The 57,671-nt window shown below is 58.8% G+C and carries 48 protein-coding genes (2 of these 48 running past the window's edge); 29 read left to right on the top strand and 19 right to left on the bottom strand.

Annotation, left to right across the window (positions count from 1 at the left end; all coding sequences use genetic code 11):
* The 7 genes from glnE to dnaJ all read left to right on the top strand — a co-directional run.
* Nucleotides 1-2,699, top strand: partial view of a bifunctional [glutamate--ammonia ligase]-adenylyl-L-tyrosine phosphorylase/[glutamate--ammonia-ligase] adenylyltransferase gene (glnE, locus tag H6A60_RS06590; RefSeq protein WP_205102622.1) — the 3' portion only. 145 nt of this gene lie to the left of the window's left edge; the window shows 2,699 of its 2,844 coding nt (coding positions 146-2,844); the start codon falls outside the window, past its left edge; the stop codon is at nt 2,697-2,699.
* Nucleotides 2,700-2,765: 66 nt separating this feature from the next.
* Complete coding sequence (locus H6A60_RS06585; protein ID WP_205102621.1) at nt 2,766-3,743, top strand: YheT family hydrolase; 978 nt, start codon at nt 2,766-2,768, stop codon at nt 3,741-3,743.
* A 75-nt stretch (nt 3,744-3,818) separates the two neighbouring features.
* Nucleotides 3,819-4,394 carry a VUT family protein gene (locus tag H6A60_RS06580; protein WP_205102620.1) on the top strand — a complete coding sequence of 192 codons (576 nt, stop codon included), beginning with the start codon at nt 3,819-3,821 and terminating at the stop codon, nt 4,392-4,394.
* A 129-nt stretch (nt 4,395-4,523) separates the two neighbouring features.
* Nucleotides 4,524-5,543, top strand: coding sequence for a ferrochelatase (gene hemH / locus H6A60_RS06575; protein WP_205102619.1), 1,020 nt, complete (start codon nt 4,524-4,526; stop codon nt 5,541-5,543).
* A 126-nt stretch (nt 5,544-5,669) separates the two neighbouring features.
* On the top strand, nt 5,670-6,308 hold the full coding sequence (gene grpE / locus H6A60_RS06570; protein ID WP_205102618.1) for a nucleotide exchange factor GrpE: 639 nt from the start codon (nt 5,670-5,672) through the stop codon (nt 6,306-6,308).
* Between the two features lie 388 nt (nt 6,309-6,696).
* On the top strand, nt 6,697-8,604 hold the full coding sequence (gene dnaK, locus H6A60_RS06565; protein WP_205102617.1) for a molecular chaperone DnaK: 1,908 nt from the start codon (nt 6,697-6,699) through the stop codon (nt 8,602-8,604).
* A gap of 159 nt (nt 8,605-8,763) precedes the next feature.
* Complete coding sequence (gene dnaJ, locus H6A60_RS06560) at nt 8,764-9,924, top strand: molecular chaperone DnaJ (protein WP_205102616.1); 1,161 nt, start codon at nt 8,764-8,766, stop codon at nt 9,922-9,924.
* A 110-nt stretch (nt 9,925-10,034) separates the two neighbouring features.
* On the opposite strand, the gene H6A60_RS06555 is transcribed toward dnaJ, so the two are convergent.
* Both H6A60_RS06555 and H6A60_RS06550 read right to left on the bottom strand, forming a co-directional pair.
* A complete protein-coding gene (locus H6A60_RS06555) occupies nt 10,035-13,235 on the bottom strand; it encodes an efflux RND transporter permease subunit (protein ID WP_205102615.1) in 3,201 nt (1,066 codons plus the stop codon).
* A gap of 17 nt (nt 13,236-13,252) precedes the next feature.
* Nucleotides 13,253-14,353 (bottom strand): efflux RND transporter periplasmic adaptor subunit, encoded by a 1,101-nt coding sequence (locus H6A60_RS06550; protein WP_239477629.1) that lies wholly within the window; start codon nt 14,351-14,353, stop codon nt 13,253-13,255.
* Between the two features lie 533 nt (nt 14,354-14,886).
* On the opposite strand from H6A60_RS06550, the gene H6A60_RS06545 reads away from it, so the two are divergent.
* A complete protein-coding gene (locus tag H6A60_RS06545) occupies nt 14,887-16,236 on the top strand; it encodes an anaerobic C4-dicarboxylate transporter (protein WP_205102614.1) in 1,350 nt (449 codons plus the stop codon).
* 391 nt (nt 16,237-16,627) lie between these two features.
* On the opposite strand, the gene H6A60_RS06540 is transcribed toward H6A60_RS06545, so the two are convergent.
* Complete coding sequence (locus H6A60_RS06540; RefSeq protein WP_205102613.1) at nt 16,628-17,362, bottom strand: LuxR C-terminal-related transcriptional regulator; 735 nt, start codon at nt 17,360-17,362, stop codon at nt 16,628-16,630.
* Between the two features lie 106 nt (nt 17,363-17,468).
* Nucleotides 17,469-18,740, bottom strand: a complete 1,272-nt coding sequence (locus tag H6A60_RS06535) for a Zn-dependent hydrolase (RefSeq protein ID WP_205102612.1) — start codon at nt 18,738-18,740, stop codon at nt 17,469-17,471.
* 325 nt (nt 18,741-19,065) lie between these two features.
* Here H6A60_RS06535 and H6A60_RS06530 point away from each other — a divergent pair, with 325 nt between their 5' ends.
* From H6A60_RS06530 to H6A60_RS06480, 11 genes are all read left to right on the top strand, one after another.
* Nucleotides 19,066-20,349 (top strand): amidohydrolase, encoded by a 1,284-nt coding sequence (locus H6A60_RS06530; RefSeq protein WP_205102611.1) that lies wholly within the window; start codon nt 19,066-19,068, stop codon nt 20,347-20,349.
* Between the two features lie 299 nt (nt 20,350-20,648).
* Nucleotides 20,649-21,377 (top strand): YebC/PmpR family DNA-binding transcriptional regulator, encoded by a 729-nt coding sequence (locus H6A60_RS06525; RefSeq protein ID WP_205102610.1) that lies wholly within the window; start codon nt 20,649-20,651, stop codon nt 21,375-21,377.
* 207 nt (nt 21,378-21,584) lie between these two features.
* Complete coding sequence (gene purD, locus H6A60_RS06520) at nt 21,585-22,868, top strand: phosphoribosylamine--glycine ligase (RefSeq protein WP_205102609.1); 1,284 nt, start codon at nt 21,585-21,587, stop codon at nt 22,866-22,868.
* A gap of 106 nt (nt 22,869-22,974) precedes the next feature.
* Entirely contained in the window at nt 22,975-23,628 is a 654-nt protein-coding gene (locus tag H6A60_RS06515) for a hypothetical protein (RefSeq protein ID WP_205102608.1), read from the top strand.
* Between the two features lie 10 nt (nt 23,629-23,638).
* Nucleotides 23,639-24,334, top strand: coding sequence for a nicotinate (nicotinamide) nucleotide adenylyltransferase (gene nadD, locus H6A60_RS06510; protein ID WP_205102607.1), 696 nt, complete (start codon nt 23,639-23,641; stop codon nt 24,332-24,334).
* A 71-nt stretch (nt 24,335-24,405) separates the two neighbouring features.
* Nucleotides 24,406-24,810, top strand: coding sequence for a ribosome silencing factor (gene rsfS / locus H6A60_RS06505; protein WP_205102606.1), 405 nt, complete (start codon nt 24,406-24,408; stop codon nt 24,808-24,810).
* Between the two features lie 2 nt (nt 24,811-24,812).
* Nucleotides 24,813-25,280 (top strand): 23S rRNA (pseudouridine(1915)-N(3))-methyltransferase RlmH, encoded by a 468-nt coding sequence (gene rlmH / locus H6A60_RS06500; RefSeq protein WP_205102605.1) that lies wholly within the window; start codon nt 24,813-24,815, stop codon nt 25,278-25,280.
* Nucleotides 25,281-25,303: 23 nt separating this feature from the next.
* Nucleotides 25,304-25,972: a Maf family protein gene (locus H6A60_RS06495; protein ID WP_205102604.1), complete on the top strand. Its 669-nt coding sequence runs from the start codon at nt 25,304-25,306 to the stop codon at nt 25,970-25,972.
* A 393-nt stretch (nt 25,973-26,365) separates the two neighbouring features.
* On the top strand, nt 26,366-29,500 hold the full coding sequence (locus tag H6A60_RS06490; RefSeq protein WP_205102603.1) for a DEAD/DEAH box helicase: 3,135 nt from the start codon (nt 26,366-26,368) through the stop codon (nt 29,498-29,500).
* A gap of 78 nt (nt 29,501-29,578) precedes the next feature.
* Nucleotides 29,579-29,935, top strand: a complete 357-nt coding sequence (locus H6A60_RS06485) for a hypothetical protein (RefSeq protein WP_205102602.1) — start codon at nt 29,579-29,581, stop codon at nt 29,933-29,935.
* Nucleotides 29,936-29,943: 8 nt separating this feature from the next.
* Nucleotides 29,944-31,719, top strand: coding sequence for a M24B family metallopeptidase (locus H6A60_RS06480; RefSeq protein ID WP_205102601.1), 1,776 nt, complete (start codon nt 29,944-29,946; stop codon nt 31,717-31,719).
* A gap of 140 nt (nt 31,720-31,859) precedes the next feature.
* Here the strand turns inward: H6A60_RS06480 and H6A60_RS06475 are convergent, their stop codons facing one another.
* Nucleotides 31,860-32,687: a succinate dehydrogenase/fumarate reductase transmembrane subunit gene (locus H6A60_RS06475; protein ID WP_205102600.1), complete on the bottom strand. Its 828-nt coding sequence runs from the start codon at nt 32,685-32,687 to the stop codon at nt 31,860-31,862.
* 501 nt (nt 32,688-33,188) lie between these two features.
* Nucleotides 33,189-33,836, bottom strand: a complete 648-nt coding sequence (gene upp, locus H6A60_RS06470) for a uracil phosphoribosyltransferase (RefSeq protein WP_205102599.1) — start codon at nt 33,834-33,836, stop codon at nt 33,189-33,191.
* Between the two features lie 177 nt (nt 33,837-34,013).
* On the opposite strand from upp, the gene H6A60_RS06465 reads away from it, so the two are divergent.
* Nucleotides 34,014-34,583 (top strand): LapA family protein, encoded by a 570-nt coding sequence (locus H6A60_RS06465; RefSeq protein ID WP_205102598.1) that lies wholly within the window; start codon nt 34,014-34,016, stop codon nt 34,581-34,583.
* 122 nt (nt 34,584-34,705) lie between these two features.
* Here the strand turns inward: H6A60_RS06465 and H6A60_RS06460 are convergent, their stop codons facing one another.
* The 4 genes from H6A60_RS06460 to H6A60_RS06445 all read right to left on the bottom strand — a co-directional run bounded on the left by H6A60_RS06460 (nt 34,706) and on the right by H6A60_RS06445 (nt 40,211).
* On the bottom strand, nt 34,706-35,707 hold the full coding sequence (locus H6A60_RS06460) for a class 1 fructose-bisphosphatase (protein WP_205102597.1): 1,002 nt from the start codon (nt 35,705-35,707) through the stop codon (nt 34,706-34,708).
* Between the two features lie 23 nt (nt 35,708-35,730).
* On the bottom strand, nt 35,731-38,403 hold the full coding sequence (gene pepN / locus H6A60_RS06455) for an aminopeptidase N (protein WP_205102596.1): 2,673 nt from the start codon (nt 38,401-38,403) through the stop codon (nt 35,731-35,733).
* A gap of 185 nt (nt 38,404-38,588) precedes the next feature.
* Nucleotides 38,589-39,182 carry a cytochrome c3 family protein gene (locus H6A60_RS06450; protein ID WP_205102595.1) on the bottom strand — a complete coding sequence of 198 codons (594 nt, stop codon included), beginning with the start codon at nt 39,180-39,182 and terminating at the stop codon, nt 38,589-38,591.
* Nucleotides 39,183-39,434: 252 nt separating this feature from the next.
* Nucleotides 39,435-40,211: a TOBE domain-containing protein gene (locus H6A60_RS06445; RefSeq protein WP_205102594.1), complete on the bottom strand. Its 777-nt coding sequence runs from the start codon at nt 40,209-40,211 to the stop codon at nt 39,435-39,437.
* 151 nt (nt 40,212-40,362) lie between these two features.
* Here H6A60_RS06445 and modA point away from each other — a divergent pair, with 151 nt between their 5' ends.
* The 3 genes from modA to modC are packed head-to-tail and all read left to right on the top strand — an operon-like array spanning nt 40,363 to nt 42,941.
* Complete coding sequence (gene modA / locus H6A60_RS06440; protein ID WP_205102593.1) at nt 40,363-41,124, top strand: molybdate ABC transporter substrate-binding protein; 762 nt, start codon at nt 40,363-40,365, stop codon at nt 41,122-41,124.
* Nucleotides 41,125-41,151: 27 nt separating this feature from the next.
* On the top strand, nt 41,152-41,823 hold the full coding sequence (gene modB / locus H6A60_RS06435; RefSeq protein WP_439145078.1) for a molybdate ABC transporter permease subunit: 672 nt from the start codon (nt 41,152-41,154) through the stop codon (nt 41,821-41,823).
* Nucleotides 41,820-42,941 (top strand): molybdenum ABC transporter ATP-binding protein, encoded by a 1,122-nt coding sequence (gene modC, locus H6A60_RS06430; RefSeq protein WP_338054844.1) that lies wholly within the window; start codon nt 41,820-41,822, stop codon nt 42,939-42,941. Before modB ends, modC begins: the two co-directional genes overlap by 4 nt.
* A 107-nt stretch (nt 42,942-43,048) precedes the next feature.
* Here the strand turns inward: modC and purB are convergent, their stop codons facing one another.
* A complete protein-coding gene (purB, locus tag H6A60_RS06425) occupies nt 43,049-44,416 on the bottom strand; it encodes an adenylosuccinate lyase (protein WP_205102591.1) in 1,368 nt (455 codons plus the stop codon).
* 319 nt (nt 44,417-44,735) lie between these two features.
* Between purB and H6A60_RS06420 the strand changes: the two genes are divergently transcribed.
* The 3 genes from H6A60_RS06420 to H6A60_RS06410 all read left to right on the top strand — a co-directional run bounded on the left by H6A60_RS06420 (nt 44,736) and on the right by H6A60_RS06410 (nt 49,314).
* Entirely contained in the window at nt 44,736-46,547 is a 1,812-nt protein-coding gene (locus tag H6A60_RS06420) for an aryl-sulfate sulfotransferase (RefSeq protein ID WP_205102590.1), read from the top strand.
* A gap of 308 nt (nt 46,548-46,855) precedes the next feature.
* The gene (locus H6A60_RS06415; protein WP_205102589.1) at nt 46,856-47,383 is read left to right on the top strand and encodes a Spy/CpxP family protein refolding chaperone; all 528 of its coding nucleotides are present in this window, start codon (nt 46,856-46,858) and stop codon (nt 47,381-47,383) included.
* A gap of 203 nt (nt 47,384-47,586) precedes the next feature.
* Nucleotides 47,587-49,314, top strand: a complete 1,728-nt coding sequence (locus tag H6A60_RS06410) for an IS1634 family transposase (RefSeq protein ID WP_205102588.1) — start codon at nt 47,587-47,589, stop codon at nt 49,312-49,314.
* A gap of 100 nt (nt 49,315-49,414) precedes the next feature.
* On the opposite strand, the gene H6A60_RS06405 is transcribed toward H6A60_RS06410, so the two are convergent.
* A complete protein-coding gene (locus H6A60_RS06405) occupies nt 49,415-50,098 on the bottom strand; it encodes a response regulator transcription factor (protein WP_205102587.1) in 684 nt (227 codons plus the stop codon).
* Nucleotides 50,099-50,328: 230 nt separating this feature from the next.
* Here H6A60_RS06405 and H6A60_RS06400 point away from each other — a divergent pair, with 230 nt between their 5' ends.
* Nucleotides 50,329-51,408 carry a DUF72 domain-containing protein gene (locus H6A60_RS06400; RefSeq protein ID WP_205102586.1) on the top strand — a complete coding sequence of 360 codons (1,080 nt, stop codon included), beginning with the start codon at nt 50,329-50,331 and terminating at the stop codon, nt 51,406-51,408.
* Here H6A60_RS06400 and H6A60_RS06395 read toward each other — a convergent pair.
* On the bottom strand, nt 51,395-51,952 hold the full coding sequence (locus tag H6A60_RS06395) for a nitroreductase family protein (RefSeq protein ID WP_205102585.1): 558 nt from the start codon (nt 51,950-51,952) through the stop codon (nt 51,395-51,397). The genes H6A60_RS06400 and H6A60_RS06395 overlap by 14 nt on opposite strands.
* A gap of 97 nt (nt 51,953-52,049) precedes the next feature.
* On the opposite strand from H6A60_RS06395, the gene H6A60_RS06390 reads away from it, so the two are divergent.
* Together H6A60_RS06390 and H6A60_RS06385 are read left to right on the top strand one after the other, a co-directional pair.
* Entirely contained in the window at nt 52,050-52,742 is a 693-nt protein-coding gene (locus H6A60_RS06390; RefSeq protein WP_205102584.1) for a cyclase family protein, read from the top strand.
* Nucleotides 52,743-52,749: 7 nt separating this feature from the next.
* On the top strand, nt 52,750-53,199 hold the full coding sequence (locus tag H6A60_RS06385; protein ID WP_239477627.1) for an acyl-CoA thioesterase: 450 nt from the start codon (nt 52,750-52,752) through the stop codon (nt 53,197-53,199).
* A gap of 126 nt (nt 53,200-53,325) precedes the next feature.
* Here H6A60_RS06385 and murI read toward each other — a convergent pair whose 3' ends face one another.
* The 6 genes from murI to H6A60_RS06355 form a co-directional block, all read right to left on the bottom strand.
* Complete coding sequence (gene murI, locus H6A60_RS06380; RefSeq protein ID WP_205102583.1) at nt 53,326-54,159, bottom strand: glutamate racemase; 834 nt, start codon at nt 54,157-54,159, stop codon at nt 53,326-53,328.
* An 8-nt stretch (nt 54,160-54,167) separates the two neighbouring features.
* Nucleotides 54,168-54,518, bottom strand: coding sequence for an ArsC/Spx/MgsR family protein (locus H6A60_RS06375; protein WP_205102582.1), 351 nt, complete (start codon nt 54,516-54,518; stop codon nt 54,168-54,170).
* 51 nt (nt 54,519-54,569) lie between these two features.
* Nucleotides 54,570-55,574 (bottom strand): L-threonylcarbamoyladenylate synthase, encoded by a 1,005-nt coding sequence (locus H6A60_RS06370; protein WP_205102581.1) that lies wholly within the window; start codon nt 55,572-55,574, stop codon nt 54,570-54,572.
* On the bottom strand, nt 55,571-56,758 hold the full coding sequence (locus H6A60_RS06365) for a 5-(carboxyamino)imidazole ribonucleotide synthase (protein WP_205102580.1): 1,188 nt from the start codon (nt 56,756-56,758) through the stop codon (nt 55,571-55,573). The genes H6A60_RS06370 and H6A60_RS06365 overlap by 4 nt, the downstream gene beginning before the upstream one ends.
* Nucleotides 56,759-56,833: 75 nt before the next feature.
* Nucleotides 56,834-57,337 (bottom strand): 5-(carboxyamino)imidazole ribonucleotide mutase, encoded by a 504-nt coding sequence (gene purE, locus H6A60_RS06360; protein ID WP_205102579.1) that lies wholly within the window; start codon nt 57,335-57,337, stop codon nt 56,834-56,836.
* A 138-nt stretch (nt 57,338-57,475) separates the two neighbouring features.
* Nucleotides 57,476-57,671, bottom strand: partial view of a phosphoribosylaminoimidazolesuccinocarboxamide synthase gene (locus H6A60_RS06355; protein WP_205102578.1) — the 3' portion only. The gene runs 698 nt beyond the window's last position; the window shows 196 of its 894 coding nt (coding positions 699-894); the start codon falls outside the window, past its right edge — the gene reads right to left on this strand; the stop codon is at nt 57,476-57,478.

Raw genomic sequence — 57,671 nt, 5'->3', positions numbered from 1 at the left:
TCCGCGCGAAGCTCGAGGGCATTGACGATGCGGAAGCGCTCGGACTCGCGCTGCGCAAACTGCGCCGCGAGATTGTTGTCGGACTTGTCGGGCGCAATGCGTCGGGACTGTGCGGCTACGACGAGGTTGTGGCTGTCATGACGGCTTTTGCTGAAGCAGCCGTTTCGAAGATGGTGAGCGTTCAGGCGAAGCTTTTAGCCGAGCGCCACGGGGTGCCCTACGGGCTTTCGGGTGTGCCGCAGGATCTTCTCGCAGTCGGTATGGGTAAGCTCGGCGGTGCCGAACTCAATGTTTCGTCTGACATCGATCTCGTCTTCTTGTATGGCGAAGATGGCGAAACGCATGCTACGCCCGAGTACCCGAAAGCGACGCGACTGCTTTCAAACGCGGAGTTCTTCTCGCGCTTAGCAAAGCGCGTCATTCCTGCACTCAACGAGATCGAGGGACCGGGTTTTGTTTTTCGCGTCGATATGCGCTTGCGTCCGAACGGTGACGCGGGACCGATCGTCTGCTCGAACGACATGCTCGAAGAGTATCTCTATTCGCAGGGGCGCGACTGGGAACGCTTCGCGTGGTTGAAGGGCCGAATCGTCAACGAGCCTGTGTTTGCCGACCCACTGCAATTTGCTGCGCAGGCCAAAGAAGCCCGCTCACTCGTGCGGCCATTCGTTTTCAGAAAGTACCTTGACTTCGGCGCTATTTCATCACTAACGAAACTGCACGAAATGATTCGCGCCGAGACCGATCGGCGTGAACAGCTTCGTTCGCGCGAAGGCGTCAACGTCAAGCTCGGGCGCGGCGGCATTCGAGAGATCGAGTTCATCGTTCAGACGCAGCAGGTCATTCGCGGCGGACGCGATCCGTCACTACGCGGCCGCGGCACACTCGATATGCTCGATGCGCTTGCGGCGAGCGGCGCCATCGCGAGAGCCACGGCCGAGTCGCTTAAGACGCACTACGTATTCTTGCGCGATGTTGAACATGCGCTTCAGTATGTGGACGATCAGCAGACGCAGTGGTTGCCGAGAAGCGGCGAGACGCTCGAGGCGGCGGCCGCTCTTTTGGGCAGATCGCCCGAAGCGCTCTGGGCGCAGGTCGAAGCCGTTCGCGAGTATGTTTCGCGGGCTTTCGACAGCATTTTTAAAGTGAACGAAGCGAAGTCGGAAACTGATGAGCACGCCTGGCCCGTCGGGTGGACATCGGGTACACCCACGGCGCGCGAGCAGCTTGCGAAAAAGCTTGTCGAGCTCGGCTATGAGGCAGACGCCGACGAATATGTCTCGCGCATCTGTGCACTCGTTTCGGGCCGCTATGCGAGCATGGTGTCCGAAGATGCGCGTACGCGTATGCGCAAGCTTGTGCAGTTCGTGACCGAACATTGCCCGGCCTGGCGCGTTGTGGGCGAGACGCGCACGATTTCTGCCGAAGAGTTGCTGTCGCGCTATTTGCGGCTTCTGGAAGCGATTGCGGGGCGTTCGACCTACGTGGCGCTGCTCTATCAGTACCCGAGTGCGGCAGAGCGCGTGGGGCGTGTTCTGGCGGCAAGTCGCTGGAGTGCCGATTACATTGTTCGCCATCCGATCGTGCTCGATGAGCTCGTTGATGCAAGAAACGTCGAAATGGACGACTTTACGCCCGTCGACTGGAGTCACTGGCGTGAAAAACTGCGCGAGAGCCTCGAGCAGACCGAAGGCGATCAGGAGCGGCAAATGAACATTCTGCGCGACATGCATCACGCAGCCGTTTTCCGATTGCTTATTGCCGACCTGGACGGGCGTTTTACCGTCGAGCGGCTTGCCGATCAGCTCTCGGCGCTCGCCGACGCCGCAATTGCACAGGTAATCGAACTGGCTTGGCAGACCGTAACGAAGGACCCCGACGAACAGCCGCGCTTTGCCGTGATCGGTTACGGCAAGCTCGGCGGCAAAGAGCTTGCCTACGCGAGCGACCTCGACCTGGTTTTCATTTACGACGACGAGCGCCCCGAGGCGACCATGATCTACAGTCGGCTCGTGCGCCGCATGATGAGCTGGCTGAGTGTTCAAACCTCATCGGGCAAACTTTTCGACGTTGATCTCAGACTGCGTCCCAACGGCGAAAACGGGCTCGTCGTCTGTCCCTTCGACATGTTTTGCCGCTACCAGGAAAATGTCGACGGCAACGGGGCGTGGGTATGGGAGCATCAGGCGCTCACGCGGGCCAGGTTCGTTGCGGGCGATGCAGATCTCGGTCGGCGCTTTGAAGAAGAGCGCGCAAAGATTCTCGCGCGCGACCGCGACCGCGCAGCGCTTCGCGACGAAGTGCTCAAAATGCGAAGAAAGATGCTCGACGGACACGCGAATCGCACGAAATATTTCGATATCAAGCAGGACCGAGGTGGCATGGTTGATGTCGAGTTCGTCGTGCAGTTCCTCGTACTTGCGCATGCGGCGGCCGAACCGGCACTCCTGAACAACTTCGGCAATATTCTGCTCCTTGAAATGAGCGCGCGGGCAGGGTTCCTCGCCGAGGAGACGGCGCTGGCGGCCGTACGCGCCTACCGACGCTACCGCGCACTGCAGCACGAGATTCGGCTGAATGCCGGTGAAGGTGCACCTGCGCGCGTGCCGCCCGACATCGTGATCGACGAGCGTGCCGCCGTGGAAAGGCTGTGGCGCGAAGTGTTCGGTACTGACGAGCCGATTCGCAGCGCTGCGTGAAAGCGCGGATTTTTGGGCGTCAATAAAATTGGGTAGACCTGCAACCGAGTTTTGATTCGATCTGCTATGCCGATTGTTGCTTCCGATTATCAAGCGCCCGCCTGGTGTCCGGGCGGTCATCTGCAGACGGTAATTCCGGCGCGCCTGACGCCCAAACCTGAGGTGAGGTACCGCCGCGAGATCGTGCGTACGTTCGACGACGACATTGTGGCGTGGGACTGGGTCGATCCGCCCGCGCCGTCGGCCGAAACGCCGATCCTCGTGCACTTTCACGGTCTCGAGGGCGCTAGCGACAGCCACTATGCGCTCGCGCTCATGAAGACATGCCTTGAGCGCGGCTGGCGCGGCGTTGTCGCGCACTTCCGTACCTGCGGCGGACTCATGAATTTGAAGCCGCGTGCTTATTACTCGGGCGACAGCGGCGACTGCAGCTGGGTGCTGCAGACGGTGCGAAGCCGCTTCCCGAAGGCGCCCGTCTACGCTGTGGGCGTGAGTCTCGGGGGCAATCAGCTCGCCAAGTGCCTCGGAGACTTCGGTGAGAGTGCCTCTCACTTTGTGGATGCGGCTGCGGCCGTTTGCGCGCCGATCGATCTTGTGGCGGGCAGCGAGCGTCTCACCAAGGGTGTCAACATTCTCTACGCCAACATGTTTCTCTCCACGCTCAAAGTGAAGCTCGAAGAGAAGGCGCGTGAGTACCCTGACATGTTCGATATTGAAAAGGTCAAGCGCGTGCAAAACATGTATGATTTCGACGACATGTACACGGCGCCCGTCCACGGCTTCTCTTCGGCCATGGAGTACTGGCAGAAGTGCTCTGCCAAACCTGTTCTGCGTAGCGTGCGCGTGCCGCTTCTGCTCCTCAATGCTAAAAACGATCCGTTCCTGCCGGCTTGGTCGCTGCCGAACGAGTCGGAATTGAGCAGTGCGGTAACGGCGGACTTTCCGCAGGAAGGCGGTCACGTCGGCTTCCCCGAAGGGAACTTCCCCGGGAATCTCGACTATCTGCCGCGCCGTCTCATGCGCTTTTTCGACGCCGGCAGCTGAACCGTCTGCCCTGGCGTTTCCCTTTGAACCTGGGATGCTTCGGCTGACTGCGCCGTTCGCGTCCGGAGATTCGTCATGCAGCAGACTCCTCGTTTGTCGGCCGCCGGGTTGGTGTGCCTTATCCTTTTCATTCTCACGATTCCGACGGGCAATTGGTTCGTTACGAACGTGGGTCTTGTTTGCGAGCCGAACGGCCCGTGTCTCATTCCTGTGTGGCCGGGCATCATGTCGCCCTCGGCCGTGCTCCTCGCGGGATTTGCGCTCGTGCTGCGTGACGCGGTGCAGACGCTGCTCGGCAACCGCTGGACCATCCTCGCGATCGTTGCCGGTGCGTTTATTTCCGCTTGGCTTGCCGACCCGCATATTGTGATCGGGTCGACGGCGGCGTTCTTCTTCTCGGAACTCGCTGACTTTGCCGTCTATACGCCTATGCGCAAGCGCTTCCCCTCTTCAGCTGTGATTCTCTCCGGTCTTGCTGGATCTGTGGTCGACAGTATGATCTTTCTCACGCTTGCCTTCGGGTCGCTCGATTTCCTTGCGGGCCAAGTGATTGGCAAGTTCTGGATGAGTCTTCTGGGCGGCGCGGTGCTCTTTCTCTGGCGCCGTCGTCAGAGCGGCGCCGACGATTTTGGCCGTGCGGCGGCTCTCTGATCGCAGCCAAGCTCGTCTTAAGCTGATTTGGTAAAAATCAACGCGGCGTCCGCTTTTGCGGCAGGCGCCGCGTCTTTTTTTCAAGTGTTTCGCCCTGGCGCGAAGAACAGTCTTTGGCGGATATCCTTAATGGCGACGTCTTCTTTCAAAAACGATTGCGCGATGGCCGACACGGCGGTGCTTCTCATCAATACGGGTTCGCCCGATGCGCCCGAGGCCGACGCCGTTCGTCGCTATCTGGCGGAGTTTCTCTCCGATCCGAGAATCGTCGAACTGCCCCGCTGGCAATGGATGCCCATTCTGCACGGCATTATTTTGAGAACGCGGCCGGCCAAGTCTGCCAAGCGCTATCAAGGCGTCTGGACCGATCGCGGTTCGCCGCTCATCGTGCACTGCAGCGACATCGCACAAAAGCTTGGAAATGCGCTCGGCGGCAAGGTGATCGTTCGCGCGGCAATGCGATACGGCAACCCTTCGGTTGCGAGCGTAATCGACGAACTTTGCGCCGCGGGCGTTCGGAAAATTCTGCTTTTTCCGATGTTTGCGCAGTATGCCTCTCAAACGAGCGCCGCATGCTTGGATGCCGCGTTTTCGCATTTTTCGAGCCTGAGATGCATTCCGGCTGTGCGGACGATTCGCGGCTACCACGACGCGCCCGAATATATTGATGCGCTTGCTAGTACGGTGAGAGCCCATTGGGCAAAAGCCGGACGTCCGGAAAAAGGCCGCGGGCGAACGCTTTTCAGTTTTCACGGTATTCCGAAGAAGAGCTCCGCGCTCGGTGATCCATACGAAGCCGAGTGCCGCGAGAGCGCGGTGCTGCTGGCTGCAGCCCTGGGGCTCGAGGCCGACGAGTGGGGACTTTCCTTCCAGAGCCGCTTTGGGCGTGACGAGTGGCTCCAGCCCTACACGATCGATATGGTGCGCGCTTGGGGTGACGAAGGCGTCGATCGCATTGACGTTCTTTGTCCGGGCTTTTCCGCCGATTGTCTCGAGACGATTGAGGAAATCGACGACGAACTGCGCGGCATTTATCTATCAGTGCATCCCGACGGCGTTTTTCACTACATTCCGTCGCTTAATGCGAGCAATGCTGCCATTGCGCTTTACGAAGCGATCGTGCGGCGCGAACTCGCGGGTTGGTTCTGAGGCGCCTGCGCGCTTGAATTCGCGCGAACCGTCCCCATATAAATAGCAGACTCAAAATTTCGAGGGCGGCCGGTCTGCTCCCGGCGGCTCCGCGCTGCGGCGCACTTGTACAAGGAACGAAGCGAAATGACGCAAGCTCAGAACGAAAAGGAACCGTTCAATCAGGAAACGACGCAAACGTCGGCCGAGGCCGCGGAAACCGGGTGCTGCGGCGGCAAGGACTGTGCCTGCGAAGAGCACGCCGAAAAGGAAGGTTGCTGCTGCGGTGCACAAGCCGAAGAAGCCGAAGCGCCGACGGTTGAAAATCTCCAGACGGCACTCAAGCTTGCTGAGGCCAAGGTACTCGAGCACTACGACCTCTATGTGCGCGCGATGGCCGAACTCGAGAACACGCGCCGCCGCTGTGCCGAAGACGTGCAGAAGGCGCGCAAGTTCGGCATCGAGAAATTTGCCGAAAATCTGCTGCCCGTCGTCGACAGTCTTGAAAAGGCCATTGAGGTGACGAAGGATGACGCGGACAATCCCATGCGCGAAGGGATGCTCGCGACGTACCGCCAGATGCTCCATGCGCTCGACGTGTCGGGCATGAAGCCGATCGATCCGAAGGGTGAGCAGTTCAATCCGCATCAGCATCAGGCGATTGCCATGGTTCCCGCGCCCGAAGGCGTTGAAGGCGGTCACGTTGTCGAGGTCTTCCAGCGCGGCTGGCTCATTGCCGATCGCGTGCTGCGTCCTGCCATGGTGAGCGTCGCGCAGAAGCTCTGATTGGGAATTCGGACAAACGGGCGCGCGAAGCGCCCGATTGTTTGAGGCTTGAGATGGAAACGGTCCCGGGTGAACGCCCTGGGCCGTTTTCTATTAGGCGTGCGAACGACTGCGGCAAGCTTGCTCGCGAGCGCAAGGTGCGATTCAAGGTTCTTGGAAATCGATGCAGAAAGAAAAGATTTTTTCGAGAGACTTGAAAAAAAAAAGGCCGTCCCCATATACGGATTAAGTGAGAAAAAGGTTGTCGTCCGAGCTGCTTCCTGCGTTCGCCGACGACCCTTAAGTTTTGAAGATGTCGCCCGTGAGCGGCCGCGCGGTGCGCGGCGCGCATCGAACGAATCGGACAGTTCCGATGCCGGGCGGACAAAGGCTACGAGGAAAAGCAAACATGGCAAAGATCATTGGCATCGACCTTGGCACGACGAACTCCGCTGTTGCCGTCATGGAAGGCGATCACGTCAAAGTGATCGAAAACAGCGAAGGCGCCCGCACCACGCCGTCTATCGTTGCCTATCTCGATAACGGTGAAATTCTCGTCGGCGCTCCCGCCAAGCGTCAGGCAGTCACGAACCCGAAGAACACGCTCTACGCAGTGAAGCGCCTCATCGGCCGCCGCTTTGACGACGCCGAAGTTCAGAAGGACATCAACCTGATGCCCTTCAGCATCGTTCGTGCCGACAACGGCGACGCCTGGGTTGAAGTCGGCGGCAAGAAGCTCGCTCCGCAGCAGATTTCGGCCGAAGTTCTCCGCAAGATGAAGAAGACCGCCGAAGACTACCTTGGCGAGCCGGTCACCGAAGCTGTCATCACGGTTCCGGCCTACTTCAACGACAGTCAGCGCCAAGCGACGAAGGATGCCGGCCGCATCGCCGGTCTTGAAGTGAAGCGAATCATCAACGAACCGACCGCTGCCGCGCTCGCCTTCGGTCTTGACAAGGCTGGTGCCGCGGACCGCAAGATCGCCGTGTACGACTTGGGTGGTGGCACGTTCGATATTTCGATCATTGATATCGCCAACGTTGACGGCGACAAGCAGTTTGAAGTGCTCTCGACCAACGGCGACACGTTCCTCGGCGGCGAAGACTTCGACCAGCGCCTCGTTGACTACATCATCGGCGAATTCCGCAAGGATACGGGCGCCGACCTCTCGAAGGATGTCCTCGCGCTGCAACGTCTGAAGGATGCTGCCGAAAAGGCCAAGATCGAGCTCTCGAGCCGTCAGGAAACGGAAATCAATCTGCCGTACATCACGGCCGATGCGACTGGTCCGAAGCACCTCAATATGAACATTACGCGCGCCAAGTTCGAAAGCCTCGTTGAAGACCTCGTTCAGCGCACGATCGAACCGGTCGTTAAGGCGCTTCGTGACGCAAAGGCCGACAAGTCTGACATCACCGACGTGATTCTCGTCGGCGGTCAGTCCCGCATGCCGCGTGTTCAGCAGGTTGTTCGCGAATTCTTCGGCAAGGAGCCCCGCAAGGACGTCAACCCCGACGAAGCCGTTGCTATCGGCGCCGCGATTCAGGGTTCGGTCCTCACGGGCGAACGCCGCGACGTGCTGCTGCTTGACGTGACGCCGCTCACGCTCGGCATTGAGACGCTTGGCGGCGTGATGACGCCGATGATCAAGCGCAATACGACGATTCCGACCAAGCACGCGCAGGTCTTCTCGACGGCCGAAGACAACCAGCCCGCCGTGACGATCAAGGTCTATCAGGGCGAGCACCAGATGGCCGCTTCGAACAAGCTGCTTGGCGAATTCAATCTCGAAGGCATTCCGCCGTCTCCGCGCGGCCTGCCGCAGATTGAAGTGACGTTCGACATCGATGCCAACGGCATTCTGCACGTCACCGCCAAGGACAAGGCCACGGGCAAGGAAAACAACATCACGATCAAGGCGAGTTCCGGCCTTTCGGAAGACGAAATCAACCGTATGGTTTCCGACGCCGAAGCCAACAAGGAAGAGGATCATCGCCGCTTCGAGCTCGCTCAGGCCCGCAACCAGGCCGATGCCGCTGTGAGCCAGGTTCAGAAGACGCTGAAGGAATTCGGCGACAAGGTCGAAAGCGAAGACCGTGCTGCCTGCGAATCGGCAATCAAGGACGTCGAAGAAAAGGTCAAGGGCGAAGACAAGGCTGCGATCGATGCTGCTGTTGAACGCTTGATGACCGCCGCTCAGAAGATCGGTGAAAAGATGAACCAGGCTGCCGCGCAGGCTCAGCAGGAAGCCCCCAAGCAGAACGGCAACAAGGACGACGATGTCGTTGATGCCGACTTCACGGAAGTGAAGAAGTAATTCTGCTCGAGGATGCGCCGCGTGTAAGCCGCTTCGGGCGGCACGGCGGCGCAGAAACGACGAAGGGTCGGCTCGATTCGGTTGGGCCGGCCCTTTCTTGGATATGGCAGGGACGCGGCGAACGCGTTCGTGTTGCAATAAAGAACAGTGTCAGAAGCAATGGCAGATCAAGACTATTACGAGCTGCTCGGGGTTAGCCGCAGCGCAAGCGCCGACGAAATTAAGAAGGCGTATCGTCGCTTGGCGATGAAGTATCACCCGGACCGCAATCCTGGCGACAAGGCGGCCGAGGAGAAATTCAAGGCAATCGGCGAAGCTTATGCCGTGCTTTCCGACGAACAGAAGCGCGCGGCTTACGATCGTTTCGGCAAGGCGGGCGTCGACCCTTCGGCCGCTGGCGGCGCGGGTGGCTTCGGCAACGGCTTCGGCGGCTTCGGGAACATGGGTGCGGGCGACTTTCAGAGCGCCTTCGGAGACATTTTCTCCGACCTTTTCGGCGGGGGTGCGCGCGCGCGCGGTCAGCAACGCGAGCAGGGTGTTCGCGGCGACGACGTGAGTTTCTCGCTTGAAATTTCACTCGAAGACGCTGCGCACGGGCGCAAGATGGAAATCCGTGTGCCCTCGTGGGAAGAGTGTAAAACCTGTCACGGTTCAGGCTGCAAACCCGGCACGTCGAAGAAGACCTGCCCGACCTGCGGCGGCAGCGGCGCCGTCCGCATGTCGAACGGCATCTTCCATGTTCAGCAGACTTGCCCGCGCTGTCACGGTTCGGGCCAGGTGATTGAAGAACCCTGCACCGATTGCCAGGGCACGGGCTATACGCGCACGGCCAAGGTTCTCGAGGTCAATATTCCTGCCGGCATCAATGACGGACAGCGCATCCGCATGGTTGGCAAGGGCGAGCCGGGGCTCAACGGCGGCGCTGCTGGCGATCTCTACATCGAAATCCGCATCCGTCCGAGCGAGATTTTCGAGCGCGACGGTGATGACCTTCATATGGATCTGCCGATTTCGTTCGCGACGGCGGCGCTCGGCGGTGAAGTCGAAGTGCCGACGCTCGAAGGAAAGACGCGCATAACGATCCCCGAAGGCACGCAGAGCGGCAAGACCTTCCGTTTGCGCGACAAGGGCATCCGCAACATGCGTACCCGTGACCCGGGCGATCTTTATCTCCACATCCTGATCGAAACGCCGGTCAACCTGACGGGCAAGCAGAAGGAACTGCTTCGCGAATTCGAAAATTCGATCAAGCAGGGCGGCGAGAAGCACAACCCGAAGACAAAGGGCTTTTTCGAGCGCATGAAGAACATTTTCAAGTAACGCTGCGCGTATCAATTGAAAAAAGAACCGGATGCCGCTTTAGTCACGGCATCCGGTTTTTTGATTGCGCGAAGCCGAACTCATGCGAGTTCGGCTTACTGATGTACATCTCAGACGTCGCGCTTGTCCTTACCTTCGACGGACACCTCGCCTGCAGTGCTCTGAGGCGGCAGCTTCGGCGTTTCGGTTTCGGGCTGCGGCTTGGCGAGCTCAGCCGCGGTCTTCTTGCGTCTGGCAAACCAGGTGAAGAAGACCGGCACGAAAATCGTCGAAATGAAGGTCGCGGCGATCATGCCTCCGAAGACGCCCGTGCCCATGGAGTGGCGAGCCGCGGCGCCCGCGCCGCTGGCAAGCAGAAGCGGCACCACGCCGAGGACGAAGGCGAGGGAAGTCATGAGAATCGGGCGGAAGCGCAAGCCCGCTGCTGCGATAGCCGCATCAAAGGGGCCCATACCTTCTTCCATTTTGAGTGCGGCAAATTCGACGATCAGAATGGCGTTTTTGGCGGTGAGGCCGATCAGCACAAGCAGGCCGATTTGGAAGTAAATGTCGTTGTTCGAGCCTCTCAGCCATACGGCCACCATGGCGCCGAGGAAGGCGTAGGGTACGGCGAGCACGACGGCGATCGGCAGCGACCAGCGCTCGTAAAGAGCGGCCAGAATCAGGAACATGACGAGAAGCCCAAAGCCAAAGGCCGTTGCCGACGAGGCGCCGATGCGCTTTTCGTGGTAGGTCTGACCGGTCCATTCGACCTGGTAACCCTCGGGCAGGTACTCGGCTGCGAGTTCTTCAACAATGCGGATTGCTTCGCCCGAGGCTACGCCCTGAACGGCCGCCCCCATGATTTGAGAGCCGAGGTAGCCGTTCATGCGGCTGAGCGATTCGGCACCCGACTTGCGCGAATAGGTGATGAGCGTCGAAATCGGGATCATTTCGCCCGAGGTTTCCGAACGTACGTACGCACGGCCGAGGTCCTCCGGTGTTGCGCGGTACTTGGCGTCGGCCTGCATGACGACGCGGTATGTTTTGCCGTTTCGCGTGAAGTCGTTGATGTACGTACTCCCCATCAGCGTCGAGATCGTTTCGTATACCTGGTCGACCGGGACGCCGAGCGCATAAGCGCGGTCTTCGTCGACAACGAGCTCAAGCTGCGGCGTATCCGCTACGAGGAAGCTTCTGAGGCCCGTAAGTTCGGGGCGCTCGCGAAGGCGCTCCATAAAGGCGTCGGTCACCTCTTGAAGAACAAGCGGATTGTCGTTGCCGTGCGAAGTAATGAAGCCCGAGAAGCCGTTTGCGGAACCGAGCCCTGGAATCGGTGCCGGGGTCGATGCTACGCCACGCGCCTCGGAGTGCTGATTCATGTAGGCCTGCACCTGCTGCTGAATATCGTCGGCGGAATCCGTTCGATCGTCCCAGTGCTTGAGCTGAATGATGAAGGTAGCGTTGTTGGCTCGGATGTTCGACGAGAACGTATCGAAGCCCATCATCGTGAGCACGTTGCGCACCGCAGGCATTTCCTGTGCCTTTGCGAGGATCTCTTCCGAAACGGCCTCGGTTCGCGGGAAGGCGGCCCCCTCAGGGAGCGCCACGGAAACGCGCACAATGCCCTGGTCTTCTTTCGGGATGAAGGCCGTTGGGGTGTGCTCGAGCATTTGCCAGCCGCCGATCGTGACCGCTACAAGGAGAAGGGCCGAGATGATGCGGTGCTTGAGCGCAGCGCGAACCACCTGTAGGAAGAGCATCGTGAAATGCGCAAGCCCGGCGTTGAAGGCGCGGAAGAAACGGCTTCGTTCGCCCTGCGTTTCTTTTTTCAGAAGAATCGCGCAGAGCGCAGGCGTGAGCGTAAGCGCCACAAAGCCCGAAATCGCAACGGAGACAGCTACCGTGACGGCAAACTGTCGATAGAGTTCGCCCGCAATGCCACCGAGGAAGGCAACGGGAACGAAAACGGCCGAGAGCACGAGCACGATGGCGACAAGCGCTCCCGCCACCTCTTTCATGGCCTTTTGGGCAGCTTCGAAGGGCGGTAGATTTTCCGTGCGCATGATGCGCTCGACGTTCTCAAGCACCACGATGGCGTCGTCAACAACGATGCCGATCGAGAGCGTCATGGCAAAGAGTGTGAGTGTGTTGAGAGAGAAGCCAAAAAGCCACAGGCCGGCCATTGTGCCGATGAGCGAAACCGGCACAGCGAGCATCGGAATGATGGTGGCGCGCCAGCTCTGCAGGAATAGGAACACGACGACAAGGACGAGCCCAAGCGCTTCGGCTAAGGTGTGATAGACCTCATTGAGCGAAGCCTCAACGAAAATCGTCGTGTCGTTCGTCACAATGTAGTCGAGCTTGCCCTCGGGGAAGTGCTTGGCGAGCTCGGTAATGCGTGACTTGACGGCTTCGGCCGCAGCCATGGCGTTGGCACCCGTCTGCAGATAAACGCCGATGTTGACGCCGGGCTGCCCGTTCAAGTCGACACGGAATTCATAAGAGCGCTTGCCAACTTCGGTTGTCGCAATGTCCCGAACGCGGACAAGGCCGTTCGGACCGTCGTTCTTGACGATGATGTTGCCGAACTGCTCGGGCGTGAGGAGCTGTCCCGGCGTCGTGATCGTGTAGTAGAGCTGCTGCTCGGGCAGCGTGGGCGAGGTGCCGACGCGGCCTGCCGAGCGCTGCGCGTTCTGCGCCTCAACCGCAGCTTCCACGTCTTGGGTCGTCACGCCGAGCTCGCCCATGCGAAGCGGGTCTAGCCAGATTCGCATGGCCGACTGCACATTGCCGAAGACGTTCACGTCGCCGATGCCGGGCAGGCGCTTGAGTTCGTCGACAATGTTGAGATTGGCATAGTCGGCCATGTCCGTCACGCCCATCGACTGATCGGGCGAGAAGAGTGCCATCATGAGAAGCTCTTCATCGGAGCGCTTTCTGACGGAGACGCCCTGATCGCGAACCGTGGCGGGTAGCCGTCGTTCGGCTGTTCGGACGCGGTTGTTGATTTCGAGCATGGCGTCATTCGGGTCGACGCCCACGTCGAAGACACAGGCGATCGACATGTCGCCGTTGCTTCGGATACTGGTCGTGTAATAGAGAAGCCCTTCAATGCCCGAAAGCTGATCTTCGATCGGTGCGGCGACCGTACGCGCAATGGTTTCGGCGTCGGCACCGTCGTAGGTCGCCGAGACGCGCACGGTCGGCGGCGAAATGTTCGGGTACTGCGAGAGCGGAAGCACCTGCAGCGCCACGAGGCCCGCAAGCACAATGATGAGCGAGAGAACGGTCGCGAAGATCGGACGTCGGATGCAGAACTGGCTCAGCATGCTTCACGGCCTCCGAGTTAGTGCTTTTCGGTGGGCGCTTCATTGGCGCTCAGACGAATGGGCGAGCCCTCCTGCAGGCGAAGTAGCTGATTCGTGATGATGAGGTCGCCGTCCTTGAGTCCCGAGCGAACAATCCAGTCGGTGCCTTCCCAAAGACCGACAGTCACCGTGCGCAGCCGTGCTTTGCCGTCGGCAGCGACATAAACGCAGTAGGTGCCGTCTGGGCGCTGCATGACGGCTTTCTGCGGCACGCGATACGCTTGCTTGTCGACGTCCACCATGAGGCGTACCGTGACGAATTCTCCTGGAATCACGGGGTGGTCTGCCGACAGTGCCGCGCGCATAAGGCGTGTGCCAACCGACGGGTCGAGCGACTTTGCTACGTAATCGAGCTTGGCGGGTATTTCCTTTCCATTTTTCGTGAAGACGCGAACGGCACTTTCAAGCGTGACTTTGGATTCGCCGAGATCACGGTCCGAGGGCGCAAAGGTGATGCGCACGTCATCGTGCTGCGTAATCGTTGCAAGGAGCGAGCTGCTCGCATCAATGAGACTGCCCGGGTTGAGACTGGCGCGCGAGGCGTAGCCGCTTGCAGGGGCGAGAACACGTGTCCAGCCGAGACTGATTTCCGCGTCCTTTTCGTCGGCCTTGGCCTGCTCGAACTGGAATTTCTTTTGGTTGCGGGTGCTCTGCGCGTCGTCAAAGTCTTTGCGGCTTGCTGCGCCCGTTTTGTAAAGGGTCGACGTTCGCTTAAGTTCCCGTTCGGCCTGCGCAAGTTCGTCGGCGTACTGTTTTCTCGTCGAACGAGCGGAATCGAGGCGGGCTTTGAAAGGCGCGTCTTCAATCTCAAAAAGGACGTCGCCCGCTTTCACGAAGTCGCCCTCCTGGTAATTGAGGCGCTTCAAAATGCCGCTCACCTGGGCGCGGACTTCGACTTCGGCGCCGCCTTCTGCTTGACCGAGCATTTCGATCCAGCGCGGTTCGTCTGCGGCGTGAACGGCAACGGTTTTGACCGGGAGCGGCTCGGCGGCTGGCGCCGCATTTTGCTTCGACTTGCAGCCCGATAAATTTAAAACGATCAGGCCGCTCAGGGCCGCAGCAGCGAGGAGCAGTTTCATGATTTGAAAGAGGCGGCCGCACCGGCCGAATAAGTTGAACGCGTTGAGATACGCGGAAGGAAATGCGGAGCGAGAGTGTAATTAACCAAGCATATTACGCAGGCATCAAACCTAGATAAGGGTTTCGCTAAGGAACGCAAACCTATGTAAAGAAATGTTTCCAAAGCGAGATACCCCATTCTTGCGATGCAATGGCGAGAACTAGTCTTTTTTATCTAGTCAACCACTTTTGGGGTAGAGCTCCTGTTGAGCGTAGAAAAACGGCTCTAGCGCTATTTGTATCTTTCGATCGAGAGAATACGGTTGACTCGAGAGAGGGCTGGTTTGCAGGGCTTTCGATGTGAAAAATATGTAAACCGCGTTAAAAACTCTTGTATGGGAGAACACCTGAGCGGAAGGAAAAACAAATTGTAAAGAGTAGGGCCTCTGAATGTAAATATTTGTACTTGATCAATAGAGACAACTTTTTATACCCACAAAAGAGGATGACCGAGAGAGAATTGTCGCGTCCTCACTTTACTGAGAGAAAAGACATGCTCGGATTTGATTTTTGGGTGCAGCTGATCATCGTTCTGATCGCGCTGTTTTACGGTGCCCGTAAAGGCGGTATGGCCCTCGGCCTTATCGGCGGCATCGGCCTGCTCATCCTTATCTTCGGCTTCGGCGTCAAGGTCGGTAAGCCCCCGGTCGACGTCATTCTGACGATTCTGGCCGTGGTTTGCGGTTCCGCGACCCTCCAGGCTGCCGGCGGTCTCGACTGCCTGCTTCAGATTGCCGAACGCGTGCTGCGCAAGCACCCGCGCGCCGTCGTGTACCTCGCTCCGTACATCTGCTGGTTCCTTACGGTTCTCTGCGGCACGGGTCACGTTGTCTACACGATGCTCCCGATTATTTACGACGTCGCCATCAAGAACGGCATCCGTCCGGAACGTCCGATGGCTGCTTCGACCATCGCCGCGCAGATGGGCGTTATCTGCTCGCCGGCTGCTGTGGCTGCCGTCTCGATGATCTCGCTGCTCGAAGGCTATGAAGTCGGCGGCAAGCCCTTCGGCTTCCTGCAGCTCTTTGCGATCGTGATTCCGTCGGCCATCGTCGGCCTCTTTGCCGAAGCGACCTTCTCGTCGTTCCGCGGCAAGGACCTCGACAAGGACGAAGAGTTCCAGAAGCTCATTTCCGATCCGGAACAGAAGAAGTACGTCTACGGCGAAACGACCACCCTTGTCGGCAAGGTCTTCCCGAAGACCGCTTGGGCTTCGCTCTACATCTTCCTGGCGACCATTGCCTTCGTGGCCGTGCTCGGTATGGATCCGGCGCTCCGTCCGGCCGTTGGCGGCAAGCCCCTTGGCATGACGCAGCTCATCCAGATGGCAATGCTCTCCGCTGGCGCCCTGATGGTGATCTTCTGCAACGTCCGTGCCTCGTCCATTAACAAGACCGCAGTGTTCAATGCCGGTATGGTCGCCATCGTTGCCGTGTACGGCGTGGCTTGGATGGCCGATACGATGTTCATGGCCCACTTGGGTGACCTCAAGGAAATCCTCGTCGGTTGGGTTAAGGAAGCGCCTTGGACCTATGCCATCGTGCTGCTGCTCGTCTCGAAGCTCGTGAACTCGCAGGCTGCTGCCATTGCGACGATCGTTCCGGTTGCCCTCGCTGTCGGTACGCCTCCGGGCCTCGTGGTGGCTTTCTCCTCGGCCTGCTATGGCTACTACATCCTGCCGACCTATCCGTCCGACCTGGCTGCTCTTCAGTTCGACCGTTCGGGTACGACGCACATCGGCCGCTTCGTGATCAATCACTCCTTCATCCTTCCGGGTCTGATCGGTGTGATTACCGCGACGGTTGTCGGCTACTTCCTCGGCGTTGCTTACGGGTACATCTAAAAACTAAAAAGATTAGTGGGGACTACGATGTAACCCGGCTGGCCGGTGCTTTGACCGAGCACCGGCTGCCGAAAAAGAAAAGCGGGATTCGGCTCAGGCTGTTTCCCGCTTTTTTGATGTCTGCAATTTGATGAAGCCAAATTGCGGCAGTTGTTGAAAGTGGCGAGAGCAGAGGTGTGTGATTTGTTCGTGCTCGAGTCGTATCCGAGCTGGCGCGGAGGCGGATTTAACACGAGCTTCGGTATCTCTTCTTCGTGAGGACCTTTCTCGCGCTGAGGCCGCGCAACCGAACGCCGGATGAACTTTACGCGCCAAGCGTACGGGCGAAAAAAGAAGCGCAGCGTTTGTTAACGAACGCTGCGCTTCTTTATGGGGATTCGACTAAGAGGTACTATTCGTCGGCAGCGCCTGCGCGAAGCCGCTGATCGGTGCCGGGTTCGCCGAGCCCCATTTTTTCGAGCTTTTCGGCCGAAAGTTTGTAGCCGCGTTCCGAAGCCCAGACGGCAGCTTCCACACGCGAGCGGAATTTGAGCTTTTTGAGGAGGTGCTTGACGTGCACCTTGACCGTTCCATCAGTGATCTGCAGATGCGAGGCGATTTCACGGTTGGAGAGCCCCGACGCGAGACAGCAGAGCACATCGAATTCGCGCCGCGTCAAAATTTGCGTGATGTTCGACTCTGTTTGCTGTAGGCTGCCCGTTCTCAAATGTTCGGCAAGAGCTGAGGTGATTTTTTCTGACGTTGCCATGCCCCCCGACGAGACAACGTGCATCTGCTCGACGAATTCGTCGATCGGAATACTGCGCAGCAGGTAGCCGCTTGCATCGAGTCGGATTGCCTGCATGAGCGTCGTCGAGTTCTGTGTTGAATTCATGATCATGACGGCGCGGCAGTTCGGATGGCGATACTTGATTTCTCGCAGCAGATTGAGGGCGTGAAAATGCGTTGCGTCCAAATCGATCAAAACGATGTCGGGCTTGAGGCCGATCAGGCTAAGAGCTATCTTTTCATCCGCCGTTTGACCGATGACCTGAAATTCGCCGCTCGACGTCAGCACGTCGGCCATCGCCTTTCTGAAAAGCGGATAGTCGTCGATCAAAACGATGCTCGGCTTGCGTTTGTCCATTTTTGTTTCTTATTTTGAAGCTGACGAAGGTTGACTGAAAGTGAGGGTTGCAATTCGCGGCCTCGACTGGCGACCGGGCTCGGTCGAGGCGCGCGGATGTTGACGATTACTTGTCGTAATTTTCGACCGTACGCCAGAGAAGCTCTGTGCCGCGCATAAAGTCGGCTAGTTCCATCGCCTCGTCGGGATTGTGCGAACCGTTCTGGTTGGCGATAAAGATCATGGCGGTGGGAATGCCAGCGTTACCGAGTACGGCCGAATCGTGACCTGCGCCCGAAGCAAGGTGCGCAACCGGAATGCCGCAAAGCTTCGCGGCATGGGCAATGCGTTCGGAAAGCATTTGGTTGAGCGCCGCAGGCTGCGTGCGGAGCATGGCGTCAAATTCGAAGCGAACACCGCGCTCGGCGCCGATGCGCTCGGCTTCGGAAACGAGTAGCGCATGGAAGCGTTCGCACGTATCCATCGAGAGGCTGCGCATGTCGATAGTGAAGGTAACGAGCCCGGGGATGACTGAGATAGCGGCTGTGGGTGCGGTTTTAAAGACGCCGCTCGTGAAAACCAGATCTTCGCCTGCGTCAAGGAATCGCTGCCAATGCGTTTCCATCGTGTGCATGAGGCAGGCTGCCGCCATCAGCGCATCGTGGCGGTAGGCTTTGTCGACCGCGCCCGAGTGGGCCGTTTCGCCAATGGCTTTGACGCACTTGTGGCGAATGTTGCCGCGAATGCCCGTGACGATCCCGGTGCGCACGTCGGCGCTGCTTGTGAGTACGGGGCCCTGCTCGATGTGCAGTTCGACAAAGGCGGCTATTTTGGACGTATCAATGACGGGGCGACCCATGGTGAGCTGCTTCGGGTCGAGTCCGCAGGCGGCGATGGCTTCACCGAGCGTGACGGGTTCTGTGCGGTGCTTGAGTTCGAGATCGGCGGCAGTGAGTTTGCCCATCATGCCGAGAGAGCCGACATAGGCTTTTCCGAAGAAGGAACTTTCTTCACAGCGCAGGATGAGAACGGAGAAGTCGCGTTCGGGTTGGAAGTTCGTGTGACGCATCCACCAGGCGCAGAGCATGGCAGCCGCAACGCCCGCCAGGCCATCGAAGTTGCCGCCTTGCGGCACACTGTCGGCGTGGCTGCCCGCAACAAAAGCCGGCAACGAGCGGTCTTTGCCGGCGAGCGTAAGCCAAACGTTGCCGGCAGCGTCAATACGCTCCTCGAGTGAAAGCTCCTTGCCCAAACTGCGAAGGAAGTCGATGACGGCCGTTTCTTTGGGGCCGTAGCCTTGTCGAGTCACGCCAAGCGTATCGACGGACAATTGACGGACCGTATCGAAAATTCTTTCGGCAAAAGCTCGGCCTTCGAGCTCGAGGCTGCTGGACGTCATCTCTTGATTTTCCTTTTTGCGTGATTGAAAAACGGACGCGAGGTCATCGCGCCGACTTTCGTTCAAAGATACTACCAACGAAATACTTCTTTATCGTTAAGTCCATATTTCAGTCCGCTCGGTTTGATCGGTCGTAACAAAAGCGTCGATCTTCACAGAGTCCGCTCTTCGAAGGAAACTGCGAAGCAGAACCTCAATTGCAAGTGCGGCGCAGCGATTTGATATGAAATCAACCGCGGGATATTGACGATGCCCCGTTAGTGATAGAACGACGATAATGTTGGACGCCGCCAATCTGACGGTTCAAATTTATTGAGGAGCAAAAATGACCACATGCACCTGCGCTTATCACGATCAGTTGATTGAGATTCGCCGCAAACTTCATACCTTCCCGGAAGAAGGCTGGAGCGAATTCACGACCACGGCGTTCCTGATCGGCAAGCTGCGCGAATACGGCTACGAGGTGCTCACGGGCACGAAGGTGATCAACCCTGAAAATTGCCTCGGCCGCAGCCAGAAGGTTGTGGAAGCGGGTATTGAAGCGGCCCGCAAGAACGGCGTCTCCGAAGAGCTGCTCAACGAAATGGAAGGCTACACGGGCTGTGTCGGCGTGCTCGATACGGGGCGCCCCGGCCCGACGCTCGCCGTGCGCTTTGACATTGACTGCGTGCCGGTCGAAGAGTCCAAGGACGAATCGCACATTCCGGCCAAGGAAGGCTTTGCCTCCACGCGCCCGGGCCTGATGCACGCCTGCGGCCACGACGCTCACATGTCGACGGGCCTTGCCGTTGCGCACTGGTTCGCCGACAACAAGGGCGAACTCTGCGGCAAGCTCAAGATCCTCTTCCAGCCTGCCGAAGAAGGTGTTCGCGGCGCGGCTGGCATGGCCGCCTCCGGCATTGTCGATGATGCGGACTATTTCCTCGGCGCGCATATCGCCATGATGTGCAAGTCGGGCGAACTCTCGGTCAATCCTTATGGCTTCCTCTGCACGACGAAGCTCGACGTTTCCTTCACGGGGCGTCCTGCGCACGCGGGTGTTGAGCCCAATGCTGGCCGCAACGCCATGGCAGCTGCCTGCAACGCGTTCGTTCAGCTGCTCGGCATCGCCCGCCACGGCTCCGGCATGACGCGCGTCAATGTTGGTCAGCTCACTGCCGGCGAAGGCCGCAACGTGATCCCGTCGCATGCTCTCATGAAGATGGAAGTTCGCGGCGAAACCGGCGAAATCAACCAGTACATGTACGACTCGGCCGTTCAGATCATCCAGGGCTGCGCGCTTGCGCAGGGCTGCGAATACAAGATCGAGAAGATGGGCGAAGCCGTCGACCTCACGAACGACCCGGAACTCGTCGACGTGCTCAAGCAGGCTGGCCAAGCCGTGGAAGGCCTCACTGTCCGTGAGGATCCGATGAACTTCGGCGGCAGCGAAGACGCCACGATTCTTGCCCGCCGTGTTCAGGCGCATGGCGGCAAGGCTGCCTTCTTCGTGATCGGTGCGGATCGTCCGTCCGGTCACCACACGGCTCGCTTCGACATTGACGAAAAGGCGCTCGATACGGGCCTCAAGGTCTGGACGAATGCCATTTCGCTCATTCTGAAGAAGTAATCGGGACTGCGGCCAACGAGCCCGCATCTGCAGACCGAAGAGCGGCGCGCTTGATCGATTCGATCGGGTTCGCCGCTCTCTTTTTTCATCGGAAGGAAGCGCTTGTCCGGGCAAGACTTCACGGCGCAAGCACTATGCAGTAAAATTGCGCCTTCCCTCCGAGCGGACGAATCGCACTGATTTTCAACGATTGCCGCGCTCGACTCCAGGTCCGAAAGATTCGGCCGCCCGTTGCGACCGGCTTTCGAGAGCTGATCAAACACCTCTTTATCGCCATACCGTAACAGGATTCAAACAAAATGTCGGGTCATTCCAAGTGGGCCAATATTCAGCACCGCAAAGGTCGTCAGGACGCCAAGCGCTCCAATCTCTGGACGAAGCTTGTTCGTGAAATCATCGTTGCCGCACGTTTGGGCGGCGGCGACCCCGACAGCAACTCGCGCCTGCGTCTCGCGCTCGTGAAAGCGCGAGGCGGCAATGTGCCCAAGGATACGATCCAGAACGCCATTCTCAAGGGTACGGGCCAGCTCGAAGGCGTGAGCTACGAAGACGTCCGCTACGAAGGCTACGGTGTGGGCGGCGCTGCGCTGATCATCGATTGCACGACCGACAACCGCGTGCGCACCGTTGCTGATGTGCGTCACGTGCTTTCGCGCAACGGCGGCAACCTTGGCACGGAAGGCTCTGTGTCGTTCCAGTTCCAGCACGTGGGTCTCTTCGTCTTCGCGCCGGGCAAGGCGACAGAAGATCAGGTTATGGAAATCGCGCTCGAGGCGGGGGCCGACGATGTCGTGGCCGATCCCGATGACGGTTCGATCGAAGTGACGTGCGAACCCAGTGCTTTCGACGCCGTTCAGAAGGCCTTCGAAGCTGCCGGACTCGAACCGGAAGTCGCCGAAATCACCTGGAAGGCTCAGAACGAAACGAGCCTCTCGGGCGAAGACGCCGACAAGATGCAGCGCCTCATCGACGCGCTTGAAGACCTTGATGACGTTCAGCAGGTCTACACGACCGCCGTCTTCGACTAATTCCGATGCGTCGAAGTTTCACCCGAAGCATCTTCGTGTGAAGTAAGTGCCCGTCGAGTTAAAAGTCGACGGGCTTTTCTTTGAATAAAAAAGGGCGACGGCTAGAATAGGGGCGCTCAAAAGCCGGGCGTTTTTTCCGGCGTGCACCGCGTCGAACGCTCCCGTTCGACGGATATCTTTTTCACCAATTAGGATCGATTGAATTCCATGAAGCTTCTTGTGATTGGCAGCGGCGGCCGCGAGCATGCCATCGCCTGGCGTCTCGCGCAGAGCGACCGCGTCGAAAAGGTCTACGTTGCACCCGGCAATGCCGGTACCGCGCTCAGCGACGGTCTTGAAAACCTTCCGATCAGCGGTGCCCGCGAGCTGATCGAATTTGTGAAAGCCAACAACATCGACTTTACGGTTGTCGGCCCCGAAGCGCCGCTCGCTGCGGGCGTTGTCGATCAGTTCCGAGAAGCGGGTCTCAAGATTTTCGGCCCGACGCGGGCGGCCGCGCGTCTCGAAAGCTCCAAGGACTTTGCCAAAGCGTTCATGAAGCGCCACGGCATCCCGACGGCCGAATATGAAACCTTTACGGATCCGGTTGCTGCGCACGAATACGTCGCCAAGAAAGGGGCGCCGATTGTCGTGAAGGCCGACGGCCTCGCCGCAGGCAAGGGTGTTGTGGTTGCCATGACCGAAGATGCGGCCCACAAGGCGATCGACGACATGCTCGAAGGTCATGAGTTCGGTAATGCTGGTGCGCGCGTCGTGATCGAAGATTTCCTCGAAGGCGAGGAGGCTTCCTTCATCGTGATGGTCGATGGCGAGAACATTCTCCCGATGGCGACCTCGCAGGACCACAAGCGTCTGCTCGATCATGACGAAGGCCCCAACACGGGCGGGATGGGTGCTTATTCTCCCGCGCCGGTCGTTACGCCCGACATACACGCACAGGTCATGCGCGAAATCATTCGCCCTACCGTCAAGGGTCTGGCGGCCGAAGGCATTCGATACACGGGCTTCCTTTATGCGGGGCTCATGATCCGCAAGCGCGAAGACGGCACGTCCGATGTTCGCACGCTCGAATTCAACTGCCGCATGGGCGACCCGGAAACGCAGCCTATCATGATGCGCATCAAGAACGACTTCTCCGAAATCGTTGAGGCTGCGATCGAAGGTCGCCTCGACCAGGTCGAGATCGACTGGGACCGCCGCAGCGCACTCGGCATTGTTGCGGCCGCACGCGGCTATCCGATGAAGCCCGAAAAGGGCGCCGTGATTGAGCAGCTTCCTGAAAACAGCGAGGAAGTCCATGTCTTTCACGCGGGCACCAAGATTGACGATGACGGTCTTACCGTCGTTTCGGGCGGCAGAGTTCTCTGCGTCGTCGGTCTCGGCGAGTCCATCGCCAAAGCGCAGAAGACCGCTTACGAAGCCATGAAGTCGGTGCACTTTGACGGCATGCAGATGCGCTCGGATATCGGCTACCGCGCGATCGGCCGCTGATCGTTCCGACTGTAACTGTCGTTCAATGCCCGGAGGTTCGAGAGACTTTCGGGCATTTTTCTTACGATCGAGCGCTCAGATTCGCAAAAATGCTAAGGTAGAAAGCGTGAAAGACTCTTTGGGACTGAACCTCATGCGGCGCAGACTCATCATCCTGCTAACGGGCGCCATTGCGTGCCTGACAGCCTTTTCGCCGGCCCATGCCGACGGGCCGTTCGGGTACCCCGCATCCTTGCTCGATGCGCCCGCAACGCTCGACGAGCCGGCAGCCAATTTCCTGCGGCTCGGCAAACCCAAGATCGAACTCTGGAACACGCCAATGGAGGCAGCTGCCGCCTTTACGGGCGCAACGCGCCTTCGAGAAGGCCGCGGGTACTTTGCCCGGGACTATATGTGCCTTTCGGGTACCGAAGGCGGCAAGCCGGTGCTCGCTTGGGTGATTTCCTCGGATACGAAGAACGTCACTGAGGTTCAGCTCGAGTACGCGCCGGACGAAACGCCCGGCTTCTGCAAAAAGATGACCGCCGAGCATCTGCCGCTTCGCTTGGGCAAGGTCGGCCTCGGCATGACGAAAGCGGATGTATTGAAGACGGTCGGTCCGGCATCCTACGCCGACGGTGCTGGCTGGCACTATTGGTTCAGCCAGCAGTATCTGCGCAACAGTCGAAATCTGCAGGAGCTCGAGCTCACGTGGCTTGCCGTCTTCATTCAAAAAGGTCGCGTTGAGAAGGCCTTCATTTCACTCGTCAAGAACCCTTGATAAAAGAAGCATGCTTGAGATCGGAAGCGCTCGCGTTGTTCGTCAGGGAATCGGCCTGTTGGGCGGCACTTTTGACCCCGTGCACAACGGACATTTGGCTGCGGCGCGCGCAGCGCTCGAGACGTTTAATCTCGGGTGTGTCGAGTTCGTGCCTGCGAGAGCACCGTGGCAAAAAGCGTTCGTAACGCCTGCTCGTATTCGGCTTGAGATGCTTAAGCTCGCCCTTGAGGACGAACCGGACTTTCGCGTCAATGAGCTTGAGCTTTTGCGATCGGGGCCGACCTATACGATTGACACGCTTGAAGCGATACGCAGCCGCCTCGGCCCGGGTTATCCGCTTGTTCTTATTCTCGGAGGCGACCAGTGGCTTAACTTTCATACGTGGCGAAGCTGGCAGAGACTCGCGGATTATGCCAATATCGCCGTCTGCGAACGCGCGGGCGAGCCGATTCGGACCAATCCGTCGATCGAGTCCTGGGCTGCGGCGCGGCGCGTTGAGGCCAAGGAGCTCACGCGTCACGCGTCGGGCGCCATTGCGTTCTTTTCCATGCCTAGCCACAAGGCGAGCGCAACGGCTATCCGTTCGATGCTCGGGACGCAGCCCTTCCCCGACGCAATGAGGCGCGTGGGTGACTGGTTGCCCTTTCCTGTGGCCGCCTACATAGCCGCACACGGCCTCTACGGCACGCGTAGCGGCAGATTCTGATATCAAAAGCGCATCGTACGCAGCAGCGGCCCGCGCGATGCATTGTTCACGCAACAAGAAGAAATCGTCGAATGAATCTCGAAGAACTTACCCAGACCATTGTCCAGGCGCTTGAAGACGTTAAAGCCAAGGACGTCAAGATTTTCAATACCGAAGCGCTCACCGACCAGTTCGAACGCGTTGTGATCGCTTCGGGTACCTCGAATCGTCAGACGCGCGCGCTTGCCTATGCCGTGAGCGCGGCTGTGAAAGAAGCCGGTGCCGACGTGCTCGGCATGGAAGGTCAGGATACGGGCGAGTGGGTGCTTGTCGACTGCGGTAGCGTCGTCTGCCACGTTCTGCAGCCCAACGTGCGCGACTATTACAACCTCGAAGAAATCTGGGGCGGGAAGGAAGTGTTCATGCGCGCCAACGAAGAGTGCGCTTCACGTCTGATGCCGCACCGCGTGCAGCACGCACCCGACGCCGAGGCCTGAGGATGCGCATCCGAATCGTTGCCGTCGGCCAGCACATCGCGGACTGGGCGGAGACGGCCGTCCGAGATTATTTGGGACGCTTTCCGCGCGGGTTTGAGGTGGAACTCAAAGAAATTCGAACCGAGCCGCGTTCGGGGTTGCCGCCTGCAAAGCTGATGGCAGCCGAAGGCGAGCGCATTAAGAAGGCGCTCGAGCCTGGTGATTATGTTGTCGTACTTGACGAGCACGGGCGTGATCTCACGACGGTCGACTTTGCGAAGTTCATCGCCAAAGGACGCACTGACGGCGAAACGCTCGTTTTCATCATCGGCGGTCCCGACGGCCTCGCGCCCGACGTGAAGGCGCTTGCACGCGAAACGATTCGCCTTTCGGCCATGACGCTGCCGCACGCGCTCGCGCGTGTTCTGCTCGCCGAGCAGATTTATCGTGCTTGGTCGATTCTCGCCAACCATCCCTACCACCGGGCTTAAAGGCCGATTCACGGAGCGACAAGATGCAGCGAAGTCCAATTTTCCTCGCAAGTAAGAGTCCTCGCCGCCGCGAACTTCTTTCCGGACTCGGCTACGAGGTGTGCGTGCTTGCCGACACGACGGCGCACCGCGGCTATTTTCCGGGCGACGAAGAGGTGCTCGCAAACGAGTCGCCCGAGGCGTATGTATTCAGAACGGCTCGCGAAAAGTTCGAGGAAGGACTGGAACTTCGCGCTCGACTTTATCCGCAGGCGGAATTCGATCGTTGTCCGATCGTTGCTGCCGATACGGTCGTCAGTCTGGACGGCGAAATTCTCGGTAAACCCAAGGATGCTGAAGAGGCGGTGCGTTTTCTCGAGTGCCTTTCAGGCAGGACGCATGAGGTGCGGACCTGTGTTTGGGCGGGGACGCAGAGCGAGCGCCGTCATGCAGTGAGTCTTTCATTCGTTTCCTTCCGGACGCTTTCCCGTGCGGAAACGATGGGATATGTTGCTACGGGCGAGCCCTTCGACAAGGCGGGCGGCTACGGTATTCAAGGGCTTGCCGGCGTCTTCATTGAGCGCATTGAGGGGAGCTTCACGGGCATCATGGGACTGCCTGTCTGTGAAACGACGGCGCTGCTCGCAGTGCTCGGTGCCCCCGTTCCCGCGCTCGCAACGCTCGGCGGTCAAGCAGCGGGCGGGCGTTGCTAAAAAAGAATAGGCAGCTTTCTTCGGGCTTTCGCTAAAATGAGCTTCACGCCGAGGCATACGACTTTTCAACTAGAGCGCGACTGAGCGAAGCGAAAGGTCGGTGCCTTCGGATTGAAGCCGCCAGGGGGCCTTCGATCCTGTCGCAGTCTGCTGCCCGGTCCGAATTTTTTGAATGCCCCGCAGCCGCTCCGCTTTCGGCGTCGTGCACGCACGGCGCACATGTCTCGACATTTCCGTTCGAGCGGGCTGCCGCTTCGCCTTTCGCCGCGAGCGAAAAGCACTTCTATTGTTAGATCCGTTTTTGCGTGAGGACGTCCCGGCGTCCTCATTTCTAGGCCTTGGCCGTTCGCCGGTGAGCGCGGGCAGCCAATGCGTTTGGTCGGAAAGATAATTGTGGATTTATCTCAGTTCAATCTCTCCAATGTGCTTGCCGAGCGCCTGAACGCGCTTCTCGACCTTCGGGCGCTGAGTCCCATTCAGTCGCTCTATCTGGCCAGAAGGGACGAACCGAAAGATTTCGTTCTGCTCTCGCTCGAGGGCGAAGGCAAGACGACTGCGGCCATGGTTGCCGCGATCGAGCTGCTCGTGAAGAATCGCGCTTCCGCCGAAGCGTCCCCAGCCCAAGGGCCGCGCGTTGTTTTTTTCTCTTCGAGTCGCCAGCACGCCGAAAAGCTCAAGAAAACCTTTGATGCGATTGCTTCGCCTTTGGGTTTTGCGGCCTTCCTGCTGCACGATGCTTGGAAGGCGAACGTTCGGTTGCAAAAGCTCGTCGAGGCCCAACCCGAGGTTGTCATCGGAACGCCCGCCGTCATTCGAAGTACATACGAAAAAGCGGGACTCACACTCGAGTCGGTGCCACTCGGCGTTTTCTGTTCGCTTGAAAAAATCTGTCAGAACCGACTTGCCGACGAAGCTCGCGAGTTTTGCGAGACGGTTCATGTTGAACGCAAACTCTTTTTGGCGAGCGAGGCCGGCACCGCAATCGAGACTTTTGCAAGGAGCGTCGGTGTTGATGTTGAGATTTTGACTGCTGCACCGAGCGGTACGAAGAGCGTCGTGTGCGAGCGCTTCATGGTGGTCTCCGCATACAGGCGAAACAAGCTCGTGCCCTACATGTTCGACAAGGGCTGGAGCGGCTACAGCCGGACGCTGATTGTTGTTAACAGCGCGCAGAATCTTCCCAAGGTCAAAAAGCTTCTTGCCGAAGGCGAGATCCGGGCGGCTGTTCAGTATCCCGAGGGAGCCGCCTATTACGAACCGGTCGATCCGACAGCTTTCGGTGCTGAAGGTCGCCACTTCGTTGTCACGATGTCCAACGCGATTCCCCTTTTTGAAGGCTGCGGCATCGATTCCGTCGTTTTTTACGACTTTCCTGCGTCGCCGCGAGCGTATCTGAATGCGCTCAAGATCATCGAGGTGAATCCCGCTGCGGTGCCCCAATTCGGTGCGCTCTTTAGCTTCGTGCAGCCTGGCGACATGGGCCGCGTGCTGAAGACGGCCGAAATTATCGGTCGCAGCTGGGTCTTTGCCAATCCGTTTGGTCTTGCGGTTCCGGTTGCAGACGAGCTTATCGAAACGGCAGAGATGCGGGCCGCTCAAATTGCCGATTGCGAGCAGCAGGCGGCCACGTTGGCCGCAGCGCTGAAAAGCCCTGACGAGACGCCTTTGGCAAATAAGTCGGCGCCCGCGACCGCAAAGCCCAAACGCACGCGAAAGAAGGCCGTTGTATCCGATCTTGTCGGTAAGGTCGAAGGGGTTGCTGCGTCGAACGAAGAGGCGGTGCCGAAGAAGCGGACGAGAAAAAAGAAGGTTGATCCGGTCGAACCCGTGTCCGTGCAGACGGACGATCTTACCGGCGTCGTTGCTTCGCTTGCGGAGTTCGTACAGTCGGATGCCCCTGCGCGAAGCGATAGCGTAGCGTCTCTGGCGGTGTCTCAGGAACCCCCTGAAAAGACGCGCGAAGCGCTCTTTGACGATAAAGACGTTGAAGCGCTTGTCCGTGCAGAGGACTGGCAGCAGGGCGATGCATCGAAGGGCGATGACCTTGGCCAGAGCCTCGAAGAAAACGAAGACATTTTCGGGAAGGCGCTCAACGCGGATGAGGCGAACGTCGGGTACGACGATTTCGACGAATACGACGAGGGCGACGAAGAGACGGCTCTCGACGTTGTTGAGGACGAAAGCGAAGGGGCGGAAGAGGGCGCCGTAGCGGTTCCGGGCGCCTCCGAAGCCGCCGCACCTCGCCGCACGCTCACGATTCGGTCTGGCTATGTGCCGAAGCCTCACGTCGACAACGAAATCACCATTACCGAACCTCTTTCTTCGAACACGGTCGAACTGCGCGCAGCGCAGGCGCGTGAGCGCCGAGCGATGCGCGGCACGAATGAACCGCTCACGCATCAGACGGTCGGCAAAAACGGTAGACGCCGCTTCGTGAAAAAGTCTGCGGCCAATACCGCACGGCTTCCCGCCTTCTCCGAGAGCGACGATTCGATTCTCGGTTTTATGTCTTCGAAGAAACCCGGCAGTGCGAAGGGTGCCGGCAAAAAGAACGGCGCTGTTCGCAAGGGCAAAGATGCATTCGGCTCGACCGCCGGCAAGCTCAACGGCAAGCGACGCAGAAATGCGAACAACGCCGAGCAGCCGCAGGACAATGCTCTCGTGCCTGCCGCCAAGCCGCGCAAGGAGAAGGTGCGCGTCGGGCAGAAAAAGAACAATCGCCCGCTTAAACATGTTGGCCCCAAGCCCAAGCCCGTTCAGCAGGTCGTTTCCAAGGCGGCCATGGCTTCGAGTGAATACTCACCCGAGGCGCTCGACGAGCTCTCAGACGCTATGACGGCGCCGATGGTGCCCGCTGCGGTGACGGCTTCTGCGTCAAAACCCAAGTCGACCGCCAAGAAGGCGGGTTCGACGCTTCGCACGCCGCGAACGCAGCGCCTGAAGCATTTGCGCAAGCTGCGAGAAAGTGCGGCAGAAAAAAACGGTAAGAACGATCGGGCCGAGTCGGCAACAAATCCGTTGGAAAAGACGGATGCACTCGAAAAGCCGCCCGTGCCCGAAAGGACGAACGATCGTGCGACGGATCCTGCTGGTGCAGTTCCTTCGGGTGAGAAGCTCAAGCGTCAGGACGGCAAACCCGGCGCGCAGCGCAAGCACTTTAAGTTCAAGAACAAGTTCAAGAACCAGTCTAAGCGCGAGCAGGTAGCCTCCGTTGATGAAGACAATTTCGGCAATTCAATCCATTACAAACCGAAAAAGCTTTCGGGAAAAACGGACTTCAGCCTTCCTGCGAGTGCTTGGCAGCCTGCCGATCCCTTCGACTATCGGTCTGCGACACTCTCGCTGCCGCAGACGATGCCGATGCGCGACAACCTGGGCTTTCATACGGTTTTCGGTGCCACGAGTCAGCCTGACAACCGAGTACCCAACCGCATGCGCGCGGGAAAAGGCAAGGGTAAGAATCCGCAGGGCTTCAAAGGCAATAAGTTCGCGGGCAGGCAACGCGGTAAGAACGGCGGCAAAAACTGATGGTGCGGCAGCTGTCGCGGCGGCTGCCCGAAAAGCCGAATCGGTCCAAGGCCGACAATCGGCGGTGAGGAGTTTTCAATGAGTGCAAAAATTCGGTGCCTGCTGCTCGTTTCTGCGGCTGCGCTTTTACTTGGCGGCTGTGCTTCGCAGTCGGGACACAACACGGGTGATGCAATGAGCGGCCCCGGGGGGCGCGACCCACTGCTCGATGCTCCCTATAGAGCGCAGATGACATGCGTGTCGCAGACGCCAGTGACGGTTCTCAGCCGTGCCAAGGAGACGGTGTTTGCTTGCTCGGATATCGGGGTGAGCGCAACGCTCGATGAGCTGCGTGATGCCGGCTGGCGCCTTGTTGCGCTCAATATCGGCGAAGATCAGGAAAGCGACAGTCACGTGGGCTTTCCGGTCACGATTACGATTCGAAAGCTGTTCTGAGGCAGAAATTGACGACAAGGCAAGATGAAGCAAGACTGGCTGCCTTTCGGGCGTTCCTTGCCCGCAAGGGTTTTAGCGGCGCACTTGTTCTGACGAGCGACCCGCACCTTTGCGAGTATGTCCCCGAGCATTGGCAGCTGCGCGCAGCGCTCTCGGGTTTCAAAGGCAGTGCGGGAACGCTCCTTGTGCTCCCGAACGAATTGGCGCTTGCTACTGACAGCCGCTATTGGGAACAGGCGCAACGAGAGCTCCCTTCGGGGGCGGAACTGATTCGTCGACCCGCGAGCGATCTCGCAGCTTGTGCGAACTGGTTCAGTGAACGCTTGCCAGCTGGATCTGTGGTGGCGGTCGACGAAAAAACGATTTCCTACGAGGATGCCCTTCTTTGTGAAGAGGCGTTTGCGGCTTGCGGACTGAAGTTCCTGCCGACGGCGTTTGACTGGAGCGGTATCTGGCCGGAGCGGCCGAAGCCCGTGTCGAGTGCCATTGCCGAAATGCGTCGGCCGTGCGTCGAACGCGGGGAAAAAATGCGTGCCGTACGCGAAAAACTCGCCGAGAGCGGTTCGATCGGCCTCCTTCTCGAATCGCTCGACGATGTCGCGTGGGTAACGAACCTGCGCGGTGCGGATGTCCCCAATAATCCCGTATTTGAGGCTGAACTGCTTGTCACGCAGTCGAGAGCGATGCTCTACGCCGATGCCGGGCGTTTTTCTGACGCACTTCTTGAAAAGCTTCAGCGAGAAGCCATTGACGTGAGACCCTCGGCCGAGCTCGAGCGTGACTTGGCAAAACTCGCCGAACAGGGGCGAATTCTTGTCGACCCTTCGACCGTTACTGTGGATCTTCTGGAGGCGATCGGCGAAGAGCGTCTTTCTTTTACAAGACCCAATCCCGTCGCAGCGCGCAAGGCCGAAAAGACAAGTGAGGAGCTTGAAGCCATTGCCGAGGCTCATCTTTTGGACGCTATCGCACTCACGGAGTTTTATGCCGAACTCGATGAGCGGCTCTCGAAGGGCGAGCGGCTTACCGAGTGGAACGCGGCGGAGTGCCTGCATGCACACCGAGCTCGCATGCCGGGCTTTTTGGACGAAAGCTTCCCGACAATCGCGGCTTACGGCCCAAATGCCGCCATGCCGCACTACCAGCCGTTTGCCGGTCGGTCATCGGTGCTCAAGCCCGGGAATCTGCTGCTTATCGATTCGGGGGCACAGTACGATTGCGGCACAACCGACGTGACCCGCATGAGCGCCGTCGGCATGCCGAGCGAGGCAATGCGCCGCGACGTTGTCCTCGCTACGCGTGCGATGCTGCGGCTTCTGCATTTGAAGTTTCCTGTCGGAACGACGGGGGCGCAGGTCGACGTGGCCGCCCGCATGGAGCTCTGGCGCGAAGGCATCGACTTCGGCCATGGAACCGGACATGGTGTCGGGTATGTTCTCAACGTGCACGAGGGCCCTGTGACCATTTCGCCGAGGGCAACGCGGTTTGCAATGGCACCCGGCAACGTCGTCTCGAACGAACCCGGTATTTACCGACCGGGCGAATGGGGGGTGCGCGTCGAAAATCTCATGTTTGTTCGCAAAGCCGAAAGCACCGCTTTCGGGGAGTTCTTGGCATTCGAGCCGCTCACGCTCTGCCCGATCGACGTTCGGGTTCTTGGGCGACCCTTCGGCGAACTCGTCGAACAGCTAAACGCATTCAATCGGCGCTGTGTTGAAGCGCTCCGAAACAGAGTCAGTCCACGGGCGCTCTCTTGGTTGGAGAAAGCCGCCGCGCCGCTCTGATGGGTTCAAGCAGGCTGGCGCGCTTCTCAGCGAGTCGTCATTAGTGAACAAACAAAAAGGCCACCCGATATTCGGGCGGCCTTTTGAAGCTTTTTGAAGGTGCGCATGCCACGCATCGAGCATGCGCGCTTCACTTCACATTACTTGTACCAGCTGAGGTCAGCAGGCATTTCGTAGCGCTGAGCTTCCTGACCGGCAGCGACCTGTTCGGCGCCGATCGAGTAGTTCTTCCACATCGTGAGCGAACCGCAGACGATCATGAGGAGAGCGACAACGAGCATGCCCTTGCGAAGACCGGCACGGTCGCCCTGACGCTGATCCATAACGTTGCGTTCCGGATTCTTTTCGAAGATGTCCCACTTAACAGCAAGGCGATAGAGGCCGATCATGCCGTGCAGTTCCGTAACGACCAGGAAGATGAACGTGTAGAGCAGGCCGTTGTGGTAGGTGTGCACGCCGATCAGGTTGGGGTCGAAGCCTGCCGGATTCGTCAGCATGCTGATGAGGTGCGGGAAGACGAGAAGGAAGAGCAGGAAGGCCGTGACGATCTGGATCCACCAGAGGGTCGTGTCTTCATGATGAACCATGCGGACGTGAGCCTTGATGTCACGAAGCTGATGGTAGGACGTCGGGAAGCGGCGAAGGGCGCAGAACATGTGCACAACGACGCAAAGGAAGATGAAGCCGACGAAAACGACGTGCATCCAGAGATGTTCTTCGCCATCGATGAAGGCACCGCCCGAGGTCATGATGAGGTTCATGAACACGTCCTTGCCGAACTGCACGGAGCTCGTGAAGGCCATGTGGCAGAAGAGGAAGATGCCGAGGATAAGACCGGTGACGGACTGCAGGACGTCGAGGAGAGCGGTCTTGCTGCTCTGACGCTTGGCATCCTTGAGGCCGACGCCCCACACGTTGTCGGTGGCGGTCGGAACGTGAGCGTACTTGACGGAATCAGGGGTCGTCATGATGACTGTTCCTACTGAGAAGAAAATTGAGCGGATGTCTTCGCATCCGGGAAATTCAACTAAAGCAAGGTGCCGATACGTACTCTGCACCCGCTAACGTGGCCCTTATGATGCACTTTGGCGTACGCATATAAATTGATAATTATCAAATTAAAAATTTGTTTTCTTAAGAAAAGAAAGCTTTATTGCCTCTAAGGGAGTATGAAATTAAGTTGTAAACGGGGATTGGCTGGTTAAATAAAGGGTAAATACTATAAAAATAGTGATGAAAAACTGAAAAACTTTTGAAAGATTTTATAAGTAAATAAGCGTATAAATTATTAAATAAGTGTGTGCTTACTAAGCAGGGCGGTGCGAAGGTGCTATCAAGGCACTTTGAATGGGTGAATTGACGGCCGTCTTCGGAAACGGCGTAAAAAACACTCGCTTCTCATGCGGAAAAGCGAGTGCTCTGTTGGTGAAGACTTTACGCAGCGGCTGTGCGCGGCGTTGTTCTAACCGTTATTTCGTACCGAAGATGCGGTCGCCTGCATCGCCCAAGCCGGGCACGATGTAGGCATGCTCGTTGAGGCATTCGTCGAGCGAGGCAACGTAGAGATCCACGTCGGGGTGATGCTCGCTGAAGAGTTTCACGCCTTCGGGGGCGGCTACGAGAGCCATAAAGCGGATACTTTCGCCGCTCACGCCGCGTTTCTTGAGAACGTCGACGGCGTGAATGCCAGAGTGGCCGGTTGCGAGCATCGGGTCGACGACGATGAAAGTGCGGCCTTCAACGTCAGGAAGCTTCACGAGGTATTCGACAGGCTGCAGGTTTTCATCGCGGTAGAGGCCGATGTGACCAACACGAGCCGACGGCATGAGCATCAGCAAGCCGTCGGTCATGCCGAGGCCGGCTCGAAGCACGGGCACGATCACGCATTTCTTGCCTTCCATTACCGGGGCGTCGCACGAGGCAATCGGGGTTTCGATTCGTGCCGTTCCGAGCGGAAAGTCGCGCGTGAGCTCGTAGCCCATCAACATGGCGATTTCCTTGAGAAGCTCGCGAAAGTCGCGCGTGGAAGTTTCCTTGCATCGCATCAACGTGAGCTTGTGCTGGACAAGCGGATGATCGACGATGTGAAGCTTCGGAAAACGGGGATCGGTCAGCATGAAACTAAACTCCTTCGCCTGACAAGCACCGAGCGGCGGACCGCGGGATGCGGTTCGCACGACAGCAAGAAGCATTCGCGGAAGCTCAAAAGTCCGTCAGGGCCTAAAATATCTGCTCGTATTATAGAGAGGGGCTCGAGGGCGCCTTCTCGCCTTCCAAACACCAAGGAGACCCATGTGAAGTTCCGTACCTTAGGCATTCTGCTCGTTCTCGTCGTGATGGCCGTGTTCCTCATCATCAACTGGACGACGCTCTCTCAGGTGACGATGGTCAATTTGGTCTACACCGAAATTCAGGCGCCGCTCGGTGTTTTGGTGGTGTGCGGTTTCTCGGTGATCATTTTGTTGCTTGGCATCTATACGATCTGGCAGCAGGCGAGCGTTCTGATTGAATTGCGCTCGGCCTACAAAGAGGCGCGCCGCGCGCATCAGCTCGCTGAGGAGGCCGACAAGAGCCGTCTCATTGAGGCCACAAAAGAAATGAAGTCGCGCTTCGAGCATCTCGAGGCTGTTCTGACGGGGCGTAGCGATGAGAGTATGCAGGTGCTCCGCGAGCGACTCGACGTGCTCGAAAAGCAGCTTGGCAAACAGGCCGAAGAGAATCGTGCTGAGCGCGAGGCGGCCAAGGCTGAAATTTTTGCTGAACTCAAAGCTGTTCAGAAGCGTTTGAGCGATACGCTTCCCGCGCCTGCCGAAGAGGTTGCCGACGAGAAGAAGAAAAAGGAGGTTTTCGGCGAGCTCTTTTAAGCCGCTCTTAAACGGTAAAAAGGCCGCATTCGAAAGGAATGCGGCCTTTTTAGGTCGGCGGATTCTACAACCGGCGGCGCCGGCGCTATCGTTCTGCGCCGGCGGTCGGGGACCGGACGTGCTTATTTATCGAGGTGGTAAGCGGTCACTCGCTCGACTTCTTCGGCAGCGCCGAGGAATACCGCCACGCGTTCGTGGATCTTTTCCGGCGTGATGTCAAGGATGCGCTCATGGCCGTTCGTGGCGGCGCCGCCCGCGTTCTCCATGATCATGGCCATGGGATTGGCTTCATAAAGAAGACGGAGTTTGCCCGGACGATCGGGCGTGCGCGAGTCGCGCGGATACATGAAGATGCCGCCGCGCTGCAGGATGCGGTGAACTTCGGCCACCATCGCGGCAATCCAGCGCATGTTGAAATTCTTGCCTCGAACGCCGTCCTTACCCTGGAGCAGTTCGCCGATGTAGCGCTGAACGGGCTTTTCCCAGAAGCGTTCGTTCGACATGTTGATGGCGAACTCCTTGGCTTCGCGTTCGACGCGGACGGCTTCGCGCGTCAAGCGGAAAGTGCCCGTCAAGGGATCGAGCGTGAACATCACGACGCCCTGACCGAGCGTGAGCACGAGCTGCGTTTGCGGACCGTACATGCAGTAGCCTGCAGCCTTGAGGTTGCGGCCAGGCTTGAAGAAGTCGGCTTCAACGGCAACGCGTTTCGGGCGGTCGGCCGGGAGAATGCCGAAGATTGAGCCGATCGACACGTTGATGTCAATGTTGCTCGAGCCGTCGAGCGGGTCGAATGCCACGAGGTACGGGCCGAGGGCTTCGGTTTCGGGCACGCTGATCACGTGGTCGACCTCTTCGCTCACCATGCCGCAGACGGCGCCCGTCTGAACAAGCGCTTCAACGAAGATGTCGTTGCTGATGATGTCGAGCTTTTTCTGCTCTTCGCCCTGGACGTTTTCCGAGCCAGCCAGGCCGAGCACGCCGGCGAGCGCACCCTGACGCACGAGCGAGCTGATCGTCTTGCAGGCTTCGGAAATGCCCGAAATGACGCGTGCAAGCTGAGGATCGAGGCCTCGGAGCGTTTCTTCGCGAGCGAGGTATTGCTGAAGCGATAGCGGAGTCACTTTCAATGTCCTTTGTTGAGAGATCAGACGGGATTGTTGAGGGATTTTTCGATGATTTCAAGCACGTTGGGCGAAAGTTCTTCGCGACGTGCGTAAACGGATTCGAGGGCGTCGTGCATGCGGGAGGCAAGCGGCGAGACGTAACGGCGCCAGTTTTCGAGCGCACGCGCAACGCGAGAAGCTACCTGCGGATTGATCCGGTTGAGTTCAAGCACCATTTCTGCCCAGAACGCATAGCCCGAGCCGTCGGGCAGATGGAATTCCGCCGGATTGGCCGTGAAGAACGGCATGAGCAGCGAGTAGACGTTGTTCGGATTGCGAATCGAGAAGAAGTCGCAGCGCACAAGCTCGCGAACGCGCTCGAGAACAAGCGACTCGCCCGCAAAGGACGACGCAGTCGACTGGATCTGCAGCCACTTGTTGAGCAGAAGCGGTTCGCCCGCCCAAGCTTTGAGGGCGTCGACCTCCATATCTTCCTTCGCCGGCGTTTGCGAATTGACCATAAGTCGCAGTGCCGCGAGCTTGTCCGTGAGGTTCGTCGCGGTGGTGAACTGATCTTTGACGAGGATCGTCGCACGCGCGTTGCCAGCGGCAATGGCGTAGCCGAGCGCCAGGTTCTTGAGGGCGCGCTTGCCAGCGGGTTCGGCGCTCGGGTCGTATTCGCCCGGAGTTACGTTCTTTTCCGCCGCTTCCATGAAGGCGCTCAAGTTGCGCTTGGCGATGGCATTGCGAACCGCAACCCAGGCAGCGTGCACCGCATGCGGGTCGATCACGGGAAGCGTCTCAGAAACGATCTTTTCGGTCGGCATCGCGAGCGCCACAGCCTTAAAGGCGGGCGAAAGCGATTCGTCCTTGAGAATGGCGCCGACGGTCTCGAGAAGCCGCGGATCGATATCGTGCGGCTCGTGCAAAAGACGAGCACGCGTTTCGTCGCGGACCGCTTCGATGAGAAGCCCGTTCATGGCATCCCAGCGGTTGAAGGGATCGCCGTCACGCGCGGCGAGGAAGAGACGCTCTTCGCGCGTGAGGCCCGCATCGAGGATGATCGGTGCGGCAAAGCCGCGGTTGAGCGACAAAATGGGCTTTTCAGCCAAATCGACGAAAACGAATTCCTGGCTGTTCTCCGTGAGTTCGAGCATGCGCGTGCCGGCCACGCCCGCTCCCGATTCGCCCTCGAGCTTCACGGGCATTTCAATACCGTCGCCATTCAAAAGCGCGACGGGGAAGGGCATGAGGAAGGGCTGCTTCACGGGCTGCCCCGGCGTTGAAGGCGTTGTTTGCGAAACCGACAGCGTGAGCTTCTTTTCCTCTTCATTCCAGTTGCTGCGAACCTTAACGCGCGGTGTGCCCGCTTGCGAGAACCAGCGCTTAAACTGGCGCAGATCGCGTTTGGAAACGCTCGTCATTGCTTCGAGGAACGCCTCGCAGGTGACGGCTGAGCCGTCATTCTTGGCGATGTATTCGTCAAAGCCCTTGCGGAAGGTATCGCGGCCGAGCAGCGTCTGCAGCATGCGGATGACTTCAGCGCCTTTTTCGTACACGGTCATCGTGTAGAAATTGTTGATTTCCTGATAGGAATCGGGGCGAATCGGGTGCGCCATGGGGCTCGCGTCTTCCGGGAACTGCGCGGCACGCAGCGAAATGACGTCTTTGATGCGCTGCACGGCTCGGGCCGACGGTTCGCCGAGCATGTCGGCGGAAAATTCCTGGTCGCGGAAGACGGTGAGGCCTTCCTTGAGCGTCAGCTGGAACCAGTCGCGCAGCGTGATGCGGTCGCCTGTCCAGTTGTGGAAGTATTCGTGGCCCACGACCGATTCAATGTGGAAATAGTCCTCGTCGGTCGCAACATTCGGGTTGGCAAGTGCACACTTGCTGTTGAAAATGTTGAGTCCCTTGTTTTCCATTGCACCGAAGTTGAAATCTTTCGTCGCCACGATTTTGAAATCGTCAAGGTCGAGTTCAAGCCCCCAGCGTTCTTCATCCCAACGAATCGCTTTCTTGAGACTTTCGAGCGTGTGTTCGGTCTTGTCGAGGTCCTGCGGCTCCACCCAGACGGAGAGGTTCGCAAGGCGCCCGTCCTTGAGGCGGAACTTTTCTTCGCGGCACACCAGTTGGCCGGCAACGAGCGCAAAGAGGTAGGAGGGCTTGGGGAACGGATCGACGAAGGTTACTTCGTGCCGGCCGTCTTCAAGGTCTTTGGCCTCACCCGCGTTGCCGTTCGAGAGCAGCACGGGGAAGGTTTCCTTCGAGGCGCGGATAACGGTTGTGAATTTCGCGAGCACATCGGGACGATCCATGTAGAAGGTAATGCGGCGAAACCCTTGTGCTTCACATTGGCTGATGAGCGTCTGCCCCGAGACATAGATGCCCGAGAGCGCTGTGTTGGCCGCGGGACTGAAGCGGTTGACGATGGTGACGGTGGCTGGCTCACGAATGTCGCGAATGAGCAGTCCCTCCTGCGAGAGCGTGTAGCGGCTTTCGTCAAGCGGTTTGCCGTCCAAGGCAACGCTCACGAGCGTGAGATCCTCGCCATCAAGAAAGAGCGACGCATCCTGGCCGTTTGCCGCCGGGTTGGGGCGCACGTGCATCGTGTTGACTACTGCGGTGCTTTCGGCATCGAGATCGAACTCAAGGCGCACCTCGTCAATGAGATGCGCAGGTGCGCGATAGTCTTCGCGTCGAATCGTCTGAACCATATTTTTGTCTCAGCCTGTGCTGTAGGAGCGGTCGGGTATTGGCACCCTTCGCTCCGAATTTCGAAGAATTTGAAAATTTTAGCAATCTGCGCTCGACACGTCGCAAGAAGGTTTCTTGAGGCAAAAAAAATCCCGGCTCCGAAGAACCGGGATCTCTTCACGTGCGCAGAGGCAAATTCGCGTCGTTATTCCGTCTTAGCGGTCTTGCGCGGGATGATGTAGCCGTAGTTGTGGCCAGCCGTCGGATGGCAGGCGAGGCAGTCAACCTTCTTTTCGGATTCGGGGCCGAAGCCGCGATGGATTTCGGCAAGCATCGGGCGCTTCGGGTCATACATCTTTTCGACGTCGTGGCAGCCGCGGCAAGCCGAGAAGTTGCGGTCGATCATCTGGTCGTAGACTTCCTGAGCGAGATGTTCGCGCATAGCGAGCTGCTTTTCGTGCGTGCTCATGCTGCCCTGGATTTCGCCGACGAGCGAAACGGAACCGGCGTGCGCCTTGTCAAGCAGAAGCGCTACGTAATCGATCGGGCCGACGTGTTCGTTCGAGTGATTCTTCAGGTGGCAGTCCGAGCAGCCAGCCGTAGCGCCCGAACCCGTACGGAAGTGGTCACCCTTCTGGTAGGCGACGTACGTGAGATCCATCGAGTGGCAGAATTCACCGCAGAACTTCGGCGAGCCGGCCCAATGAACGACGCTGGTGAGAACGCCCACGAAAACAATGCCGATCACAACGCCGATCAGGCAGATGAGGGCGAGATACCATTTGCTGTTCTTTTCCATTTTTTGGAACCTTAGTTATAGAACGGCTTCCTGGTTAAGCGAGAGATTTTGCCGTCCGAGGGGTCGACACGGCACCAACGAAGGAAGTCGAGGGGTCAAACACATTTTGCAGTCGGCAACGGCTTTCCGCTGCTAATAAGATAGGTTGTAATGATATTCAGCAAATTGTAAGGAAGGGTTTTGCGTCATTGATACGCATCAATCTGTTGAGCGTTAGTGATCGTCTCACGTATTGATGTTCAAAAAAATCAATCAAGACGTTAAGGCGATAACCACGGATGAAGGGGCGATGGATGCTACCGCGCGCTGATTGATCTTGAGCCCGTGACGACCGCGGGCGAATCCGACGATGACGATGCCCGACGGCAGACGGATGGAGCACTCGCCCCCCTTGGCTGCGCGCTCGCAACGAATGACTTCGCCCACGAGCTGATTTTCCAGCGCATGACTTTCGCCGTCGGGGAAGTCTGCCGTGATGTTGACGCCTGTTGCTTTGGTGAGCGCAAGAACGCTCATGCCTTCTTCAAGCCCTAAAAGCTGTGCGGACTCTTTGGTGACGGAAGCGCGAATGAGATGCGTGTCGTCGATCTGCAGAATGAGGCGCACGAGCGCTGAGCCGATCTTAATTGTTCTGATGGTGGCGGGAAATTGATTGCGCAGCGACGTGCGCAGCGTGCTGCTTGCAACCTGCCGCAGCTGCGGCAGTGACTCGGCTTTAAAACGAGCAAGTACTTCCGAGCGGGCTCGAGCGAGCTCATCGGAAATGCGAAGAACCAGCTCGCCCTTGTCGGTGAGGCGCGATCCGCCGCCCTTGGCGCCGCCCGCATTTTTCTCAACGAGCGAACCGCCTGCGAGATTCTCGAGCGTTTCAATGGCCTGCCAAGCGGCCTTGTAACTCACGCCCGCACTGCGTGCTGCTTCGGAAATGGAGCCGACGTCGGCGATTCTACGCAGGATGTCGATTCGCTTGTCCGCCTTCTCATTAAGAAGGCTGGCAAGCATGATCGGATCGGCCTGACTTTCGGTCATGGATGATAATCCTCGGCGTGTATTGATGCTTGAAGCGTTTCCCGTTATTCTATTTCGGAATATCGGTATGTCCTTTCCGATTTTAAAGGATTTGCTCGGGCCTCCAAAGGCCGCAAGAATTGTTCAAAAGGGAGAGAACGAAATGTTTTCGATGCAGAAAGCCGTCGTTACGATTGCCGTAGCTGCCGCTGCGGCAGCTTGCGCTGCCGTGAGTGCAGAAGAAGTGCATGTTGCAGTCGCAGCAAACTTCACCGGACCGATGAAGGATCTTGCGCCGCTCTACGAAAAGGCCACGGGTGACAAGCTCGTTCTCTCTTTCGGTAGCACGGGTGCTTTCTACGCTCAGATCAAGAACGGCGCACCGTTCGACGTGCTGCTCGCGGCAGATAATGAAACGCCCAAGAAGGCCGTGAACGAGGGTCATGGTGTTGCCGGTACAGCCTTCACCTATGCCGTCGGCAAGCTCGTGCTCTGGGCTTCCGACGCTTCTCTCATCAAGGGGGACCCCAAGGTTGTTACGACCTATGCAGTGAAGCATGTGGCCGTTGCGAATCCGAAGCTTGCCCCGTACGGGCTTGCTGCGCACGAAGCGATGAAGTCGCTTGGTATTGAAGCGGCCGTGACGCCGAAGATCGTTGAGGGCGACAACATCGGCAAGACCTTCCAATTCGTGAAGACGGGCAATGCCGAGGCCGGGTTTGTCGCGCTTTCGCAGTGCTATAAAAACGGCGCCTTTACGGGCGGTTCAGGCTGGATCGTTCCGCAGGAACTCTACAACCGCATCGATCAGGACGCCGTGCTCCTTAAAAAGGGAGAAAAGAACAAAGGCGCAACTCGCTTCCTCAAGTATCTGAAGGAAAGCGAAGATGCCGCCCGCATCCGCGAAACGTACGGCTACGGTTCCGCTCAGTAATCCAAAGGCCGTGTTCGGTCGCGAATGATGCCTCTTTCGCCCATCTGGCTGAGCCTTGAGCTCGCTGCGGTGACGACGGTCATCCTGCTGCTGATCGGCGTGCCGCTTGCTTGGTGGCTCGCCCGCAGCACAAGCCGCGCAAGCGCGGCGGTCAATGCCGTCGTTACGCTGCCGCTCGTGCTGCCGCCCTCGGTTCTCGGCTTTTATGTACTCGTTGCGCTCGGGCCGAACGGACCGATCGGCATACTCACCGAGGCGATCGGACTCGGCACGCTCAACTTCACGTTCACTGGGCTCGTCGTGGGCTCCGTGATCTATTCGTTGCCCTTCATGGTGCAGCCGCTTGAGGCTGCATTTGCCGGCATCGGGCAGCGTCCCATGGAGGTGGCGGCGACGCTGCGCTGCCGGCCGCTCGACGCGTTCTTCAACGTCATGCTTCCGCTCGCGCGCCAAGGGATTGTTACGGGCGTCATCATGACGTTCGCTCACACGATCGGCGAATTCGGTGTTGTGCTCATGATCGGCGGCAACATTCCAGACAAGACGCAGGTTGTCTCCACTGAGATCTACACCTACGTTGAGGCGATGGAGTACACACAGGCGCACATTCTTGCGGGCGGGATGCTTGTCTTCAGCTTTATAGTTCTGCTCGCGCTCAATTGGCTCAATGGCCGCAATAAGAAGGGGAGAACGACGTGAGCGCGACAAAGACCGCGTCCGGTGGAACGGGCGGACGTATCGAATTGACGCTCAAGCGGCAGACGGGCTTCATGCTCGAGGCCGCTTTCGATGTGCCCGAGGCGGGCATTCTCGTTTTGTTCGGTCCTTCCGGTTGCGGGAAGACGACTGTGTTGCGTGCGGTTGCGGGGCTCGAGCGCGCGCAAGGCTTTGTCCGGATCGGCCGCAGCATCTGGCAGGACGACGCAAAAGAAATTTTTGTCCCTACTTACGAGCGAAGCTTGGGCTACGTCTTCCAGGAAGCAAGTCTTTTCGAGCATCTCAACGTGGAAAAGAATCTTCGCTTCGGTCTCGTTCGTACGAAGGATGCCGATGGAGAGGCGCGGCTTGCAGAGGCCATCGAGCTTCTTGGAATTGGCGAACTTCTGAAGCGGCGTGTCGATGAACTCTCCGGGGGGGAGCGTCAGCGTTGCGCTATCGCGCGCTCGCTCTGCCTCAAGCCCGACGTACTGCTCATGGACGAGCCACTTTCCGCGCTTGACTGGGCCAGAAAGCGCGAAATTCTTCCTTGGCTCGAAAAACTTCGTGCGGAACTGCGCATTCCAATTCTCTACGTTACGCACTCGGCCGACGAAATGGCGCGTCTGGCCAATCGCGTGATTGTGCTCGACAGGGGTTCGGTGCTCGCTCAGGGGCCACTCGCATCGGTAATGACCGATCTGCACGTACCCGTTTCGAGCGAATACGGGCCCTCCAGCATTGTCGAGGGAGCGATCGAATCGGTATCGAATGAATGGCGAACGGTCGACGTTCGGGCCGGCGAGTGGCTGATTGAAGTGGCCTCACCTGCCGAGGCCGGTGCGCCAACACCACGGCGCGGCGACAAACTGCGCCTTCGCATCTTGGCTCGCGATGTCGGTATTGCGCGCGAACCCGTAACGGGCGCGTCGGTGAGAAACGTGCTGCCGGCAATCGTCGATGAGATGGTCGAGGAGTCGGGCGCTTACGCGCTTGTACGGCTCCGATCGTCGGGCGGCACGCTCCTTGCGCGCATTCTGCGCCGTTCGGCTGCCGAACTCGGGCTCGCACCCGGCATGCGGGTCTGGGCACTTGTCAAAGCCGCAGCCGTTGTGGTCTGAAGCCTTCAGCGAGGAACGCAAAAGAAAGCCCGCTTCGTTTTTGAAGCGGGCCCAGGCAGTTACAGGGAGCTCATGCGGTCTCCCTTGTGCGCTCAGATAATCGCGGGTCAGCAGCGCTTGGCGAGCTCGACCGCCTTGCCGATATAAGTCGCGGGCGTGAGCGCCATCAGGCTCGCCTTGGCATCTTCGGGCAGGTCGAGGCCGGCGATGAACGTGCGCATCGTTTCTTCGTTAATGCCGTCCTTGCCGCGCGTAAGTGCCTTGAGCTGTTCATACGGGTGCGGGATGCCGTAGCGGCGCATGACGGTCTGCACGGCTTCGGCGAGCACTTCCCAGGCGTGATCGATGTCGGCGGCAATGGCCTGTTCGTTCACTTCGAGCTTGCCGAGACCACGGCAGAGGGCGCCGTAGCCGACGAAGCAGTAGCCGAAGGCGACGCCGAGGTTGCGAAGAACCGTCGAGTCCGTGAGGTCTCGCTGCCAGCGGGAGATGGGCAGCTTGCCAGCAAGATGCGCGAGCAGTGCATTGGCGATGCCGAGGTTGCCTTCGGAGTTTTCGAAGTCGATCGGATTGACCTTGTGCGGCATCGTGGAGGAACCGACTTCGCCTTCCTTGAGCTTCTGCTTGAAGAAGTGCATCGAGATGTAGCCCCAAACGTCGCGGTCGAAGTCGATGAGGATCGTGTTGGCGCGCTCGATTTCATGGAAGAGTTCGGCCATGTAGTCGTGCGGTTCGATCTGGATCGTGTGCGTGTTGAAAACCGCGCCCAGACGTTCTTCAACGACCTTGCGCGAATGGGCTTCCCAGTCGTAGTCGGGGTAGGCGATGAGGTGCGCGTTGTAGTTGCCGACGGCGCCATTCATCTTCGCGTAGATGCGAACGTTGCGAATCGCTTCAATGACGCGGGCAAGGCGCACGGCGACGTTGGCAAATTCCTTGCCGACGGTCGTGGGTGAAGCCGTCTGACCGTGGGTGCGCGACAGCATCGGAATTTCGGCCCAGGCATGGGCGAAAGCAACGATCTGCGCGTGAACCTTTTCAAGAAATTCGACGAGTGCGGCGCGGCCGCGCATCAGCATGAGCGCGTGGCTCGTGTTGTTGATGTCTTCGGACGTGCAGGCGAAGTGCACGAATTCGGAAGCGCTCTGCAGCTCGGCGTCATGAGCGACCTGGTTCTTGATCCAGTATTCGACGGCCTTCACGTCGTGGTTGGTCGTCTTTTCGATTTCCTTGACGGCTTCGCAGTCGGCGACCGAGAAGTTGTCGGCCAGGCCGCGCAGGAACGACTTCGCGTGATCGGAGAGGTGCGGCAGCTCGGCAAAGCCGGCTTCCGAGAGAGCGATGAGCCATTCGACTTCAACGCGAACGCGCGCCTGCATGAAGGCGTATTCGGAAAAGATGCCGCGAAGATCGTCGCACTGACGGGCATAGCGGCCGTCGAGCGGCGACAAAGCGGTAAGCGAATTGAGAGCCATGTCGGATCTCCAGTACAAGTTGAGGAATGGTGCTGCCGCGGCAAGCGCACTCTCCGAAAAACGGGGCACTCGGCACGGCGAATTGGAAATCGGCGCCATTTTAGCAACGGTGTTCGCGAACTTGGCCTTATGGGCCTCGCTAATTGCTTTGCCTCGAAAAGGTTTGAGCTGCGCTTCGCATCGGCTCGCAATTCACGCATACGACAGAAGGTCTTAAGGCTCAGGCAATATGATGTACCGAGACAGGCGTTCGCTTCGACGAGCGCCGCAGTAGCACCGTCCGGGAGCATGAACCGGGGAGACAAAAAGGAGACTACGCATGCAAAAGCGCCTTGAATGGAGAGTGGTATGGACGTCTGCCGCTTTGACGGCTTCGCTCGCCGTAACGACTTCCGCTTGGGCCATCGGTGGCCCGAGCGGCACCAAAGTGGGCTTTAAGACGCAGGGTGAACTCGGCGAAGTCGTTAGCAACCCCTACGACATCGCGCCGCTCACTTCCGTCATCCGCAACGGCGGCTATGTGCTGCTTGACGCGCATGTGCGAATCGTGCCGAAGAAGAACGGTCAAACGATTGAATACGATGTCGGTCCGACGGCGCTGCGTACGCACGGCGGCATTCCTGTCTTCGGCCTGTATGCCGACTACCTCAACACGGTGGAAGTGAGCTACACACGCGTTTTCCAGGGCAAGCAGGAAAAGAAGACGGAGACCTATAAGATCTGGACGCCCCCCGTCTACCTCGATCCGGCCTGGGGCGGCGCCGCACCGGTGAAGACTTTTGATGTCGAAGTAAAGAAAAGGGCGCCCGCCGAGTTTGGCGATCGTCTCTATCTCATCAACAATCTGATTCCTGCTTCGCCCAAGGGCGTGCGTGCGACCTGGAACAATCCGACGGGCGGTGCGCTTGAGTGGAACAACTATCCGCAGAACGCCGTGATCGATACGACGGGTGAGGTGCGCTGGTACCTGCAGCCCGATCGCATCTACGATCCGCGCGATATCTATCGTTCGGGCATCATGATGGGCTTCCATCAGAATCCTGACGGTGCGCTCTCTTGGGGGTTCGGTCAGCGCTATGTCAAGTACGATTTGATGGGCCGCAAGATCTTCGATCGTCGGCTACCCGACAATTACGCGGACTTCAGTCATGCGATGGCCGTGGGTGAGGACGGCAAGTACTATCTGCGCGTTTCTTCGGCCGACCTGCGTCGTCCCGACAATACGCGCGTGCACACCGTTCGCGACGTGATCATTGAAGTCGACGCCAACGGCAATGTGACCGACGAGTGGCGTCTCTTCGACATTCTCGACCCGAACCGCAACATCGTTCTGAAATCGATCGACCAGGGCGCCGTTTGCCTCAACATCGACGTCAATCAGGTCGGCAAGACGCTGACGGCCGAGCAAATCGCCAAGCTCGAAGCGCAGCACGCTTTCGGCGACATTACGGGTACGGGTGCCGGCCGCAATTGGGCGCACGTCAACTCGGTCGACCACGATGAAGCTGACGATTCGATCATCATTTCCTCGCGTCATCAGTCTTCGGTCATCAAGATCGGGCGCGACAAGGAAGTGAAGTGGATCCTCTCGGCTCCGAACGGCTGGGCCGATCGCTACCGCGACAAGATCCTGACGCCGATCGACAAAGACGGCAAGCCGCTCAAGTGCCGTCTGGGCAAGTGCGAAGGCGATTTCGACTGGACCTGGACGCAGCACACGGGCTGGAAGATCGATGAGCTCAGTAAGGGCGATATCCTGTACCTTTCGGTCTTCGACAACGGTGACGGCCGCGCCTTTACGCAGCCCGCCAAACCCGAAGAGAAGTATTCGCGTGCCGTCATCTACAAGATCGACCAAAAGAACATGACTGTTCAGCAGGTTTGGGACTACGGCAAGGAGCGCGGCAACGAGCTCTACAGCGCCATCACGAGTTCTGTTGAGTACCAGAAGGACAAGAACTCCGTCTTGGTTTACTGGGCCTCGATCGGCGTGACGGGCAAGGACGGTATCAACCCGGTGCTCACCGAGTTCCGTTATGGTGAATCCGAGCCGGCTGTTGAAATGCGTCTTCGCAATACGATGGGCTATCGCGCACTCGTGATTGATCCGAAGAAGGCGTTCGAACACTGAGTAGAGCGAGCAGCATCTCGGACGGGAGACGGCTTCTCCTGAGGGCGGATTTCCGTCCGAATGCTGGGAAACCCTTAACAAACGTAAAGATTTGTCGTCGGGATGGTTGGAAGCGTAACTGCTCACCGATGACCAAAAATCCCGAAAACAGCGCGCGGGCGTACCCAGAAGGCGTCCGCGCGTTTTTATTTGTCTGCAATTTCCCGTAACAGCGGCTTAGGCGAAGCTAATTTTGCTTTCGATAGAGTACATCTCAACAAGGGAAGACGACCTTTCCCGACTGTTTTTCGAATGAAGAGGAGTACGTCATGAGCAAGTCCCAGAAAATCATTGCCTCGCTCGCAGCTGTCGGCGCGCTCGCCGTCGGAAGCATCGCTATGGCCGCCCCGTGGCAGGGGAACGATCAGACGCCGCCGATGCCCGGTGAACGCGGTTGCTACAGCTCGCAGGAGCGCGCTCCCGCACCGATGCCGCACCATCGTATGCGCGGCATGCCGAGTTACGAAGCCATGGGCAAGATTCTGACGCTCACCGAGGCGCAGCAGCCGCTCTGGCAGGCTTACGTTGACGCACGCGACGCGTTCCGTTCTGGGCCCGCACCGAAGGCCGAGCCACCCGTCGATATGCAGGAACGCCTCGAGCGACGTGCCGAACGCGCGGAGGTTCGTGCCGCGGCACTCAAGCGTGTAGCCAGTGCGCGCGCCCAACTTGTGCAGTCGCTTTCGGCTGAACAGAAATACGTCCTCGAGCAGTACGAGATGTCTCGCCGCGGGCACGGTCCGAAGCATCCGCTCGTGCCGATCCATCGGTTTCATGGCGACTGCCCCGTCCGCTGACCGCTGAGCTATCACTCAAACAAAAAGCCGCTTTCCGCTCATCGAGCAGACCCAAACTCCCGGTTAGCTGATCCCTGATATCGTTGACTTCGGTCAATTCGGTCTTAAATTTCAGATCAAGTGCCTGATTTTCTTAAAACGAAACTCAGGCACTTTTTAATTTTCTGCTAAACAGATCCCTATCTAAAGAAAAGGGATCACAAATGAGCAACGGACAGCAGAATTGGTACTTCACGGCGGAAACCAATGCCAACGGTCTCACCTACATCAAGGCCTATCAAACGAAGTGGGATCCGGTCCGAAAAATCACCCGCCGCAGCGCTAAGCGCTATGTCGGTCGGCTCTACGACGACGGACGCGTCAAGCCGAGCGAAGGCTTTCTGAAGGCGTTCCCGCAATATGCCGGGATCCCGCTTTATTTCAGCGCAGACAAGCGCTTGGTCGATGAGGCGACGTATAAGGGCGACTTTCCCGATTCGCTCGGTCCCAAGGCCAACCCGGAAGATGTCGAACGTGACGACATGCTTCACATCGGTGTCACCTGGGCAGCCGAAACCCTGGCGGAATCCAGCGGTCTTTACGGCTCGCTGGCCGACGTTTTTGGCCGCGAGGATGCGCGAGATCTTCTTCACCTGGCGATTTACAAGCTTGATACTTCCTCAAGCATGGCCGCCTATCGCGAGTGGAACTGCGGCGTCTATCTCAAGCACACGAAGCCGTTGGGAGATCAGCGAATCAGTGAACTGCTCGACAAGGTCGATGAGAAGCGCTTCGAGGATTTCTTCCAGCGCAGACACGTCGCAAAGCTGCAAAACACCAAGGGCACGCACCTGACCTACGCTTTGGACAACACGTCGATCTCGACCTATTCGGAGACGATTCCCGTCGCCAAGTACGGTCACGCCAAACGAGATCCCGATCTCAAACAAATCAACTACACCTTCGTCTGCGACCAGGCTGACGGAGAAATCGTTTTCGCCCATGCCTATGAGGGGTCCGTCAATGACGTAACCGCGCTGAAAACGATCCTCTATCACATGCAGGCGGCCAAGCTCGAACTCGACAACGTCGTGCTGGTTCACGACCGCGGATACAGTTCTCTGCTCAATGTGCAGAAGCTCATCAATCAGGAGATCAAGTTCGTTCAGGGCGTGCGCCTTGTCGAAGGTGCGATCAGAGACAAGTTTGACGCGTACAGCGAGTCGCTTCGCAATGTCGCGTTCTATGACGCCGAGTGCGGCGTTTATGCCAGAACGTACGAGGAGCCCTGGAAGCAGGACACGGATAGCGGGCAAGTCACTCAGAAAGTGTTTGTCCACCTCTATCGCTACCCCGGCGAGGATGAGGCTGCGATGGCCGATATCGTCCGGAAAGTCGAAGAGGTCCTGAAGGCCAAGAAGGAAAGACGAAGCGTCTCGCCGGAGTTGTGGAGCGCCTGCAGGCCTTTTCTCAAGGAGCATCAGGACGCTGCCGGCAAGACCGCGTGGCTGCGCGATGACGACGCCATAAGCAAGACCGTTCGCTACGAAGGCCGTTTCGTCATTCGAAGCAATGTGGAGCCCAATCCGTTTGCAGCACTCAAGACCTACCGCATGCGCGACGTCGTCGAACAGGACTTCAATCAGTTTAAAAATTGGGTGGACGGAGCACGCATGCGCTGTACGGGGAAAACGTACTTGGGCAGGCTTCTTGTCTGCACGATTGCCGCCTCGCTGCGGCTGATGATGCTTCAGCGGGCGAAACGGAACGCTGCCGGTTCGGACGTAAAAATCCCGAAGAATTCCCTGGATGTGCTGATGACGATTCTGCGAAAAATTCGCGCGGAACGCCGCAGAGACGGCAATGCCTGGGTTGTTCGTACGTTGACAAAAAAGCAGCGCGATATGCTCGCGCTGCTTGGTTTGGCGAACCCGCCTCGTACTCTTCGATAACCGACTCTAGGGATCAGTTATCCGGGAGTTTGGGACCTAACCTCTAAGGCTACGACTTAGAGCACGCCCGAATGGGCGTTCATACGGGACTTTGTACGTTTCAGTCTTCTTTGGCGCGCTTCTTGGGCGGAATTGGGAAGATGCCGTCGTCGTTGGCGAGGCTCAACTCATAGAGAATGCGCGTGGGTGCGGCTTGGCCGATCTTGCGCGTGATATGGGCGCGATGCACTTCTACCGTGCGCTGCGAAAGGAAGAGCTTTTCGGCAATCTCATTGTTTTTGAGGCCCTGGCTGACAAATTCGAAGATTTGTCGCTCGCGGTGCGAGAGCACTTCGACGAGCTCCTTAAGCTGCAACTTCCAATCTTTGCGGCGCGCGAGCTGAAGCGCCTTCTCAACGGCCGGCGCAAGTTGATCCGGGTCGACGGGTTTTTCGAAGAAGCCGGCCGCGCCAGCTTCAATGAGCGCAACCGCCGTACGAACCGTGGCGTGCGATGACAGGAAAATAACGGAAGCAGGGCTTCGCTGCACATTGAGATAGTGCAGAAAATCCAAGCCGTTCATGCCGCGAGCATGCATGTCAATGATGATGCACCCGGGCTGCGAGAGCTCGGCGCGGCTCAGAAGTTGGTCGCTCGACGGGTGCATGACGACATTGAAGCGCGTCTGCAGAGCAAACGCGATCGAATCGCGCACGTCATCGTCGTCAACCACCCAGACAGGTCCGGGCAAAGTGCCCTGACGGTCTTGGAGGACGGGGTGAACCAGCGGGATGTAAGGGGTCATAAGGACTCTGTTATGTCGGTTGCCGTGTTATCGGAGCGGTAGTTTTCTGCAACCATTTCAGTCGAGTTTAGCAGAGGGCTTTCGCGGCCGATATGGGCAGTTTGTCTCGGTGTTCGGGGATGTATCGGCGTATTTGGGGCCAGTTGGGTGCAGATGTCGGTCCTGGCGGTGCTTCCCGATCTGGAAGCGCTAGTATCGTGAAAGTGGTATCGAATTCACGAGAAATGCAGATGCAGACCAAAGCGGTTGAAACGCTGTTTGACAATTCGCCGAACGAATCGGCGTTGCCGGTGCCGATGCAGAAGGATCCGCATCTTATTGAAATTGCCGAGCGTTTGCCACTGACCGTGCGGCTTGGCGCATCAAGTTGGAACTTTCCTGGATGGCGAGGAATCGTTTACGGGCGAAGCAGCGGCTCAAAAGCGCTTGCGTCGCTTGGCTTGCGTGCTTACGCGCAATATCCGATCTTCAAAACGGTCGGTCTTGACCGGAATTTCTACCGACCGCTCGACGCGGGTGCGTTCGCTGCGTTTGCCGAACAGGTGCCGCAGAATTTCCGCTTTCTCGTGAAGGCGCCGCGAGAGACGACGGACCCCTATCTGCGCTACGAAAACGGCCGTCCGCATGCAGAGAATCCGAACTATCTCAACGTGACGCTTGCGCAGCGGAATTTCCTTGCGCCTGTTCAAGCAGGTTTGGGAGACAAGGCGGGGCCGCTCGTTTTTCAGTTTTCACCTTTTCCGCACGCTGTGCTTCGGGATGTCGTTTCGCGCCAAGCGCTTGTTGAGCGCATCGGTGCGTACTTCAAGGGACTGCGGGAGGCGAACATCGCGGGGTATACGCTTGCAGCCGAATTTCGCAACTACGAGCTCCTGACGCCGCGCATGATGAATGTCATGAAGGAATACGGGATCCGCCCCGTGCTCGGGCTCCATCCGGCAATGCCGGGCGTGCGCCGACAGATCGATGCGCTGCGGTACTACGAAACGGGGGTTCGCGCGAGTGCGAAGGACATTGACAACGACGTCTTCGATCCCGACTGGCGGTTTTCGGGCACCGTCATCATTCGTTGGTCGCTCGCTGCGCACCGCTTCTACGATACGGCCAAGCGTGACTGGCATCCGTTCGACGTTATTCACGCTGCAGACCCCGTCACGCGCGCACTTCTCGCGGGCGTGCTCGTTCGCGCGGCACGCAGCCGTGTCGAGGCCTTCATGGTGGCGAACAACAAGGCCGAAGGGTGTGCACCTAAAACGATGGCGGCGGTCGCAGACCTTGTCGTTCGCGGACTCGCCGCTACCAGCGGCTGAAGAACGTCTTGGAAGTTTCGCGCGGCTGAGCAAAAGCGCATCGCGCCTCTTCGTCGGGCGTGCCGCAAATGATGAAAGCGGCGAGCGTCTCTTTTTCGGGGTCGTAGAGACCGTCGGGCGCTCGGAAGGCGCGCCCCGAGACCGTCTTGCCGCCGAAGCCTGCTTTATGGAGCACGTTGAGGAAATTCGCAAGCGCTGCGCCCGCCGTCATGGATCGCTCCATACGTTCGCGTGGTGTGTCGTTCGGATTTTCCGCAATCACGACCGCAATTTGCATGGGACCTTTCTTGGCCTTGCCAGCCGCTTTGGCATGTTTTTCGGCGTCGGCATCCGCAGGCAGCTCCGCTTCGAAGAGATGCGCTAGGCGCTCGCGGTTTTCGATGATGACAAAGCGAACGGGGAAAACAGAAAAATGCGAGGGCGCAGCGAAGGCCGCGGCTGCCGCAGCTTCAAGTACATCGGCCGAGGGGCTCGGTTCGAGCAAATGCTTTGGCGAAGTCGAACGGCGGGATGCAATTTGTTGCGCAAATTCCGGACGCGTCATGGCAAACTCCTTTGATCTACAAACGGCATGCTGACGCGACGCACGAGCTCGAGCGGTTGAGAGCACGTGCGGCGCGCCTCGATGGACCTGGTGAAAAATGATACGTCTCATCGATATTTCTCCGCCGATGTCGGCAGCTTCGCCTACATTTCCCGGGGACGAACCTTTTTCCCTTCGAGCCGAGCGGAGTGCATCGCCTGAGGGGACGGTGAGCGTGTCCGTTGTTACAAGCTCCGTGCACAACGGTGCGCACGTTGATGCGCCGCTGCATGTCTTTGCAGAGGGCGACGATATCGCTTCGCTGCCGCTCGAATGTTTTGTGGGCACTTGCTTTACGGCCGATCTGAGTACAAGCATCGCTTCTTGGAAGGTCCCCATACGTTTTGAGGAGCTCCCAGCGGACTTTTTCGAGGATGCGGCGTGCACGCGCGTTTGCTGCGAGCGACTGCTTATCAAGACGCGCTCACGTTTGCCGGAAGGCTGGAGCGGGCGATTCCGTACCATCGACCCGGATGCGGTGCGCCGTCTTGTCGCTGCAGGCGTTCGCCTCATTGGTGTCGATGTGCCGAGCATCGATCCTGTCGAAAGTGAAGCGCTGCCCGCGCACCGGGCGGCACTTTCCTACGGCGTCCCGATATTGGAAAATCTCAATCTTTGTGGCGTCGATTCTGGCTTTTACGAGCTCATGGCACTTCCGATGAATTGGCCGGGCGCCGAAGCGTCGCCGGTTCGGGCCGTGCTGCGGACACTTGACGCTCCCACAGCCGCTCGTCCGACCATTCCTGACTGATATAAAAATGAAAATTTACGAACAAAACATTCGCATCCGATTCGGACACTGCGATCCCGCCGGGATTGTCTATCACCCGCAGTATTTCATCATCCTCAATCAACTGATGGAAGACTTTTACAGAGATGTGGCCGGTGTCGGCTTCATTGAAGTAAAGAAATACGGCCTCGGCTTTCCCGTCGCCGGCGTTCGCTGCGATTTTGCCGCGCCGAGCCGCGTGGGTGACGAATGCACGGCGCGCGTTTGGATCGAAAAGCTCGGCGAAACGTCGATTCGGTTTGCGTTCACGATTCACGCGGGTGACGAGCTCCGACTGCAATGCACGGAAACCTGTGTTTGCGTGACAGCCGATGAAAACGACCGACTCGTGAAGGCGGCGATGCCTGCGAAGTTGCGCGAGGCGCTCGAACCTTATCTCGCCGATGCGACCGTTAAGCCGCTGCAGCTGCGTGCCTAATCGGTAAGCATTTTGGCGTCGGCAAAGCCTTTGCGGCAAAAAGAAGCAACAAGAGGCGCGTCGAGCGACGCGCCTCTTGTTATGTTCGGCTGCTGCACCGAGCGATAGCCCTACGTACGCGAAAGTCTATTGGAGCGCTTCAAGTTGGGCGTTCTGTTGCCAAAGCGCGTTGAGCACCGCTTCGCGGGCGGCATTTGCGCCCGTTGCGTAAAAACGCACGTTGCCAGCTGTCTCCGAGGGAGCGCAAAGTTTTCGAGTGGCGAGCGTTCGGGCGAGCTGCTTGGCGACGGCTGGCGCTGGGTCGATGAGTTCGACTCGTTTTTCTGGGGCAAGCTTTCGAATAATTGCTTCGATTGCCTCATGGAGGAACGGATAGTGAGTGCAGCCGAGCACAAGGCGGTCGGTTCCTTTTGCAAGAAGCGGCGCGATGTAGTGCTCCAGGAGCGTGAGCGTGTGGGCGCTCTTAAATTCGCCGCGTTCGACGCATTCCATAAGCCCAGGGCACGGACAGTCCAGAATCGAAACAGGCATCGGCCGGTTTTCTTTTGCCCAAGCGAGTGCATTGGCCGAGAGATGCCGGTAGCGTTCGCTAGCGATCGTTCTCACTGTGGCGAGCGTACCGACAACGCCCGTTTCGGTTTCTCGCACACCAGGGAACACTGCCGGTTCGATCCCGACAACGGGGATGGAGAGCTCGGTGCGTAACGTGTCGATGCTTACGGCCGTTGCGGTGTTGCAGGCTAGGACGAGCGCCTTGATCCGTTCTGACCGCAGAAAGTCGACGATTGCATGCACGCGTTGATCGATGAAGTCGGCACCGCGGTCTCCCCACGGTGCAAACGCACAGTCGGCAGCGAAAACGAGGTCCTCCGCCGGCATTGCCGCACGCACGGCCAGTGCGACGGACAGGCCGCCGAAGCCTGAGTCGAGAATGCCGATTGGTGACCGAAGTTCGGACATGCCTTGCCTCAGCAGCGGGCGGGCCACTGCGGCTCGACGACGCCTGCCGTGATCGTTCCATCCGGATAGACGATCACGGGACGCTTGATGAGAACGGGGTTCTCGAGCATGAACGCTTCGAGCGCAGCGGGATCGGCGGCAAGCGCTTCGCGCTGCGCCGCATCGAGCTTTCGCCAGAAGAGCCCCTTCTTGTTGCAGAGCACGTCAAGACCGACGCGTTCAACCCAATCGTGCAGCGTTGCCGCATCGATCGGTTCGGTTCTGAAATTGCGGAATTCGTGCGCAATCGCGTGGGATTTTGCCCAAAAAAGCGCTTTCTTAACCGAGCCGCAGGAAGGAATGCCGTAAATAACGATCATGATTCTTGTCGAGGAAAGTTGAGGCTTATAGCGATACGCTCCGGGGCGTGATTAGGCTGCGGCGCGGCCGAGACGGTCCGCTACCGCCGCCCAAGCCGGATCGGCGGCCGGCCTTTCGATCAGAATGCGCTTGGCGCCCGCATGGTCGAGCCGGTGCAGCGCATCGTAGAGAAGCGCGCCGTAAGCCTTTACATCGGCAGGCGATTCGATCGAGAGCACGGGAACGATGTCCGCGGCAGCAAGACGCTCGAGCACGGGTTTGCCAGCCATGACGGCAACGGTGTCGCCCGCGCATTTGAGCGCTTCAGCGCGTTCGAGCATCTCGTCAGCGTCAACGAGCTCGAGCTTCGTGCGCGGTGCGTAGTGGCTCTTGAGGCGTCCAGACGCGCGCGGTGCGTCGCTGCCGGCATCGGGCACAGGTACACCGAGCGCAGCCTCGAGCTCGGCGCGCGAAATGACGCCGTGACGAAGCAGGCGGGGTTTGCCGGTCGAGAGATCGAGCATTGTCGACTCGATCCCGAATTCGCACGTGCCGCCATCGAGAATCAGGTCGAGCTTGCCTTCGGGTTTAAGGCCGAGATCTTCGGCAACGTGTGCCGCACAAGACGGACTGATGCGGCCGAACGTGTTGGCTGAGGGTGCCGTAACGCCGCGGTAGGTCGGTCCGGCGAACTTCGTAAGAAGTGCGTGCGCCCAAGGGTGCGAGGGACAACGAAGCGCGACCGTGTCCTGCCCGCCCGTCACAAAGAGGCCGCAGCGGGGCTTTTTCTTCAAAACAAGCGTAAGCGGACCGGGCCAGTACTTCGCAGTCAGCATGCGGGCCGATTCGGGGATCTCCTGCGCCCAATGATCGAGTGCTTCCGGACCGCAGACGTGAACGATGAGCGGGTGATTGAGCGGTCGCCCCTTTGCTTGATAGCTCGAGAGCACGGCCGCTTCGTTGTCCGCGTCGGCAGCGAGTCCGTAGACCGTTTCGGTCGGCATGGCAACAAGGCCGCCGCGTTCGAGCACTTCAACGGCAGCGTTGATGGCTGCGACATCAATTTCCGGGGTCATCGGGCGGCTACCTTAAGTTCGTCTGCGAAGGCGAGGCCGAGGTGCTCGGCAGCTGCGCGCGCATGCGCGAGTGCTTCGCTCTGGGTTTCGGCTACGAACGTGGCGTGCCCCATCTTGCGGGCGCGGCGCGGCTGCGCCTTGCCGTAAAGGTGCAGCTTCGCGCCGGGCAGCGCGAGCAGCTTCGTCCAGTCGGGTTCGCGGACATTGCCTGCGGCGTCGTACCAGAGGTCGCCGAGGAGGTTGAGCATCACGGCGGGTGAGCGCAATGTCGTGTCGCCGAGCGGCAGACCCGCAGCAATGCGGACCTGTTCTTCGTATTGGCTGCTTACGCACGCTTCAATCGTTGCATGTCCCGAATTGTGCGGACGCGGCGCGATTTCATTGGCGAGAATGCGGCCGTCGCCGAGAATGAAAAGCTCGACGCAGAGAACTCCCACGTAGTCAAGCGCCTGGGCAATGCGCTTTGCGTGTTCCTGCGCTTCTGCCGCAGTCTTTTCGTCAATTCGCGCGGGCAGCACCGTATAGGCGAGAATGCCGTTTTTATGGTGGTTTTCTGCGACGGGGAAGACAACCGAGTCACCGGCCGCATCGCGGCAGACGATGACGGAGACTTCAAGCTTGAGGTCGAGCATTTTCTCGAGTACGCACTCGACGCCGCCGAAACCGCGGAAAGCTTCGAGCGCTTCTTCACGCGTTCGGACGCGCGCCTGGCCTTTGCCGTCGTAGCCAAGTCGAGCAGTCTTCAGAATGCCGGGGAAAAGCGACGAGTCGAGTGCCTCGACATCGGCTTCGCTGCGGACGGCCGCGTGCGGTGCGGTCGGCACGCCCGCCTTTTCGATGAAGGCTTTTTCGACGTTGCGGTCCTGTGCCGCGCTCACCGCCGAAGCCGAAGGCGTCGTGCGCACGCCGAGCTCGGCCAAGCGCTTCAGGGTGTCGGCGGGCACGTTTTCAAATTCCGTTGTTACGGTGCGAACGTGCGAGGCGAGTTCCTGAATGCCCTCGGTGCAGTCATAGGCGGCGCGAATGTGCTTGAGCGACACTTCGGCTGCGGGAGCATTTTCACCGGGTTCGAGTACGGCGACGTGATAACCCATGGTGGCGGCAGCCTGCGCAAACATGCGCCCGAGCTGTCCGCCGCCCAAAAGGCCCAGCGTCTCGCCGGGCAGCAACACTTCGTTATTCATCTTTCTTCAAGCGGGGGCCGCAACGGCAGGCGCCGCCTGCGGCCGATTCGTCGGTCGTGAAAAGATCGTTCGATTTCAAAGTTCGTCAACAGGGAGCGTCATTGCGCGGGCCTTGGCATTCTGCGCGAAACGGAAGTCGGCGAGCTTGCGCGCGATTTCCTTGTCTTCAACGGCAAGCATCTGAAGCGCAAAGAGCGCGGCGTTGGCGGCGCCCGCTTCGCCGATGGCAAACGTGGCGACGGGTACGCCCTTAGGCATCTGAACGATCGAATGCAGACTGTCGACGCCGCGCAGGTACTTCGAGGGAACGGGAACGCCAAGAACGGGCACGATGCACTTGGCGGCGAGCATGCCCGGCAAGTGTGCTGCGCCGCCCGCGCCTGCGATGATGGCCTTAATGCCGCGCTGCGCGGCCGTTTCGGCATACTCGAACATTTCGTCGGGCATGCGGTGCGCGCTCACAACGCGCGCTTCGAACGCGACGCCGAAATCCTTGAGCATACGAGCGGCGTTCTGCATGACTTCCCAGTCGGAGTTGCTGCCCATGACGATACCAATGACGGGGTGATCTGCCTGCATGTTGTAATCCTGAGCTTCTTTGCTTTTGCTTGTGGTAAGGGCGCCCGAGGTCGCGCAATGCGAGCCTCGGGCGCTCATGACTGAACGGAGGTAGCGGGCGAATCCCGCCCGCACGGGAAAAGGCGCGGATGCGAACGCTTACGGTTCGATGTCGGTGCCCGTCAGGCGACGAAGGGCCTCACGGTACTTATCGGCGGTCTTTTCGATGATGTCTTCGGGAACCTTCGGCGCGGGCGGGGTCTTGTCCCAGGGCTGCGATTCGAGCCAGTCGCGGATGAACTGCTTGTCGAAGCTCTTGGGCGAGGTGCCGACCTCGTAGTCATCGGCAGGCCAG

It is taken from the genome of Sutterella massiliensis (assembly GCF_016899755.1).
In the GTDB taxonomy this organism is placed as follows: Bacteria; Pseudomonadota; Gammaproteobacteria; order Burkholderiales; family Burkholderiaceae_F; genus Sutterella; species Sutterella massiliensis.
The sequence above is the reverse complement of the archived record's forward strand: the minus strand, read 5'-3'. Positions and strand labels throughout refer to the sequence as shown.

What these genes read in the sequence shown, in the direction of transcription:
- H6A60_RS06585 (WP_205102621.1), top strand. Translation starts at nt 2,766, where the DNA reads ATGCCGATTGTTGCTTCCGATTATCAAGCGCCCGCCTGGTGTCCGGGC.
- H6A60_RS06580 (WP_205102620.1), top strand. Translation starts at nt 3,819, where the DNA reads ATGCAGCAGACTCCTCGTTTGTCGGCCGCCGGGTTGGTGTGCCTTATC.
- hemH (WP_205102619.1), top strand. Translation starts at nt 4,524, where the DNA reads ATGGCGACGTCTTCTTTCAAAAACGATTGCGCGATGGCCGACACGGCG.
- grpE (WP_205102618.1), top strand. Translation starts at nt 5,670, where the DNA reads ATGACGCAAGCTCAGAACGAAAAGGAACCGTTCAATCAGGAAACGACG.
- dnaK (WP_205102617.1), top strand. Translation starts at nt 6,697, where the DNA reads ATGGCAAAGATCATTGGCATCGACCTTGGCACGACGAACTCCGCTGTT.
- dnaJ (WP_205102616.1), top strand. Translation starts at nt 8,764, where the DNA reads ATGGCAGATCAAGACTATTACGAGCTGCTCGGGGTTAGCCGCAGCGCA.
- H6A60_RS06555 (WP_205102615.1), bottom strand. Translation starts at nt 13,235, where the DNA reads ATGCTGAGCCAGTTCTGCATCCGACGTCCGATCTTCGCGACCGTTCTC.
- H6A60_RS06550 (WP_239477629.1), bottom strand. Translation starts at nt 14,353, where the DNA reads ATGAAACTGCTCCTCGCTGCTGCGGCCCTGAGCGGCCTGATCGTTTTA.
- H6A60_RS06545 (WP_205102614.1), top strand. Translation starts at nt 14,887, where the DNA reads ATGCTCGGATTTGATTTTTGGGTGCAGCTGATCATCGTTCTGATCGCG.
- H6A60_RS06540 (WP_205102613.1), bottom strand. Translation starts at nt 17,362, where the DNA reads ATGGACAAACGCAAGCCGAGCATCGTTTTGATCGACGACTATCCGCTT.
- H6A60_RS06535 (WP_205102612.1), bottom strand. Translation starts at nt 18,740, where the DNA reads ATGACGTCCAGCAGCCTCGAGCTCGAAGGCCGAGCTTTTGCCGAAAGA.
- H6A60_RS06530 (WP_205102611.1), top strand. Translation starts at nt 19,066, where the DNA reads ATGACCACATGCACCTGCGCTTATCACGATCAGTTGATTGAGATTCGC.
- H6A60_RS06525 (WP_205102610.1), top strand. Translation starts at nt 20,649, where the DNA reads ATGTCGGGTCATTCCAAGTGGGCCAATATTCAGCACCGCAAAGGTCGT.
- purD (WP_205102609.1), top strand. Translation starts at nt 21,585, where the DNA reads ATGAAGCTTCTTGTGATTGGCAGCGGCGGCCGCGAGCATGCCATCGCC.
- nadD (WP_205102607.1), top strand. Translation starts at nt 23,639, where the DNA reads ATGCTTGAGATCGGAAGCGCTCGCGTTGTTCGTCAGGGAATCGGCCTG.
- rsfS (WP_205102606.1), top strand. Translation starts at nt 24,406, where the DNA reads ATGAATCTCGAAGAACTTACCCAGACCATTGTCCAGGCGCTTGAAGAC.
- rlmH (WP_205102605.1), top strand. Translation starts at nt 24,813, where the DNA reads ATGCGCATCCGAATCGTTGCCGTCGGCCAGCACATCGCGGACTGGGCG.
- H6A60_RS06495 (WP_205102604.1), top strand. Translation starts at nt 25,304, where the DNA reads ATGCAGCGAAGTCCAATTTTCCTCGCAAGTAAGAGTCCTCGCCGCCGC.
- H6A60_RS06485 (WP_205102602.1), top strand. Translation starts at nt 29,579, where the DNA reads ATGAGTGCAAAAATTCGGTGCCTGCTGCTCGTTTCTGCGGCTGCGCTT.
- H6A60_RS06475 (WP_205102600.1), bottom strand. Translation starts at nt 32,687, where the DNA reads ATGACGACCCCTGATTCCGTCAAGTACGCTCACGTTCCGACCGCCACC.
- upp (WP_205102599.1), bottom strand. Translation starts at nt 33,836, where the DNA reads ATGCTGACCGATCCCCGTTTTCCGAAGCTTCACATCGTCGATCATCCG.
- pepN (WP_205102596.1), bottom strand. Translation starts at nt 38,403, where the DNA reads ATGGTTCAGACGATTCGACGCGAAGACTATCGCGCACCTGCGCATCTC.
- H6A60_RS06450 (WP_205102595.1), bottom strand. Translation starts at nt 39,182, where the DNA reads ATGGAAAAGAACAGCAAATGGTATCTCGCCCTCATCTGCCTGATCGGC.
- H6A60_RS06445 (WP_205102594.1), bottom strand. Translation starts at nt 40,211, where the DNA reads ATGACCGAAAGTCAGGCCGATCCGATCATGCTTGCCAGCCTTCTTAAT.
- modA (WP_205102593.1), top strand. Translation starts at nt 40,363, where the DNA reads ATGCAGAAAGCCGTCGTTACGATTGCCGTAGCTGCCGCTGCGGCAGCT.
- modB (WP_439145078.1), top strand. Translation starts at nt 41,152, where the DNA reads ATGCCTCTTTCGCCCATCTGGCTGAGCCTTGAGCTCGCTGCGGTGACG.
- purB (WP_205102591.1), bottom strand. Translation starts at nt 44,416, where the DNA reads ATGGCTCTCAATTCGCTTACCGCTTTGTCGCCGCTCGACGGCCGCTAT.
- H6A60_RS06420 (WP_205102590.1), top strand. Translation starts at nt 44,736, where the DNA reads ATGCAAAAGCGCCTTGAATGGAGAGTGGTATGGACGTCTGCCGCTTTG.
- H6A60_RS06415 (WP_205102589.1), top strand. Translation starts at nt 46,856, where the DNA reads ATGAGCAAGTCCCAGAAAATCATTGCCTCGCTCGCAGCTGTCGGCGCG.
- H6A60_RS06410 (WP_205102588.1), top strand. Translation starts at nt 47,587, where the DNA reads ATGAGCAACGGACAGCAGAATTGGTACTTCACGGCGGAAACCAATGCC.
- H6A60_RS06405 (WP_205102587.1), bottom strand. Translation starts at nt 50,098, where the DNA reads ATGACCCCTTACATCCCGCTGGTTCACCCCGTCCTCCAAGACCGTCAG.
- H6A60_RS06400 (WP_205102586.1), top strand. Translation starts at nt 50,329, where the DNA reads ATGCAGACCAAAGCGGTTGAAACGCTGTTTGACAATTCGCCGAACGAA.
- H6A60_RS06395 (WP_205102585.1), bottom strand. Translation starts at nt 51,952, where the DNA reads ATGACGCGTCCGGAATTTGCGCAACAAATTGCATCCCGCCGTTCGACT.
- H6A60_RS06390 (WP_205102584.1), top strand. Translation starts at nt 52,050, where the DNA reads ATGATACGTCTCATCGATATTTCTCCGCCGATGTCGGCAGCTTCGCCT.
- H6A60_RS06385 (WP_239477627.1), top strand. Translation starts at nt 52,750, where the DNA reads ATGAAAATTTACGAACAAAACATTCGCATCCGATTCGGACACTGCGAT.
- murI (WP_205102583.1), bottom strand. Translation starts at nt 54,159, where the DNA reads ATGTCCGAACTTCGGTCACCAATCGGCATTCTCGACTCAGGCTTCGGC.
- H6A60_RS06375 (WP_205102582.1), bottom strand. Translation starts at nt 54,518, where the DNA reads ATGATCGTTATTTACGGCATTCCTTCCTGCGGCTCGGTTAAGAAAGCG.
- H6A60_RS06370 (WP_205102581.1), bottom strand. Translation starts at nt 55,574, where the DNA reads ATGACCCCGGAAATTGATGTCGCAGCCATCAACGCTGCCGTTGAAGTG.
- H6A60_RS06365 (WP_205102580.1), bottom strand. Translation starts at nt 56,758, where the DNA reads ATGAATAACGAAGTGTTGCTGCCCGGCGAGACGCTGGGCCTTTTGGGC.
- purE (WP_205102579.1), bottom strand. Translation starts at nt 57,337, where the DNA reads ATGCAGGCAGATCACCCCGTCATTGGTATCGTCATGGGCAGCAACTCC.